Source organism: Salinivibrio sp. MA440, assembly GCF_001996265.1.
GTDB lineage: Bacteria > Pseudomonadota > Gammaproteobacteria > Enterobacterales > Vibrionaceae > Salinivibrio > Salinivibrio costicola.
This window is the reverse complement of record NZ_MUFI01000024.1, coordinates 1-51122: the sequence shown is the minus strand read 5'-3', so window position 1 is coordinate 51122 and position 51122 is coordinate 1. Positions and strand designations below refer to the sequence as shown.

At 48.5% G+C, this 51122-nt stretch carries 40 protein-coding genes and 1 riboswitch; of the genes, 23 read left to right on the top strand and 17 right to left on the bottom strand.

What is annotated here, in order from left to right; translation table 11 throughout:
- The 5 genes from tssI to BZG80_RS09145 form a co-directional block, all read right to left on the bottom strand.
- On the bottom strand, window positions 1-1092 hold a 1092-nt coding region (gene tssI, locus BZG80_RS09165; RefSeq protein ID WP_131827551.1), incomplete at its 3' end, for a type VI secretion system tip protein TssI/VgrG.
- Window positions 1093-1215: 123 nt separating this feature from the next.
- Entirely contained in the window at window positions 1216-1734 is a 519-nt protein-coding gene (locus BZG80_RS09160; protein ID WP_077460798.1) for an Hcp family type VI secretion system effector, read from the bottom strand.
- Window positions 1735-2381: 647 nt separating this feature from the next.
- Window positions 2382-2639, bottom strand: coding sequence for a glutathione S-transferase N-terminal domain-containing protein (locus tag BZG80_RS09155; RefSeq protein ID WP_077485007.1), 258 nt, complete (start codon window positions 2637-2639; stop codon window positions 2382-2384).
- Window positions 2640-2824: 185 nt separating this feature from the next.
- Entirely contained in the window at window positions 2825-3343 is a 519-nt protein-coding gene (locus BZG80_RS09150) for a GNAT family N-acetyltransferase (RefSeq protein WP_077679182.1), read from the bottom strand.
- A 12-nt stretch (window positions 3344-3355) separates the two neighbouring features.
- On the bottom strand, window positions 3356-3757 hold the full coding sequence (locus BZG80_RS09145; RefSeq protein ID WP_077660570.1) for a GFA family protein: 402 nt from the start codon (window positions 3755-3757) through the stop codon (window positions 3356-3358).
- Window positions 3758-4130: 373 nt separating this feature from the next.
- Between BZG80_RS09145 and BZG80_RS09140 the strand changes: the two genes are divergently transcribed.
- The 5 genes from BZG80_RS09140 to BZG80_RS09120 all read left to right on the top strand — a co-directional run bounded on the left by BZG80_RS09140 (window position 4131) and on the right by BZG80_RS09120 (window position 7334).
- Window positions 4131-4808 (top strand): hypothetical protein, encoded by a 678-nt coding sequence (locus BZG80_RS09140; protein ID WP_021024068.1) that lies wholly within the window; start codon window positions 4131-4133, stop codon window positions 4806-4808.
- 101 nt (window positions 4809-4909) lie between these two features.
- On the top strand, window positions 4910-5242 hold the full coding sequence (locus BZG80_RS09135; protein WP_077679181.1) for a hypothetical protein: 333 nt from the start codon (window positions 4910-4912) through the stop codon (window positions 5240-5242).
- Between the two features lie 148 nt (window positions 5243-5390).
- Window positions 5391-5858, top strand: a complete 468-nt coding sequence (locus tag BZG80_RS09130; protein WP_077460804.1) for a CreA family protein — start codon at window positions 5391-5393, stop codon at window positions 5856-5858.
- A gap of 55 nt (window positions 5859-5913) precedes the next feature.
- Window positions 5914-6468 (top strand): DUF1415 domain-containing protein, encoded by a 555-nt coding sequence (locus BZG80_RS09125; protein WP_077460805.1) that lies wholly within the window; start codon window positions 5914-5916, stop codon window positions 6466-6468.
- Between the two features lie 197 nt (window positions 6469-6665).
- On the top strand, window positions 6666-7334 hold the full coding sequence (locus BZG80_RS09120; protein ID WP_077679180.1) for an HAD-IA family hydrolase: 669 nt from the start codon (window positions 6666-6668) through the stop codon (window positions 7332-7334).
- On the opposite strand, the gene BZG80_RS09115 is transcribed toward BZG80_RS09120, so the two are convergent.
- Window positions 7314-8048 carry a GntR family transcriptional regulator gene (locus tag BZG80_RS09115; RefSeq protein WP_108744112.1) on the bottom strand — a complete coding sequence of 245 codons (735 nt, stop codon included), beginning with the start codon at window positions 8046-8048 and terminating at the stop codon, window positions 7314-7316. The genes BZG80_RS09120 and BZG80_RS09115 overlap by 21 nt on opposite strands.
- Window positions 8049-8191: 143 nt before the next feature.
- On the opposite strand from BZG80_RS09115, the gene BZG80_RS09110 reads away from it, so the two are divergent.
- Window positions 8192-11146, top strand: a complete 2955-nt coding sequence (locus BZG80_RS09110; RefSeq protein WP_077679179.1) for a ligand-binding sensor domain-containing protein — start codon at window positions 8192-8194, stop codon at window positions 11144-11146.
- A gap of 84 nt (window positions 11147-11230) precedes the next feature.
- Here the strand turns inward: BZG80_RS09110 and putP are convergent, their stop codons facing one another.
- The 4 genes from putP to BZG80_RS09090 form a co-directional block, all read right to left on the bottom strand.
- Window positions 11231-12727: a sodium/proline symporter PutP gene (gene putP, locus BZG80_RS09105; protein WP_077576158.1), complete on the bottom strand. Its 1497-nt coding sequence runs from the start codon at window positions 12725-12727 to the stop codon at window positions 11231-11233.
- A gap of 47 nt (window positions 12728-12774) precedes the next feature.
- Entirely contained in the window at window positions 12775-13485 is a 711-nt protein-coding gene (locus tag BZG80_RS09100) for an aldehyde dehydrogenase family protein (RefSeq protein ID WP_077679178.1), read from the bottom strand.
- A 22-nt stretch (window positions 13486-13507) separates the two neighbouring features.
- A complete protein-coding gene (gene putA, locus BZG80_RS09095; RefSeq protein ID WP_077669803.1) occupies window positions 13508-16630 on the bottom strand; it encodes a bifunctional proline dehydrogenase/L-glutamate gamma-semialdehyde dehydrogenase PutA in 3123 nt (1040 codons plus the stop codon).
- A gap of 241 nt (window positions 16631-16871) precedes the next feature.
- Window positions 16872-17645 carry an AraC family transcriptional regulator gene (locus tag BZG80_RS09090; protein WP_077679177.1) on the bottom strand — a complete coding sequence of 258 codons (774 nt, stop codon included), beginning with the start codon at window positions 17643-17645 and terminating at the stop codon, window positions 16872-16874.
- A 340-nt stretch (window positions 17646-17985) separates the two neighbouring features.
- Here BZG80_RS09090 and BZG80_RS09085 point away from each other — a divergent pair, with 340 nt between their 5' ends.
- From BZG80_RS09085 to BZG80_RS09075, 3 genes are all read left to right on the top strand, one after another.
- Complete coding sequence (locus BZG80_RS09085) at window positions 17986-18171, top strand: hypothetical protein (protein WP_077669804.1); 186 nt, start codon at window positions 17986-17988, stop codon at window positions 18169-18171.
- A 164-nt stretch (window positions 18172-18335) separates the two neighbouring features.
- The gene (locus BZG80_RS09080; RefSeq protein WP_077460813.1) at window positions 18336-20189 is read left to right on the top strand and encodes an SUMF1/EgtB/PvdO family nonheme iron enzyme; all 1854 of its coding nucleotides are present in this window, start codon (window positions 18336-18338) and stop codon (window positions 20187-20189) included.
- Window positions 20190-20687: 498 nt separating this feature from the next.
- Window positions 20688-21404 carry a helix-turn-helix transcriptional regulator gene (locus tag BZG80_RS09075; RefSeq protein WP_077460814.1) on the top strand — a complete coding sequence of 239 codons (717 nt, stop codon included), beginning with the start codon at window positions 20688-20690 and terminating at the stop codon, window positions 21402-21404.
- A 59-nt stretch (window positions 21405-21463) separates the two neighbouring features.
- On the opposite strand, the gene pdxH is transcribed toward BZG80_RS09075, so the two are convergent.
- Window positions 21464-22102, bottom strand: a complete 639-nt coding sequence (pdxH, locus tag BZG80_RS09070; RefSeq protein ID WP_021024053.1) for a pyridoxamine 5'-phosphate oxidase — start codon at window positions 22100-22102, stop codon at window positions 21464-21466.
- 388 nt (window positions 22103-22490) lie between these two features.
- Here pdxH and BZG80_RS09065 point away from each other — a divergent pair, with 388 nt between their 5' ends.
- Entirely contained in the window at window positions 22491-23156 is a 666-nt protein-coding gene (locus tag BZG80_RS09065) for a transglutaminase-like cysteine peptidase (protein ID WP_077460816.1), read from the top strand.
- Between the two features lie 6 nt (window positions 23157-23162).
- A complete protein-coding gene (locus BZG80_RS09060; protein ID WP_021024052.1) occupies window positions 23163-25094 on the top strand; it encodes a bifunctional diguanylate cyclase/phosphodiesterase in 1932 nt (643 codons plus the stop codon).
- Window positions 25095-25260: 166 nt separating this feature from the next.
- Here the strand turns inward: BZG80_RS09060 and BZG80_RS09055 are convergent, their stop codons facing one another.
- From BZG80_RS09055 to BZG80_RS09040, 4 genes are all read right to left on the bottom strand, one after another.
- Window positions 25261-26925, bottom strand: coding sequence for a DUF342 domain-containing protein (locus BZG80_RS09055; RefSeq protein WP_158011541.1), 1665 nt, complete (start codon window positions 26923-26925; stop codon window positions 25261-25263).
- Between the two features lie 576 nt (window positions 26926-27501).
- A complete protein-coding gene (locus tag BZG80_RS09050) occupies window positions 27502-29541 on the bottom strand; it encodes a GNAT family N-acetyltransferase (RefSeq protein ID WP_077679175.1) in 2040 nt (679 codons plus the stop codon).
- A 102-nt stretch (window positions 29542-29643) separates the two neighbouring features.
- Window positions 29644-30615, bottom strand: a complete 972-nt coding sequence (locus BZG80_RS09045; protein ID WP_077460820.1) for a ParB/RepB/Spo0J family partition protein — start codon at window positions 30613-30615, stop codon at window positions 29644-29646.
- 9 nt (window positions 30616-30624) lie between these two features.
- Window positions 30625-31833 carry a ParA family protein gene (locus BZG80_RS09040; RefSeq protein ID WP_077460967.1) on the bottom strand — a complete coding sequence of 403 codons (1209 nt, stop codon included), beginning with the start codon at window positions 31831-31833 and terminating at the stop codon, window positions 30625-30627.
- Window positions 31834-33193: 1360 nt separating this feature from the next.
- Here BZG80_RS09040 and BZG80_RS09035 point away from each other — a divergent pair.
- From BZG80_RS09035 to BZG80_RS09025, 3 genes are all read left to right on the top strand, one after another.
- Complete coding sequence (locus tag BZG80_RS09035) at window positions 33194-35173, top strand: replication initiator protein RctB domain-containing protein (protein WP_077679174.1); 1980 nt, start codon at window positions 33194-33196, stop codon at window positions 35171-35173.
- A 326-nt stretch (window positions 35174-35499) separates the two neighbouring features.
- Entirely contained in the window at window positions 35500-36381 is an 882-nt protein-coding gene (locus BZG80_RS09030) for a DMT family transporter (protein ID WP_077679173.1), read from the top strand.
- Between the two features lie 164 nt (window positions 36382-36545).
- On the top strand, window positions 36546-37172 hold the full coding sequence (locus tag BZG80_RS09025) for a GNAT family N-acetyltransferase (protein ID WP_077679172.1): 627 nt from the start codon (window positions 36546-36548) through the stop codon (window positions 37170-37172).
- Here the strand turns inward: BZG80_RS09025 and BZG80_RS09020 are convergent.
- Complete coding sequence (locus tag BZG80_RS09020; RefSeq protein WP_198532937.1) at window positions 37146-39452, bottom strand: bifunctional diguanylate cyclase/phosphodiesterase; 2307 nt, start codon at window positions 39450-39452, stop codon at window positions 37146-37148. The two genes, BZG80_RS09025 and BZG80_RS09020, sit on opposite strands and share 27 nt — an antisense overlap.
- 417 nt (window positions 39453-39869) lie before the next feature.
- Between BZG80_RS09020 and BZG80_RS09015 the strand changes: the two genes are divergently transcribed.
- The 5 genes from BZG80_RS09015 to thiD all read left to right on the top strand — a co-directional run bounded on the left by BZG80_RS09015 (window position 39870) and on the right by thiD (window position 45759).
- A complete protein-coding gene (locus tag BZG80_RS09015) occupies window positions 39870-40652 on the top strand; it encodes an HAD-IA family hydrolase (protein ID WP_158011540.1) in 783 nt (260 codons plus the stop codon).
- A gap of 18 nt (window positions 40653-40670) precedes the next feature.
- Window positions 40671-40934: a DUF3081 domain-containing protein gene (locus BZG80_RS09010; RefSeq protein ID WP_025674936.1), complete on the top strand. Its 264-nt coding sequence runs from the start codon at window positions 40671-40673 to the stop codon at window positions 40932-40934.
- Window positions 40935-41010: 76 nt separating this feature from the next.
- Window positions 41011-42882 (top strand): sensor histidine kinase, encoded by a 1872-nt coding sequence (locus BZG80_RS09005; protein ID WP_198532936.1) that lies wholly within the window; start codon window positions 41011-41013, stop codon window positions 42880-42882.
- Complete coding sequence (locus tag BZG80_RS09000) at window positions 42879-44672, top strand: putative bifunctional diguanylate cyclase/phosphodiesterase (protein WP_077679168.1); 1794 nt, start codon at window positions 42879-42881, stop codon at window positions 44670-44672. The genes BZG80_RS09005 and BZG80_RS09000 overlap by 4 nt, the downstream gene beginning before the upstream one ends.
- Before the next feature lie 54 nt (window positions 44673-44726).
- Window positions 44727-44827: riboswitch (TPP riboswitch) on the top strand.
- A gap of 62 nt (window positions 44828-44889) precedes the next feature.
- Window positions 44890-45759: a bifunctional hydroxymethylpyrimidine kinase/phosphomethylpyrimidine kinase gene (gene thiD, locus BZG80_RS08995; RefSeq protein ID WP_077679167.1), complete on the top strand. Its 870-nt coding sequence runs from the start codon at window positions 44890-44892 to the stop codon at window positions 45757-45759.
- Between the two features lie 22 nt (window positions 45760-45781).
- On the opposite strand, the gene BZG80_RS08990 is transcribed toward thiD, so the two are convergent.
- Complete coding sequence (locus BZG80_RS08990; protein ID WP_077679166.1) at window positions 45782-46807, bottom strand: ion channel; 1026 nt, start codon at window positions 46805-46807, stop codon at window positions 45782-45784.
- A 167-nt stretch (window positions 46808-46974) separates the two neighbouring features.
- Between BZG80_RS08990 and BZG80_RS16230 the strand changes: the two genes are divergently transcribed.
- The 4 genes from BZG80_RS16230 to BZG80_RS08970 all read left to right on the top strand — a co-directional run bounded on the left by BZG80_RS16230 (window position 46975) and on the right by BZG80_RS08970 (window position 50912).
- Complete coding sequence (locus BZG80_RS16230) at window positions 46975-48075, top strand: methyl-accepting chemotaxis protein (protein ID WP_274533710.1); 1101 nt, start codon at window positions 46975-46977, stop codon at window positions 48073-48075.
- 80 nt (window positions 48076-48155) lie between these two features.
- Window positions 48156-49058 carry a homocysteine S-methyltransferase family protein gene (locus tag BZG80_RS08980; RefSeq protein WP_077679164.1) on the top strand — a complete coding sequence of 301 codons (903 nt, stop codon included), beginning with the start codon at window positions 48156-48158 and terminating at the stop codon, window positions 49056-49058.
- A gap of 275 nt (window positions 49059-49333) precedes the next feature.
- The gene (locus tag BZG80_RS08975; RefSeq protein ID WP_077679163.1) at window positions 49334-50416 is read left to right on the top strand and encodes a helix-turn-helix domain-containing protein; all 1083 of its coding nucleotides are present in this window, start codon (window positions 49334-49336) and stop codon (window positions 50414-50416) included.
- Window position 50417: 1 nt separating this feature from the next.
- On the top strand, window positions 50418-50912 hold the full coding sequence (locus BZG80_RS08970) for a PIN domain-containing protein (RefSeq protein WP_077677441.1): 495 nt from the start codon (window positions 50418-50420) through the stop codon (window positions 50910-50912).
- Window positions 50913-51122: the final 210 nt, after the last annotated feature.

Genomic DNA, 51122 nt, shown 5'->3' with positions numbered 1-51122 from the left:
CCACGGGGTGGTGGCAGGAATAAGCATAAACTGGTTGTTGTAAGTGGTGGCCCCTTGGCCGCCCTCTTCTTCCAGTGCTTGCGGTTGGCTGCCTTGGTGGTGCACACGCACCACTTGCCACGCTTGGTTCACGCTCTCATCCAGATGGTCGCTGATGGTAACGCGATAGCCGGCCCGTAATGCCGGCTCATTGCTTTGCCCGTTAGCATGCTCGGCCTCGCGGCGTAAGTACTCGAGGCGGGTTTGGTTAAATGCCTGACCAGTGGCGTCGTCTTTAAAGCGGCCCGGGAAGTCAAAGTGCTCGTAGCTGTCGGTACGCTGGTAATCAATGCCATCGGCTTGCGCCGCTTGTTGGAAGCTGTAGCGCGGTTTTTTAAAGCTGTAGTCTTTTAACGCCGTGTGGCTAGGCTGCGCCGCAGTGTGGCGTGTCAGACCATAGATATACGGCGTATCCGTGCGTCCGCCGCTTAAGGCGTTATAGGGCACAGGGCGCTCAAGCTGGGGCAAGCTGTTTGGCGCATCGGTCACCACCAGGGTATGGGTGGTGGCGTCGTGCTCGTGGTGATACACCAAGCCCTCTTCTGCCGCTAAGCGGTGGAAGAACGCCAAGTCACTTTCACGGTGCTGCACACAGTATTCGCGCTCGGCATAGTCGCGAGTGAGCGAGAAGGTGACGTCCGTGACGCCCATGTCCGTGAGCAGGGTGTCTAAGATGGTCGGCACGGTTTGGTGCTGGAAGGTGCGGCTGTTTTGGCGAAGCGACAGCCGATACAGGGCGGGCACCAAGGTTAGGCGGTAGCGGGTAAAGTGATGACCAATGTCACCTTGGCTAAAGGCACTGGCAATGCCCTGCACCCGTTTGACCAGCTCGCCGTTGCGCCACAGCGTCAGCTGCACGGGCTTGTCGACCACTTGCTCTGGCGTGAGGTCGGTATGGCGGCTCGCCAATGCCACCTCATACTGGAACCCATACACCGGGTTGCCATTCAGGCCAGCTTGGTGAGAGAGGCACTCGTCCCCTTGGTAGTCCACCACCACGAACGGTTGCGGGTCGAGCCCCGCCACGGTTAACGCTATTTGCAATGTCGCCATCTGTGTATCCTTCGCCCTGCTTGTTTACCCTGATACGTTCAGCCAGACCCTGCCGTCTGGCTGAACGCACCACAGCCCGCCCGTAAAGGCAGGCTGTTTGTGTCTTCATGTCGCCATGAAGAATTAGGCTTCGATAGGCTTGCGCCAGTCGTCTGAGCCTGAGGTGCCTGCGTTGACGTGGTCCCACGTGATTTTGCGGTAAGACATCGACACGGTCAGGTTCTGGGTAAAGTCTGACTTCGCCGGGTCTTGGCAATGGGGCATCTCGCAGTGAATGTCCACAATCGAAGCGCTTTCCAGCTTGGTGGTAAAGAAGTTTTCTTGTTTCCCTTCAATCGAGGTGCGGTACCACTTCAGCTCGACCGTTGACATCTTCTCACCCGACGCCAGTGCGTTATAAAGCAATGGCACCGCTTTGTTGAGTGCGACGGTGAATTGGAAAGGCTTGTGCACACGTTGGCCGGAGGGCTGACCAGATTGTGGGTCCGTCGGCACGGTCACATTGTGGTTAAACTCTTGTACCAGCATTTCGTCTTCGTGGCCTTCGACAAAAGAATCACCGATAGAATCCGCGGTGCAGGCACCGGCAGTAATCAAACCCTGAGTTTCGCCTTCAATCGAGATATAACATGGCGTTGGCATAATCGCTCCTTTGTATGTCATGGAAGACACATCGCCACCGTGGCGGTGTGCCTGTTCGCTCTCTTATCCTGCGAAATGCATGCCAAGTTTTTTACCATTAAAAATCAGTGCTTTATAGTATGACTGACCAATTTTTTGCACGTGCCAAGCAACTTCTTGCCAAGCCAAGCAAAAAGTTGCTTAGCCAGCAGGTTAACGAGCTGGTATTTGTGTTGTCATTTTCATCGCTATTTTTTTGAACCCACTCGGCATTGTTAGTGGGTCATCGCACACTTATTACTTGGTTACGATCTCTGTTTGCGGGCCCAGTGGATGTAGTCTTGGATCACAGGCTCAGCGAGTAAAAGGTCGAGGCTGTGTAATGCGCGACCCAGGTGTTTTTCACTGAATTGGCGATGAATAAAAGCATGGCAAGGCCGGCATACCCAAATACCGTTTTCGCGCATGTAGGGTCGGGAAAAGCGCTTGGTGAACCATTTGTTGTTATGACAAGTTTTGGGGATCAAGTGATGGAAGGTCAGCGGCCTTGAGTGCTGACACAGTGCACAGGGCGTTGAAGAAGGCGGAGAGGCTGGCATACAGATAATAATACTTAAAAAGAGGGTCGCATCGATAACTGCGACCCTCGTTACCAGTATCTGGTTCAATTACGCAAAGTTGTCACGCAAGTATTCAATAATGTCGTCCGATTCGTACATCCACTGGGTTTCGCCGCCTTGGTCAATACGCAGACAAGGCACCATGCCTTTGCCGCCTTCGGCCTGTAGGCGTTGCCACTCTTCGGCGTTAGCGTTCATATCCACCAGCGGAATATCTAACTTAAGCTCTGTCATGACTGCACGCACTTTATGGCAAAATGGGCAGTGCTCTTTGTGATACAAGCTTAGTCCGTTCAAATCAGCCATTATGTTTCCTTTTAGGTCATCAGGGCGGCTCTTCAAATACCACCAACTGTGTGAATTCACTCTACGTAATGATGGCATTAAACTTGGTCCTAACGCTAGTCGTTAGCCTGTTTTATTGGCACTACATGAGCAACTAAGAGCTAAATGACAATTAATCTATCACCTCAAGGTATATTGCTCATCACTCAAACGCTGGATAATTTGTTGCAATAACAAAGACAGTCAATCAATTCGCCAGCCACGTGTGCCACGTTGAATTTTTTATCGCATAGGTTAAACCCGTTCCGCTCCAACACTGTTTGCGATGCCATGTTGGTCGTGGACGCCATGGCGTTGAGTCTCACAAGTCCGTATTCGCGCGCAACCTCTAGAGCGTACTTTACCGCTCGAGAGGCAACCCCCTTCCCGGTGTGTTGTTCTGCAATGCGATATCCCAATGAACCTGATGCAGATACCGCATCAATTTGGCTGATATTGACCCGTCCCAAAAGCAGGCCCTCGGCATCCGTGATCAACATCGGTACGTGTTGCCCCTTCTGATGTAAGGCAAGTAATTCGCAGATGTGACCGTATACACCTGCTCGGTAATAAAACGCCTCACCGCGCGATTCAATATAGGTTTCAAAATAAGCACGGTTTTGTTGTTCAAAATCGAACAACAAGTCCGTATCAGCGAGGGTAAGGAGACGGATCAATAACTGCATAACACGATCAATTTAATCCGGCCCATGTTCAAACTGTTTTAATGCCTCATTAGGCGTATGCCATGGTGCCTTCGACGCCGTGTGAATGTGAAAATTTGGCGCGGATTGTGGGGCGGTATCCAAAATTCCTAGACGAATATTGAACATCCCCTTATTGATTTTATGAGAGAAAAGGCTCGACCCACATTGCCCACAAAAAGCAAGCACCGTTTCTGCGCTTTTCTCATAATAACGAATATGCGTTTGACCAGCCGTGATCGAGACTTTTTCTGCCTCTATGCCGCCGACTGATGAATAGTCTGAACCAGTAAACTTTCGACATTCAGAGCAATGGCAGTTTCCCATATAAAGGAAAGTGTCAGGTAATGTAAGACGGACACCACCGCATAGGCAGCTAGCAGAGAGAGTGGACATGAGCATACCTCTATCTAAAGTATCAGACTCTATTGTCTGCTCTTGCCTAACAAAAAACAATTAAAATGTTTAATTTCATAGTCATAGCTATCTATTAATCTTTCCCAGAGAAATTGTCTTATCTCGTCGTCGTACTACTATTTACAGTGTAAATTTATTGACAACGCGTCGATCTAACCAGGCACCTAACGAATAAATGCTCACAATCCTGACGCACTCTTGAACATATAGTGACATTGATCACATAAATTATTGCAGTTTAATGAAGCCCACCGTACTATCGATCCAAATGACATTTTTGGGACAAGGGTCACACATAGGGTGGTGACACCTGCTACGGACGGGCAGATCGTTTTATCGAATTGAGGATAATATGACATTACCACGATCTTCATGTGCTGCACGTACGGTGCTTAAAGGCGCCGGACAATTTTTTGCAATCGCCCTTTACTTCGCAGGTATTGCAGGCATTGTTCATTACAGTGTCGCGTCGCACAACGTTGCTTCCGAATCATCATTGATTGAGCTTTCCCAACTGGGGCTACTCGCCGCGACGGTATTTGCGTTTCGTCGTGTCGCTAAGTTCAGTCAATCCCTTCACCACGCAGCTGGGCTAATGAGTGCCTTTTTTTTGGTATTAATGATCCGAGAGCTGGATGCCACACTTGATATGGTGATGCATGGTTTTTGGAAAGTGCCGGCACTCATTGTAACGGGGCTCGCCATTTGGCCCGCATTGAAACACTGGCGTGAAACCCTCACTAGCCTTGCGCACGCAATCCATTCAAGACACAGCACGGTTTTAATGATCGCATTAGCGCTGTTACTCGTGTATTCGCGTTTGTTTGGTATGGGCGAGTTATGGGAACAAGCGATGGGCGCCAACTACGTGCGAGATGTGAAAAATATCGCTGAAGAAAGTACTGAGTTAGTCGCTTATTCACTCATTTGGCTTTCGGCTCTCGGGTATCTTGTTGAGGCAAAGAAGTTGAGTTTCGTACCAAAAACTCGGCCAAGCTCAACGACAATCGAAAGTGATATCTCAGTCTAATCACCCTCTTCCCCAAATACTTATCTTGTTTTGACGTCGCCAGTGGGCGACGTCGCTGCTTAATGCTAAGATTGAAACAAATAGCATAGGAAGCCGAAAGCATGATGAGAACATTTGCGGTTTTTATTCTCCTTATGAGTGTCTTCGCTCACGCCAATACAGAGGATAAACCAAAAGCCGAACAGCTGGTGACAGGAAAGAATGAGGCTATTTGCAAATCGACGTTTGGACAAGAAATGATCAGCCAGCAAATGACATTCAGCAACCAAACGAACACGCAAAATATCCGTCGGATTGCCGAACGCAAGATTGCTGCAGCACGCAAAACATTTGCTGACACCGGTAGCTATTGTGATGCCGCACACGTGTTGTTGACATTCGAGCCAGAGTCTCTGTCCGGTAAAGATGGCGACGCGCAATTTCGTGATAACTGATGTGCCATAAATGTGGCACTCAGCTTCTCGTTTTGATAGCCAATTAGCCCCCCCTTATCTACTACGCCGGCGATAAACGCTGATTGATACCCCATACCTAGTATTGGCTGTGGTACACTTCGACCACAACTTAACAAGGGGTATAACGATGAGAAAAACGCTATTGATTTTGGCTTTAACGGCGACACTAGTCGGTTGTGAAAACGATGAAGTGGGCGATGTCAGCTTAGGCATGTTCACCATGAAAGACATTAAACTCAATCACCTTGTCGATCCTGTGGTCAGTGGCGTCACATGCCATGTTGCGTCTGTTGAGGCTGATTTGAGCTTTTCTGATCCAAGCGACAGCGCGATTTCATGCCGACAAACTGGCGAGATTACGCCCGAGATGCTTGCCAATATCGATAAAAGTACATCCGGCGAAATAGTATTTAGAAAGTCGAAAAGTATATTTTTTAAGTCAATGAAAATTCGTCGTATTTTCGATGCTAAAAATCAAACGCTTATGTATTTGTCGTACTCGACCAAAGAAACGTCAGGCAGCTTTAAACATAGTCTTTCTACGGTTCCACTATGGGGAACCAAAGCCTACCAATCTCAGCCACAAAAACACTAATAACCCAAGACGTAGTCGTTATCTGCTAATACGCCACTCCTATGAGCGATCTTTTATGAATACGGTACAAACACAAATGGATGCATGGCTCGATGATGTCGTGATTGGACTAAATCTCTGTCCATTCGCCGCCAAGCCCCGTCGCAACCAACAAATTCGGCTAGATATCTGTTATGCAACGGATGATGACGCCATCCTCGAAGCGATTTATCACGCATTTGTGCATCTGACGCAGACAGATGCCACCATCACAGATACAACCGTGGTCGTCGTCCCCGATGCACTAGCAGACTTTGATCACTACCTTGCACTGGTTGAAGCCACCGATACGCTGATTGATCATTACGGTTGGCGTGGCCGGTTCCAGGTCGCGAGTTTTCATCCTGAATACTGTTTTGACGGCTGCGCCCCAGAAGATAGCGAAAACCTTACCAATCGCTCTCCTTATCCATGCTTCCATTTAATTCGAGAAGCAAGCATGTCGCGTGCGCTTGAGCATTATGGTCAAGATCCCGCACTTATCCCTGAGCGCAACGTTGCCTGCGTTGAAGCGCTGACACCCTCTCAACGTCAAACACTGTTCCCTTGGATAAACGATGATCAAAATTAAATGATGACCTGCGTTTAATTGAAGTGTCAGCGGTGATCATCCATCGCCAATATTGGGTATGGCAAAAGTCGATCCCTGACTAACTTTGATAACGAAACAGGCAAGAATGTAAGACACAGTTGGCATTTCCGATGTCATCGACTTGTTGATTGACCGTGCGCATCTAAGGATACAAGGAGAGGAACAAGGGAGTGACTATGTCTTACAACAGATTTGAGGCCCCAGTTGGCTGCGTCATATTCGATTGCGACGGCACGCTGGTTGACTCAGAGAAACTATCGCATAAAGCCTTGGTGGAAACTTTCGCGACATTTGGCGTCGTGATTAGCTTACAAGAATCTCTTGATCACTTCGAAGGTGGAAAGCTCTCAGATGTACTGCAAAGCACGTGTGAGCGAAGCGGCGCACATATCCCTATCGACCAGCTCGAGCCGCGTTTTCGTGATTTATGCCATCAGTACTTTGAAGCGGAGCTACAACCAGTTAAAGGCATAGAAACGCTAATCAAGGCGCTTAATCAGCAAGGTATTGATACCTGTGTCGCCTCCAATGGCCCTGTTAAAAAAATGGAACACGCATTAGCACTCACTAAGCTTCTGCCTTATTTCCAACATCGCTTGTTCAGTGCCTTTGACACTAACAGCTGGAAGCCTGCCCCTGATCTCCTTCACTATGCCGCAATGAATATGGCCTGCCCCACAGAGCAATGCATCTTTATCGACGATACTAACAAAGGGATCCAAGCAGGGATTAACGCACACATGCGTACTGTCCATTTTAACGCTAACCCTAATGTGCGGACGACTGATCATCCTTTAGTGACGCGCGCATTCAGTATTGAAGACCTAATCGACCTGTTGTGCTGATCCGCTCTTCTGGTTAGTGGATCGTCCACACAGCGCAACTGCATGTTGCCGCCACCATTCTTGATCAATACGCACGGTTTGCCACGTGTCTGCTTGCGGTATCCGCCAATAGCGTGTCAACATCAATGCCGGTGTGCCTGGCGCGACCTCTAAGCCAACACTTTGCGACGAGGCGAGCGCCTCCCAAGCACTTGACCAACTGACCTCAGCCATTGCAAGCGCCCGGTTAGTGCGTATCGTATGATCTAGCCTCGCCTTGTCACCAGTCTCCCACACAGCGGGGAAGAAATCAGGGTGCAGAAACGTCCGTATCCACCCCACCGGTAATTGCTCGATACATACACGCCCCTCGCCTTCATACACTTGACCGAAAGGAGGAAGTGACATGTGATCGCTGATCGCAGCATCAGCCATCTTCTTGGTTTGAGCATGCCAAACAAACTGGCCACCATACGGTCCAAAATACTCCTGCCAATCGCTTAGCTGAGTCGGATCATAAGAACACGGCGTGGGTGCGACAAACCAACCTCGACGATCTCGCCGATACAAGCGCCCCTCTGCTTCTAATACAGCAAGCGCTTCGCGCAAGGTCACGCGCGTAGTCGAAAACGTCTCCGCGAGTTGTCGCTCCCCCGGTAACTTTTTCCCCGGAGCCAGTAGCCCGCAATCGATTTGTGTTAATAATTGCTGGCGAATCGCCATAAACTGCATCATCAAAGGTCACATCTGCTTGATGTTCATATTTTTGGTGTGATCTCTCTCAACTTGCTGTTAAAACCTGACCACAATGTCCAAGAATCAATCAGTGATTAAGATAGAATCGCCAGTCTACTTGCAATCGGAGCAAAGAACAAAAGATGCATCCAAGGAACGTACAAAAACTTTTCCCCACACGACTAGCCCAACGTCTTGTATGCACTGTACTTTTTTACTGGCTTGGTTTTACACCGTTAGGCTATGCGGATGATAACCCGCTTTCTGACTATTTTATTGAAACATGGACAACGGCCAACGGATTGCCGCATAACAGCATCAATGCCATTGAGCAAACCTCTGATGGCTACTTGTGGTTTGCAACGTGGGAAGGCGTCGCACGCTACAACGGACTCGAATTTGTCCTGTTTGATCGCGGCCCGAACACGCACATGCAAGACTCCGGTACCCGTGCACTCGCCACTGGACCTGATAACCAATTATACGCAGGGGGCGCTCGCGGCAGCCTAGTGATGCGCAGCGGCTTTTCTTGGCAGAACTTACCGGTGGTGGCACCAAGCTTAATTAACGATGCGCTGCATGACCAGTCTGGAGGATTGTGGCTTGCCATAGAGGGGATGGGCGTGCTCTATTACACGTCCAAACAGCTGAGGCAGCCAAGCCCCGACCCTCAGCATTTTATTAAGACGACCAGTAGTTACCACTTAGCACAAACCGATCAAGGCCATGTTTATGCCGCCACTGAGGACGGTGTTTACCAGCTTTCCAAACACGCCGGCGCCGCTCATCTTTCGTTTCATAACCTTTTTACCAAAGCATTTTATGTTTCCAGCAGTCAAGATGGCGCATTGTTAGTGGGATCTGAAAGCGGTGCATGGCGCTATAAAAACGAACGTTGGACGCCACTGGCAAGCGCATTGCTCAACCAAGCGATCACCATGGTCGAACAAGACAGCCGCGGGACCTATTGGTTTGGCACACTCAACCGTGGGATCGCACACCTGCGTGACAATCATCTCGACTTCCTGGATGGTCATCGAGGACTCCCGAATAATCGTATTCTTTCATGGTTTGAGGATAATGAGGGCAGTATCTGGATAGGCACTAACGGCGGAGCAATGCGGCTTCGTTACGCCCCTTTTGTCACCTTAACCAAAGATAATGGACTCGCAGGTAACTACGTGCGCACCGTACTGGGAGGTGACGGCGATACTGTTTGGGCGGGTTCCAGCGAAGGATTGAGTCAGATTAATACGATAGCGGGCAACGCACGCGTACTCGCCGATAATATTTCAGTCCTTAGTCTTGCGCATCGACAGCAAGGCGGACTATGGGTAGGGACTTATCAAAAAGGGCTCTACTACTGGCACCAAGGCTCACTCACGGCGGCCAACACCATCAATGACCAATTGCCAGATAGCGAAATACGAGCAGTTGTCGAACGTAATGGCGTCTTATGGGTGGGAACACCACGTGGCTTAGTCGAGTTTGATCAACACCAAAGCAAATCACCAACCGCAGCATCAGTGCCTTATCAAAAACAGGCTCTCTATCATAGCCAAAACAGTGCGTTACCTGGCAGCTACATTATGTCGCTGGCATTTGATGACACCGATAAGCTATGGATTGGCACCGGACGCGGTGCCAGCTATCTGTTAGAAAAGACAATCACTACGCTCGATTTTTCTGCACAAGAGCAGGCTCAATATGTTTTTGGCTTTTTCCACGAGCCGGGGTACGTTTGGATGGCCACCGATCGCGGTATTGTGCGCTATCGACAAGCTGACGGCCACCAAGCTTTAGTCGGCAGACCGCAGGGCCTACCAATTGATAAGTTCTTTCAAATTGTGAAAGGTGATGATCAAAGCTTTTGGCTATCCAGTAACCGAGGTATCTGGCGTATCAATTATGATCACGCCCATCAAGTTGCAGATAAAACACGCACGCGTATCGACTTTGAACATTACGATCAAAGTGACGGCATGCTGAACAGCCAAGCTAACGGTGGCTCAAACCCTGCGGCAACCAAAACATCACGTGGAGACATTATTTTTGCCACTGCCAAAGGCGTTACTAGCGTTAATCCGACTCGGTTATCCCAACTACTGAGTCACCCTTTACCCATTGTCATGCAAAGCGTGCGGTTCGATAGCAAAGAGATTAACCCTGAAACGACGGGAAAGGTACCAGCGAGGACCAACCGTATCTTGTTTTCCTATGCCGCCCTCGGGTATACCATGCCGGAGCAAATCCAATATCGAACGCAGTTAGAAGGGTTCGAATCTGATTGGGCATACCGCCATGAAAACCATATTGCCGAATATACGAACCTACCACCAGGTGATTACACCTTTAAAGTAAGTGCTCGCTATCCTTATAGCGACTGGAGTGATGATGTGCTCAGTTATCACTTCAGCGTTATGCCATCACTTTGGCAACGCGCTGATGTGCGAGCGCTAGGCTTTTTGCTGACTGTGCTTGCGGCCTACGCCGCGTTTATGTGGCGTATTCGACACATGAAGAAAAAAGCTATCCAACTCGAAGCGTTAGTCGAAGAGAAAACCCAGGCCTTACAAGCCCAAGCCGATGACTTCGAACGAATGTCTAAAGAAGACGCCCTCACTGGACTGGCCAATCGACGAGCCTTTGATGAATATTGGCATCAGGTATTCGAAGAATCGCGCCAATCCGGGACAGATTTGCAAGTCGCGATCTTAGACATTGATCATTTTAAACGCATTAATGATCACTATTCTCACCTGGTGGGGGATCAAATTATTCAGCGAGYCGGTAGCTTACTTCTTCGCGAGCAGACACATTTGCGTCATATCGCTCGTTGGGGCGGTGAAGAATTTACGCTTTTATTAGCGGGAACGCCTGCAGACGGTTATCGCTATTTTGACGGCTTAAGACGCCGAATTGCGGCGTTAGATCTAAACGATATTGCTCCCTCGCTTAGTATTACCGTCAGTATTGGCGTGGCAAGTAACCACCAGGCATCAGACTATGTCGATGGGTTAAAGAAAGCCGATCAAGCCTTATACCGGGCCAAACGCGATGGACGTAACTGTGTTCGCCAAAGCAATGATACTGCGTGATGATGATGTAAAAGGGGAGCGTTAAACGCTCCCTGATAAGTTTTACATGCAAGATAAACCAATGGGCTTATACGCTCATTGCGTTTAAGGCATAGTCTTTAAGCTCTTTTCATATGATTCATATTGTTTAGTAACAGAATCAGTTGGCCCGCCCGTCAACTTACTGACGATAATGGCACTCAAGCCCGCAAACAAGAAGCCAGGGACGATTTCATACAAATCGAAGATACCGCCTGGTATTTGTTTCCAAACCACCACGGTAATCCCGCCCACAAGAATCGCAGCCAGCGCACCATTGCGGTTCATGTCACGCCAGAACAGGCTGAGCAACAAGGCAGGACCGAATGCGGCACCAAAACCAGCCCAAGCATAAGACACCAGACCCAGAACAGAGCTATCAGGGTCCATGGCTAAGCCAAGCGCAATCGCAGACAGCAAGATAACCGCACCACGACCGACCATGACCACTTCTTGGGTCGATGCGTCCGGACGGAAAACTTGCTTGTAAAAATCCTCCGCGAGCGCAGACGACGATACCAATAGTTGAGAATCTGCTGTACTCATAATCGCCGCTAAAATTGCCGCCAACAGGATACCTGCAATCACTGGATGGAATGCCGCATTGACCAACAACATGAAGATTTTTTCACCATCAGCCAGGGTGCCTGACATATCATTCTGCACGTACAAAATACCCACTAAACCGATCAAGACCGCACCGACCATGGATAATGCAGACCAACCCACTGCGATACGGCGCGCCGTGGTAATGTCTTTATTGGAGCGAGTCGCTTGGAAACGCGCCAAGATATGTGGCTGGCCAAAGTAACCTAAGCCCCAGGCCGCTAAAGAGACGATACTGATCCAAGTGAGTGGCTCACCATCTACATCACGCCATAACGTCATCAGCTCAGGGTTGATTGCGGCAACATCACGGCCCAATTTGAAAATGCTGCCGTCCATGATAACAAACGGCACGATCAACAAGGCCGCGGCCATCAACAGTCCTTGCACCAAGTCAGTCCAAGATACCGCCAAGAAGCCACCAAACAAGGTATACGACACAACACAAATTGTGCCAATCACCACCGCGGTTGTGTAATCAAACCCGAATACCGTGGTGAACAGTTTACCCCCTGCAACCAAGCCTGAGCTGGTGTAGAAAAGGAAAAAAAGCAAAATGAAGAAAGCAGAGATGGTTTGCAGCAATTTTGATTTATCCTCAAAACGGCGAGCAAAAAATTCCGGTAACGTCAGCGCGTTATCTGCTTCAATACTGTAAGTCCGCAGGCGTTTGGCACAAATTAACCAGTTAAGATAAGTGCCCAACAACAAACCGCCCGCAAGCCAAAGTGATTCCATTCCCGCAGCGTAGGCATAGCCAGGAAGCCCAAGCAGCAACCACCCACTCATGTCTGATGCCCCTGCTGACAACGCAGCGGGCCATGGGCCTAACGACCGGCCACCGAGGAAATAATCTTCGGAGTTAGAAGTCCGTTTGTAGGCATACACACCAATGGCAAGCATCATGATGAGATATGCCAGAAAGGTTGCACTGATGGCATAGCTATTGTCTATCATATGTGTCCCTCAATTGCATGGCCCCAATTGGGGCCATTTCTGGAAAGTTAATGTTCACCACTACCGAGTTCCAGAAGCGTGGCATTACCACCTACAGCAGTGATATTTATGGTTCGGGTGCATTCGGTCACGAAACGCAACACATAGTCAGGGCTACCAATCACTGAATACTGCTCAGTGTCGGTTTCCGCAACCAGTGTCGCAATCACACCCTGTCGTTGTGCGAGCTGACGATTGACGTCTCGCACATGTTCTTTGGTTCCAGTCGTCGCTACGCCAACGACCTGCGGATGCTTGAATAGATCACTGCACACCTCAAGATCGACACGTACAGCAACTCTATCTGGACATCCAGCTTTAACAAGATCCGCCATGACCGCGTCGGCATTGTCCGCATGCGAACCTTCCACGCTCACGACGACACAGTTACCCGCCACCAACGCAGCCGCTAACTGACCACACAAAGCAATAGACGTCAGCGACGCATCACCTGTCATGGCGATAGTCCCTCTTCCTGCCGTATACAGCTCGTTCGTTTCACCGGTCGGGCCGGGCAATTCGTATACCTTATCGAGCAAGCGCTGGGCGTTTTCACACTGAAAACGAATCATCTTCGCTGCGTGGGCAAAGTCATCGCCGCGAGCGGCGACCGTGTCAGACCACCGTTGCAATAACGCAATGCGACCGGCGACAGTTTGATCATTCCAGTCTTCCCAAACCGCTTCACACTGCTCTAAAACGCTATTTAATTGATGCATGACGCTTCTCCTGATCCTGATATCAACCGACTTGTTGCACGTTTACTGATGCTTGCGTAAAGCGATACAGATAGTGTGGTCCACCCGCTTTAGGCCCAGTTCCCGATAAGCCGCGACCGCCAAAGGGTTGAACGCCAACGACAGCGCCGACCTGATCACGGTTGACATAACAGTTACCTACCCGAGCACGATGCTCAATATGGGCGCAGGTCGTTTCATTGCGGCTATGCACCCCCATGGTTAAGCCAAAACCTGTTTGGTTGATATCATCAATCACCTTATCGAGCGCATCCGCGCGATAGCGAACAATATGTAGAATGGGACCAAAATGCTCCTCACTCAGTTGATCAATACTGCGGATTTCAAACGCCGTTGGTGGCACAAACGTTCCTTTATCACAATCTTCAGAGAGTGGAACTTGCGTGACCAACTTACCGCTGCGCTTCATCTGTTCTATGTGAGCAAGAAGCTTGTCTTTCGCCGTTTGATCAATCACTGGCCCCACATCGGTTGATAGCCGCTCTGGGCGTCCCACAGACAGCTCCGCCATCGCCCCTTTTATTAAGCCAATCACGCGGTCAGCAATGTCTTCTTGAATATAAAGCACACGCAATGCTGAACAGCGCTGACCCGCAGAGGCGAAAGCAGAACGCAATACATCGCGCACCACCTGCTCGGGCAATGCCGTACTGTCCACTAGCATTGCATTCTGCCCCCCGGTTTCCGCGATAACTGGCACAGGATCGGCATCGCGCTCTGCCAAGGTGCGGGTAATACGCTGTGCTGTTGGTGTGGATCCGGTAAATGCGACCCCTGCAATACGCGTATCCTCAGTGAGAGGCGCTCCCACCACAGGGCCACTGCCAGGTAATAGCTGAATCACCCCAGCAGGGATCCCAGTGTCTAACAGCAACTCAATCGCGCGATAAGCAATAATAGATGTCTGTTCGGCCGGCTTGGCCACGACAGTATTACCGGCCACAAGCGCCGCGCCAACTTGGCCGAGGAAAATCGCTAATGGGAAGTTCCAAGGGCTGATACATGTAAAGACACCGCGTCCTTGATAGGTCACCGATTGTGCTTGTCCATCAAAGCCTTGATAGGCCAGTGGCTCCGTTTGCAACGCTTTAGCCTGCTCGGGGTAATAACGTAAAAAATCGACGGCCTCTCGGACTTCATCAATGCTATCGTGGATAGTTTTACCCGCCTCACGATGACAGATCGCCACCAGCTCACCCAGATTTGCTTCTAGTTTATCAGCAAGGTCAAGTAAGTACTTACCACGCTGGCTAACCTCGGTATCTCGCCATGTCGGATAAGCCTGTGCCGCAATATCGAGGGCGTTATTCACCTGTTCAGCCGTTGCCCAATCAACGTGACCTACGGACTCATTACGATCATAGGGCGCGGTTATCTCGTGCGTATCGCCTTTCAGACGCTGACCGTTAACAATGGGGCCAGCCTGCCATTGGTACTCGCCCATGAAGGGAACAACACTGTCCTGGAAGGGTTGCCATTCTGATTCGATATCCGTCGCGACACCTTGCGAGTTTTTACGGGCGGGCCCAAAAATATCTTGCGGCATAGGAATGCGATCGTTGTGCAAGGTGTGATTTGCACACAAAGTATCAACCGGATCGGCAATCAAATCGTCAATCGGGCAACGTGCATCAACCAAACGATGTACAAACGAGCTATTGGCACCGTTCTCTAACAAACGGCGAACCAGATAAGGCAACAAATCTTTATGGCTGCCGACTGGCGCATAAATACGCACTTCGGTGTTGAACAAGGCTTTGGCGTGATTGTAAAGCGCATCGCCCATGCCATGTAGGCGCTGGAACTCAAAGTCATTATGTGTCGCCATAGACGCAATCGCCGCAATCGTATGGGCATTATGGCTGGCAAATTGCGGATAAATCAGACCGCGTATATGCTCGCTAAGTAGGAAGCGTGCACAGGCTAGGTAAGAAACGTCTGTCCCTTCTTTGCGGGTAAATACCGGATAACCATGATGCCCAGTTTGCTGACACAGTTTAATTTCACTGTCCCAATAAGCGCCTTTTACTAACCGCATTGGGATCACATCACCTTGTTCTTTTGCTAAAGCCGCTAACCAAGTGATCACAGGTAGCGCGCGTTTAGAGTACGCTTGCACCACTAAACCAAACTTACCCCAACCTTTCACCACAGGGTCGCGATATAGCTTTTCAAACAGCGCAAGCGAAAGCTCCAACCTATCCGCTTCTTCCGCATCAATGGTGATCGCAACATCTTTTTCACGCGCACGTTTCAGCAAAACCAGAACCGTCTCAAACATCTCTGTCATCATGCGATCTTGATTCGCCGCTTCATAACGTGGATGCAAGGCAGACAACTTGATTGAGACGGATGGTGACGGTCCTTGATAACTGGCTTTCGCCTCGCCGACGGACTCAATCGCCTGTAAGTAATCGTTGAGATAGGCTTTGGCATCATCTTGGGTTAATGCCGCTTCACCGAGCATGTCGAACGAGTACGTAAAGCCATTCGTGCGCGGGCCTTCGCCGTTTTTCTGCGCCTCATCAATGTCACGCCCAAGCACAAACTGATGACCCATGATTTTCATCGCTTGATGCATCGCTTGGCGAATCACAGGCTCTGACATTTTATTCACAAGGCGATTGATCACTGACGCCGGTTTGCCTTCGGTGCTCTCATCTAAGGTCACCACTTTACCTGTTAGCATTAACCCCCAGGTGGAAGCGTTGACAAATAAGGAATCAGAGTGACGCAAATGTGCTTTCCAGTCAGCAACACTGAGTTTGTCACGAATAAGCGCATCAGCAGTATGCGCGTCGGGGACCCGCATCAGAGCTTCGGCAAGACACATCAACAGAATGCCTTCCCGTGTGTCTAAACTGTATTCCAACAACAGCGCATCAATCATTTGTACGGCTTTTTTATCAGCACGTACCCGCTCAATTAACTGAGTCGCTTGACGACGTGTTTGCTCTCGCTCATTTTCTGAGGCTTGCGCAAGCGGAATGAGTTCTTTCAGCCACTCACTTTCGTCAACACAATAAAGCGGAGAGATTTCAGACCAAATCTTCGCTAATGGGCGCTCGATAAACGAGGGCTGCATAGCATCGATGGCTTTAAACATAGCGGTATCCTCACTCACGTCCTCCCAAACTCGGGCAGGAAAATGTTACGTCATTGTTACTCTGCGATCGATTCTATGCGTGGTCTATCAGTAAGGTCTTACAAAAAACACCGGCATTATTGCAAAATCCTCCGATGATTAACAAATAAAGCCGCCGATCGCTATAGAGGCGTAACAAATGATCGGCAGCTGAGTCGATGTGATGCAACGTAATGCTGGGTAAATTGCGATAATCTTTGGCTTAAGGTGTGCATTTAAACTTGGCGGGCGACAAACCAAAATAGCGTGAAAACGCATTAGTAAATCCACTTTGACTAGAAAAACCACAACTGTCTGCAATTTGAGCCATGGTCAGATCACTGTCTTTGATAAGCTGCTTTGCCAATGCAAAGCGTTTATCCAGTACATATTGATGCGGAGTGGTCCCGACTTGTTGTTTAAATAATTGATGAAACTGGCTTTCTGCCAAGAAAACACTGCCCGCTAATTGCGCAACTGTGATCTTACGGCTGATATGCTGATGAATATAGCGATCGATAATATCCATATTTAATCGATGGCCATCGCGACGAGGAGAGACATGATCCCGGAAGTGACGGTGCAACACACACATTAACGTATCGGCACAGGCACGACTGAGCAAAGGATCGGAGGGATTGGCAATCATCTCTGCCGATAATGCTTTGATCAGTATTTGTGCGTGAGTATCTAATTGAAAATAAGGCTCACGAGCAAATAAGCGCGCAATATTTTCATGCATTAACGCTTGCTCTGACCATTCTTGCGAAGGAAGGTTAATCACTAAAATTTCGTTTCGTCCCACGCCAGTAAAAGCATGTTCTTGAGATTCCGCGACTAAACAGCCCTGTCCTGGACCAATAAGACTTCCTCGTCCACCAACATCAAACTCCGTTTGCCCCTGCAGCCCAATGACCACTTGTTTGTAGTCATGACTGTGGTGCCGTGGCTGTCTGGGTAAGGCAATGACTTCTGAAACCTTCGGTGATGCAGCCATTATGCTCCTCCCTTATTCACGATCTTTGGCTCATCGTCTGTTAACCCTTCTTTATTCTGGCACGCTTTCTTCCCATTCGCGAATGCTTCTCTGTTCTTAGCTAACCATTATTCTCAGCTAACCATTATTCTCAGCTAACCATTGTTCTCGGCTAACCATTGTTCTCGGATAACTAATAGCTAAAACGACCAATCACACAGGATGTGGTTTCCATCATGGCAATTTTTCGGAACTATGATCAAGTACCGCATTTTTTACGGCGAATGTCATTTTGACCTTGAAAATGCGAAGGATCCCTCATGTTTTTACGATTGATCATCGAAAAGGCAAGACTAACAAGATGAAAAAAGACGATATAAATCTAACTAAACAATTTAATATCAAGGCGTTAGTCAAGGTTCGATGGGGACAAGCCTCTCTTGATCATCGTTTCGGTGCGATCGCGGGCGATCAACCCCTTGATCATTCTTCCGATTTAATCCGTCATCATGCAATCTTATTTGAAGCATGGGACCGCTTAAGGTAATCTTCCATAAACCTAAAACCATGAGCACAGTTGCACCGATCACGTCGCAGAATGCTGACTGCCGTCAAATAATTAACACGGTTTGCGTGGCAACACGGGTTTCCGTGATAGTCTACTTTTTGGACATAGGTATTATTATTGCGACATGCGTAAGCAAGGGAACTATGACAACGAAATATTTAAAAGCGTTATGCTTAGCGCTCCCTCCCCTACTGCTAACCGAGTTGGCGTTCGCTGAAAACGCGTCTTCCGCTGATAATCTCGATCCGGTCAGTGAGTTGGTAGAGAAACTCCGTGATAAAGAAGATTCACTGGAGTCTCGAAACGATGAACTGGCTCTGCAGCAGGCGAAGTTGGATGACCTTCTGGTTAAGCGCGCGACGTTAGAAGATGAGCTGAGCAACCTGAAGCGCAAACGCAGCAATGCAAAAGCAGAGCTCGATGCAAAATTTCAGGATTTAATTGCCGATCCGAGCACAGATATTAGCCCGTATCAGCAGGCCTACCAACAAACATGGCAGAAGGTGAATGATCAGCAGCGCGAACAGGCTGCCAACGAAACCGCGATTATTGAGCAGAAAAAACATCTGGCAAAACTCGAGCGTGAGCAAGCATTGCTGGCAACGACGTTAGAAAACTTGCATGAAGCGATGCGCGAAGCCCGTGCAGAGCGTCTGCGCAAAGAGCTAACGCAGAAAGACACCATTGAGGTTGTCCATAGCCTGACTTGTTCGCCAAACATGACACTGTCTTCCTGTGCAAATCAAGGCAAGACCTTGACCATGCAGAAAGCCATTCGAGAGTTCCGTGGTCAGGTAACCAACTTTGTTACCGAATCAGACGCTGTGAAACAAAATATTGATAACGTGGCGTTCAATATTCACGTGACCAACAGCGAGATCATGGACGCGGGCTTTACCGGTGGCACGGATTACACTACTCGGATAAAAGCAGAGCTGGTGAGCCGTCCGGATAAGACAGCCTCATGCCGTTTGCTTGATTTGGAAGACAGATACTGTGTTGAGACGACACAAGCACAGAAACAAGCACAGCGTAAGCAGCAGGCAAAACGTTGGGTAAACGTGACTGTCCGCTCTAACCGTTATGATGACAACGTAACCATCAACGATGTGACTTATGGCAGTACACCCGTCGAGCTGATGTTACCGGTTGGTAATCACGATCTGACGGTGACCAAACCCGGCTTTATTCCCTATGATCGAGAAATTTATCTAGGTAAAGATCAAGTGGTATGGGCCAAGCTTAGAGAGCAGCCAAACCAGCCGCCCAGTCCAGGCAAAAAGTTTACTGATCCCGTTGCAAAAAATCTGGAAGCACCGCAAATGGTGGTCATTGGCGCCGGTGAGTACAAAGTGGGCCCTGATGCGCGCGAAAACGTGGCAATTCAGCAATCATTCGCGATAGGCGCCACACCTGTCACCGTCGAGCAGTTTGATGCCTTTGTCACTGCGTCTGGGTATGTCACTGCCGCGGAACAAGGCAATGGCTGTAATACGCTGGTAAACGGTGAAATCAGTCAAAGTTTAGAATCAGATTGGCGTCAGCCAGGCTTTGATCAAGCGGCTGATTCGCCCGTTGTGTGTGTTAACCAAGACGACGCCAACGCCTATATTGATTGGCTCAGCCAGCAAACTGGGCAACATTATGCACTTCCTAACGACGTTGAATGGGAAGTCGCGGCACGCGGCGGCACAGAAAGTGACTATTGGTGGGGCAATGACATTGGCGTGGGAAATGCGAATACCGGTTGGAGCGGCACAGTCTGGTCTAACGATCGTACCTCCCCCGTGAAAAGCTTTCCGCCTAATCCATTCGGTGTTTATGACACCGCGGGTAACGTCTGGGAGTGGGTTGGCAGTGACACGCCACTTGCACGTGGTGGCGCTTGGAACTTCTCTCCTCAGCGTTCACGTGCCTCTGAGCGTCTAGAGTTGGGTGAGAACACCAGTGCTAATTACCTTGGTTTTCGAGTTATCAGACACATTAAAACTCGCTAAATTAAGCATTCACCCACATATAAAACAAACGCCGCTAAAAAAGCGGCGTTTTTTATATCGGACGTTTCTTACTTACGCTTACTACGTTTACCCACCCAAAGTTAACTCGCCTATTACCGGCTCTGCCATCTTGCAGCATAACAATCTTGATATTAAGTTGCTTTATCCTGTGTCAATAGGTCAAAGCCCCCCTACCCAACGTCTAATCTTCTAGATATAGTAAAGTCTGTAAACGCAATTTGTCCCGATAGACGCGTTTGCAGTTCCTAACACTGTTAGGTGCAGTCAGATAAGGAGCTTATATCAACTACCCTCATGGTATGAGTGAATTATCTAGACAACCTCTTCTACACGTCGTACAGGATAACTCCCTTCGGGGAAATCTTGTCTTTGCCGGCTTTATGCCGGCTTTTTTTTATGCTCCAATAGCTTGTCGACTTTTCACTATCGACCCAGAATCGTTACTCTCAAAACAATAATAACGCGTCGGTAAGCTATATGAATCACCCGCTCTCTCCCTCCCCTGTGCCTCCAGCTTTGTCTATGCTTGAGCAGCTCCCCGGTTGTTGGGGCTGTAAAGACACGCATTCAGTGTTTGTTTATGCCAACACTGAATATTGCCGGCTCATCGGCCTCGAACAGCCACAAGACTGTATCGGTAAAACTGACTACGATATGCCTAGCCCTACCACACGGTTTGCGCGTCAATTTCAGGCACAGGATCATTACGTGATGGAAACGGGTAAGCGTCTTCGTGTACTCGACATTCATCCTTACGCGAACGGCCGCTGGTACGCGCACTTATTTACAAAAACGCCTTGGTATAATGACAAGGGTGAAGTGTGCGGTGTGATGTTTTGTGGCCAAGAGCTGAGTGATACCGCTATTTTAGAAGTGGGTCACTGGATATGTCATGCGGTGACACATCCGGAAGAAGCGCAAACGGATCATCACCACCACCAATCACATATCCATCTCACTGCGCGTGAGCAGGAAGTTCTATTCCTTCATTTACACGGCAAAAAGCCGCAGAGCATTGCAAACACCTTATCCGTTTCCGTCAAAACCATCGAAAACCACTTTGCGCACTTACGCGAGAAGTTCGAGGCTGACTCCAAAGCGGCGCTACTTGAACGCGCACTCGCGCAAGGGTTTGGATCTGCAATACCAGAAAGCCTGTTAACCCAACAGCTCTCTATCGTGCTTCGAGATTAATGACACAAAACGACAAACAAAGAGGCCAATATATCGCTATATTGGCCTCTTCCGCAGGTTTACGGTGCTAAGCGCTCAATGTCCCAGCTTTCATCTTTTTGCCGTTGATACAAGAATCGATCATGCAAACGATGCGCACCGCCTTGCCAAAACTCAATGCTCTTAGGTATCACACGATAACCGCCCCAAAAAGTGGGGACCGGCACTTCACCTTTCTCAAACTGCTTTTTCAGCTCTAAAAATTTTCCCTCTAGCGCCGATCGCGCAGACAATCGTTCACTCTGCTTACTCGCCCACGCCGCAATTTGGCTCTCCTTTGGACGAGACGTAAAATATTTAAAAACGTCTTTTTTACTCAAAGGCACGGCTTCACCCATAATGTGGACTTGCCGCTCGATAAAGTGCCAGGGAAAATGCAAACTAATTTGGCTATTTTCCTTGAGGTGTAGCGCTTTGCGACTGCCTAGATTGGTATAAAATACAAAGCCATCTTGGTTAAAATCTTTCAATAACACGATGCGTTGAAAAGGCTGCCCATGCTCATCAACAGTCGCAATCGTCATCGCGGTCGGATCGGGCACCTGAGTATCAATCGCTTGCTGCAGCCAGTGCTCAAACAGATCCATTGGCGTACTCGGCAAATCGTCGCGACGCAATCCCCCTTTTGTATATTCTCGTCGAATATCGGACAAATCCATTGCTCTCTCCCATTCATTTACTTTCCACTATTTTGCGCAGGAAAACGCTGATTAACAAGTTGATTTTCATCTATACATGGTGCCTACCAGGCGACTTTTTATGGTTTAACCAAAGTCACCCTGTTCCTAGCAATACGGTGAAAAGTGACTCGCTCATCTAAACTTGAAGGTACCCACACTGATACGAGGAAAAGTCCATCGAGGCGCAGTATTTTCGACATTATTTTGATATCAGTAAGTTGCGTTTTTAGAAAGCCATCTTGCACTGCTATGACTCATGTTTAAGGTATGGCAAACTGAGTAGACCTTGGTCAAATTAAACTATGTTTGGACATAACGACGCATCAAGCGATGTCACTAAGTCCTTAGAAGAGAGAGACAATCAGTAATGAAGCGATGGCACATCATTGTCCTGATCCTGTTTATCTCATTTGGGACGGTTGGACTGACGACAAAGGAAGCACGCTGGGTCGATAAAGTCGCTAACTTTTACGGTGATCGTGCAGGTAAACGCGTTACCGCATGGCGGAATATGGTCGAAAATAGTCAAGATGTATCAGAGCTCGATAAGCTCGACCGCGTCAATGATTTTTTCAACCAACTGTATTTTGTTGATGATATCGACTTGTGGGGCCAAAAAGACTACTGGGCAACGCCGCTTGAATTTCTTGGTGCTGCTGCTGGCGATTGTGAAGATTTTAGTATCGCTAAGTATTTTTCGCTACGAGAATTAGGAATCGATGATAAAAAGTTGCGGCTTGTTTACGTCAAAGCCATCCGCCTTGACCAATTCCATATGGTCGTCGCTTATTACCCAACCCCTTCTTCCGAGCCGGTGCTATTAGACAACTTAGACCCAGAGATTAAACGCGCGTCATTACGCCGCGATCTGTTACCTATCTATAGTTTTAATGGTAGCCGATTATGGTTAATGAAAGAGCGTGGACAAGGTGAACTAGCGGGCAACGCCTCAAGGCTTGGCCTTTGGAATGATTTGCGCACTCGTGTCGAGTCGCTAGAAATGCAAAAACCGATTAGACAATACGATAGGTAAACACCGATGACGTTATTCAATCAAATATTTACGTGGATGCTGGTGATTTTCTTCTGCATAGTGCTGGGCGTCTTCGGTATAGAACTCAACACCACGCGGAATTTTTTACTCAGTCAACAAACCTCTGATGTCAACAATACCGTGAACTCAATGGGGCTAGCGCTCGCACCCTACCTTGAATCGGATGATAAGGTGGCAGCCGAATCAGTGATAAACGCTTTTTTTGATGGAGGATTCTATCGTGAAGTTAATCTTACCTTGTTGTCTGATAACAGTGAGATTACGCGAGAATATCCTGTCCAAATCCAAGGTGTGCCGCAGTGGTTTATCAATCTAGATATTTTTCCCGTCATCACTGAAAAGCAAACCATCACCAGCGGCTGGATGCAACTTGCTGAAGTAGAAGTCGTTGCCCATCCTGGCTACGCCTATAAACAACTATGGAAGTCCTTTGTTCAACTCGGCACAATCATGGCAATCATCTTTGTTATTGCTTCATTAATAATCGGCTGGCAACTGCAACGATCCCTAAAACCGCTTGCTCGTATTACCGCAAAAGCAGGCGAGATTGCGAAAAACAAATTTGGCGATCCCATTCCTCTGCCACCAACGACCGATCTCAAAACGGTCGTTAATGCGATCAATGTCATGACAGACCAACTTAAGCGTTATTTTGAACAACAAGCAAAAGAGGCAGACCGCCTGCGAAAAGCCGCTTATCGTGACCCAGTATCAGGCCTTGGAAACCGTAGCTTTTATGTCGCTCAACTTAATTCTTGGTTAACAGAGTCTGGCATTGGTGGAATGGCGCTCATCAAAGTAGACCTTATCAGCGACGCATATGAAAACCAGGGGTTTGAAGCCGGCGATCTTGTCGTAGAGCAGTTCGCCAACCACTTAACAACCACCATTATCAGCGACGATAACATGACAGCGGCAAGGTTGAGCAAAGACGAGTTTGTCGTATTGGCACCCAACACCGATTCTGAGGATTTGCTTGTATTAGGCGAACGCGTCATTGCCATAGTCGTCGACATGCAAGCGGATCCATCAGAGCTGATACAACCCAAGGTTGCTGTCGGGTTAGCGGTCAATGGCGGCGGCAACCAAAAGGCCAGTGTATTGCTGTCACAAGCTGACAACGCACTCTCACAGGCACGAAATACGCCTGAGCACCCTTTGACCTTAATCGACCATTCTATTGGTGATGCGGCGATGGGCAAACAGCAATGGAAAGCACTGCTTCATGAGGCCGTCGCGAAAGAACTCTTTGTGTTCAAATATCAGTCAGCCACTGACAGTCAGTCCAACCGCCTCCATCAGGAAGTGTTCTCAGCAATTGAAAAAGATGGCAACTATTATGGCGCCGGTCATTTCTTAGGGGCGGTAGAACAACTTCAAATGGGCGAGATTCTAGATAAACACGTCGTTTCACATGTGCTTAAAACTCTAGACCAAGATCCAAGTGTTGGCCCTCTCGCCGTGAACTTGACCTTGAGTAGTATAACCAACGCATCCTTTATTCGCTGGTTGGGGACAATCTTGAGTCAACACCGTAGACTTGCCGGCCAACTACTTTTTGAAATTCCAGAGGGGGCATTTGTTCGCTATGCCGATCATACGGGTCTGCTCACGGATCAAATTCGCCAAGCCGGCTTCCAATTCGGGGTCGATAATTATGGCCGTAATTTTCAATCGCTTGATTATCTGCAACGCTTTAAGCCCGATTACGTTAAAATTGATTTCGCGTATACAAGCCATATTGAGGACGATGCGCAAGACAATGTCCTGGCCTCCATTTGTCGTACAGCGCACAATCTAAATATCACGACCATTGCCACACGGGTTGAGACAGAAGCGCAGCTCGCTCATCTTTCTGAACTGTTCGTTAATGGCTTCCAAGGGTATATCTTCAGTAATACGGACAAAGAGAACTAAAGGGTTAGACGCTTGCGAAGCGTTCAAATCAAAAATCGCGTTACCTCAGTAACGCGATTTTTTTGTGCAACGATACGTCGCCGAAGATAAAACATTTACACTGTAAATTGGGGTTACACCGTCGTTGGGTTTACACTGTAAATTGCGTTTACACTGTAAATCAACGCTAGCTATTTGGCTGGTAGGGTTTCAGCTCTATCGCTGCATTATCATAAAACAAAACCGAAGGGCCATGCTCAGAGTTTATACTGTGTTTTTCTTCTCCAATGGTGCAGTGTACACGATTTAGCAGTGATTTAGTGGCGGTGATACTGGCTGCACGATAGGACGCTTCTATCGTGGTATCTGTTTCCTCTATCGCCTTCTCAATTTCATCAAGCGCTTCAAATAAGTTATCTCTTGTTGAGGTAATGCGCTCGACCATCGCCGCATCACGTTTGGCGGGTGGTAACGCTTCTAGCTTCGCTTCCGCCGCTTTTACTTTATCGAGTTGCGCCGTTTTATCTTCCCAATCTTTATTCAGTTCAACCATTTGCCGCTTGAGAAGAGGTAACCTCGGAAAACAATGGATATAGGTATGTGCCCCCGCACTGGCCCCCACAATGACCGCCTGAAGCTTTTCACCGACTTCATGTTTCCCACCTGCCAGTGTACCTTTACGCTTCGTGGTGTCACTTATCGTAAGCGACTGCCCCACTTGCGTATTACAATGCATCGCATGCAAGGTCAGCTCGACGTTTTTGTTTGCGCACAAGGTCGCGTATTGAGCAAATTTCGCCACTATGTTGCCATCAGCCACTAAGATGCAGTTGATGTCTGAGTCCGCAGCAACTTGTCGACCAATAATACCGTTCTGAACAATAATATCAGCTCCCGCGGTAATCGTGGCAGACTCAACCACACCGCCGACTGTCACCGTCCCCGACGCTGTCACTTTCATGCCGACTTCAACATCGCCTTTAATGACGACGCTGCCTTCAAAATTGACATGACCGGTGCCTACATCGACAACATCTAAACTCAGCGCATCATCAACTGCAACGCCGTCATTTTGCAAACGCGGGATACCTGCCATGGTCGCAATAAGAATATTAGGATCTTTATTACTGAATGCGCTGCCCTCGTGGGCCGCTAATGTCATCGGTTTACCTGATGACGTTGAGAGCACTGAACCGGTTACGGTAAAGCCTTCATAGCCTGCCGTTTCGGGCACGAGTTTTGCGAGAGGTTGACCTTGCTTCACCATGACCATTTCACCGAGGTCGCGCATGTCTACCGTCCCATCTTCTCGCTCTCTTGGACGACGAACGCGATCGGCGGGGTCTTCTATTAAGTAGACAATGTGCGCATCTTCTCCTGCCACTGGCTGTCGACCAAAGGCTACGGGCACATCCAGATATTCACCGGGTTTTAATCGTCCAGAAGCAGACAACAGTTTTTGTAAGGTTGGTTTTTTGATACCACGAACAATATTTGCTTCACGCAGTGTCGACAGAATATCATCACCTTTAAGACCTCGCCCACCACACGCCCCATTAACGATAAGATAGGCCGTCATCTTATCATCTGCGATACGGGCTTCTATTGTGGCATCCCGTCGCTCGGCGATAATAAAGTCTTCTGACTCACTATCATCGTTGGACGTATTCAGCTTGGTTAAAGCCGACTCTATCGTATCGTCGAAACAAAAGAAGGCGTCGGCCTGGTGATGCACCAACCAATCCTTAATTTGTTTTTTCTCTATCGGTTGATCACTCGTGTGCTGAGTATTACCGGCCGATAAATACACACGTTGCCCATCCTGAGAAACTCGGAGGATATCGTCTAGCATGTCGCTCCCTGCCAAAAACGCCTTACGGCTTAATCGATATGATGATCCAACCGTATGACATTGTTTTCGTCTCGTCATAAAACGAAACGCCACGCCTCACCACAACCTTAACAACGATTAGGTTAGCCTACGTCGTAGATCGCTGAGGGCAAATGTCTCATTTGTAATAAATTATACAGGTTTAGTCATTTTGGAAGCAGGATCTCTAGTAAAAACGTGAGCACGATAGGATTTATTTGATCACTACTTAGTAAGTTTCTCAGTTTCTATGATGGACGATTTACACTGTAAATCTCATCCGAGCCTCGTTTCATTGGCGGCTATGTTTGCATTGATCGCTGCATTTACATGGAGCACTGTATTTACATGGAGCACTGCATTTACATGGAGCACTGCATTTACATGGAATGTGGTATTTACGTGGAGCGTGGTATTTGTAGTGAAAGCTATGTTGGCATTAACAGGTATGTTTCTATTAACAGCCTTATGTGAATTTACAGTGTAAATTGATACGTTTGGCGCTTCCTTATCTTTACACTGTAAATTGAACCAATAGCTCTATCAAAACGGCCTGACTCACTCACTGACGTCATGGCGCATAACATAGTCACGGATCATCGCTTCAGCTTGTTTTTTACCCGTCAGTCCGTACCGCGCACATACCGTAGACCACGAATGGCCAAGAATAATCCGACTGATCAATACATAGAGCGCATTATCGTCTGGATGCGAAGGTAAGGCTTTAACGTGCTGACGTAACCATATTTGTAGGCTTGCCAATGACGCATCAACGCCAACGCCCCCGGCAATAAATCCTTTAATCTGTTGGTCTATACAGCCTGCCAGTGGCTTATCAGATAAGAAGCACATCATAGCGCCAACAATATCAACCTCCATGGCCTGATGAGTTGTCATCCATTGGATTGGTAAGCTATGACGAAACAAGGCGACACCGTCTTGCAACCACGCTAGCCGTTTGATTGGCTTTACCATTTGTAAAGAATAACAACCACTGGCTTGATCGCGCTTCAAGCCAAGTTTTATTGGTTCAAACCCCTGCTTCAACCAGAATCGACTAAGACGAGCCGTCGCACCAAAACTCACCCCGAGACACGACATCTCAAGCTTGCTTGCCTCCTGAGCCACAGCAGTAATAAGCTGCTGACCTAACCCTTGATATCGGTAAGATTCGGCTACCGCGATTCGTTCAACTCGCCAAAGGCTCTGGTGCAAAATCGCTGGTTCGCCGAGATGGGCAGCGAGCGACTGGCTGAGAAGATGGCCTTTAAGGCGACGTTGCCCCGCAACCACCGCCCGGCTCAAGTCGGCACTAAGACGGCATTCCTCATTGATCACACACGCAGAGACCAACTCGCCCGCGACGCTTCCCACCCAAACAATGATTGAATCGTCATCAAGTAACCGTGCTAAATCATTCGGCGACGTTTGATAATGCGCAGCCAGCAACAAAGCAAATAATGAACGCAGTAAGGCTTCATCACTCAATAGCTGTGCGGGAGATAAACGCTGAACGACGATATTATCCAACTTAACGGGTTGGCTTTGGTCGTCACTGATCAGTAACTCAGGCGGATCGACATCGAGCAAGAATAATGCATTTAGCGCACGTTCAACCGGATCGTTATCCGCCCATCGCATTGGCGCAGTTAGTCTCAATGGTCGCCATTGTGGTTGCTCTGCATCCAGTAATTGTTTCAGCCTTATCGTAAAAGCACGTCCGGTTCCTTCATAACCATGCTCTGTGGTTGCAATGGCCACGCGACTATATTGATGTAAGCATTGGCTCAACATCGGCAATGGGATTGCCGCCGCTTCATCAATCAAAAGAAGGTCCGCCAACGGCGTTTCTTGTAACAAGGTATCGGGGGCAATATAGCGGATATCGCTGCCTTGATAATCAATTACCTGACCTTGGGTATTCATACCCAAACTTGACTTAAGATGACTAAATAAGGTTGCGGCATGCGCGGGCGTCGGTGCGCTGACCAAAATTTTTCGTGGTTTGTTCATGACTAACTGTGCCACTGCGATTCCCAACGCTGCCGATTTTCCACGACCACGATCGGCCGTTAACAACAAGGGACGACGCCGGTGACCCGTGGCCACTTTCTTGACCGCCTCAATCGCATTCTCTTGTCTCACCTCATGTTGGCCAGGCAAAGGCAACACCTCCGCGGGCCTGCGCACCTGATGACGTAGAAAGAAGGCGACCGATTCATTAAGCTCTAGCTGTTTGACTAAACGCCGCACAGAAGGCGGCAATGCCTCCTTTGGCGCCGCTAGTCGTAAAAGAATTAATGATCCCGCCCGACAGCAGCCTGCAATAGCGCAAAACGCTTCGGCATTAAAATCGGCGCCCACCTCAACCACGATATGCCCGCACTCTTGCCCCAGCTTTTGACGCGCTTGACGCCAACTTAATCCTTCATCAGCATGACCGATAACCAGCGGGGTAGCGGCCTCGTCAAAGGCTGCCACGATAAAATCGAGAGGATAATCGATACACACCAATTGTCGATGAGCACGCAATGTGGCGGAATGAATTAAATCTGCAAAAAACTGTTGCAGAGTTGATGAGGTCGTTGATGTCCCCATAGGACGCGTTCCGTTTTGTCGATTTAGCAGATAAAGAAGATGATACCATGCAAAAAAAAACGACACGCAAAGGCGTGCCGTTTTTTATTCGATTTGAACGCGTTAACCGTTAAAGTGTTCCTTTATCAGCGCCAAGATCTGCTCAGCATCTTGATCACTCACTTTTTTCAAATTGATACTCAAGTTATTGCCTTTACGACGATAAGACGCGCGTCCTTCTAACAAGGTTTGAGCTTGTTCTTTTTCACTCGGCTGCGGGGCCACAAGCTCATCTTTATATTGCTCAATTCGCTGGGTCACTTCGCGCGTAATGCGTGTCACGCCTTGGGCATCAACTTGTTGCCATAACGGTGTCTCACCTAGCATCGCCACCAACTGCGCTTGCGATTGGCTATCAAGGCTAAAATACAAACGGTGGAGTTTGACGATAGTCGGGCGCCCCAATTCAGAGACACTGGGGTAAGCTTGCAAAAGTGGCAAGGGCAGGGCAGCTGCCTTTAATGCACCACTGACTAATGCTTCACTACACTGACATGCGCTCGCCAGTGCCTTTTGATCACTAACGTCACCGCTGTCTAACATGGCTTGCATTTCTTTACCGCGTTCATACAAGGATAAAGGTTTGTGCGCATTCGCGACATCCGACAAAAACTTAGCATGACGCGTGCTGATCCCTTTTGCGACGTATACTAGAAAATCCTGCTCTGCAATAATGCAAGACATACGGCGCCGGCTGCCATCGAGGACCTCGATACGACCGTCATCAAGCCACCGCCCAACAGCCGGGTATTGTTGTCCGTGCTCTTTTAAGGTGGTCAGAATATCTGATAATGCCAATTCGTTAAGAAACGACTGCTCACGCGCATTTTTATCAAATACTGTTGTTTTATCTCGGATCGTTAACGCTGGGACTTTAACAAGTTCAAACTCGACGGTACGCTCACCCGCCACAGCTAACTCGATCACTGCCGCTCTCTCGCTCGCCGCGCTCTGCGCTTCTTGTGATGTTGTTGCTCGGCGTTTATCCGCCTTTGCAAACAAGCGCGCATTTAAATCAGAGGTTTTAATTGCCATTTTTCTTTTTTACTCCTGATTGAGCTGAGACCAGTAGCTATGCAGCACACGTTCGAGTTCGAGTCCGACTCGATGCACCGCATCTTGCGCCGTTGATAACGTTTTTTTACCGCCCTCAAAATCTTGTGACGTCAAATCAAATACCGTGCTGTACGTATCGGCACAGGTCTCAAAAGCGCGACTTCGAGGAATCGTCGCCATCATGACCTGCTCACCTAAAAGATAATTCATTTCAGTTAAGACAGAAATCTGTTTTTTATTATCATCTTCAAACATGGTTGGCATTAAACGCACAAATTCTAATCCGTGCCAGTCTTCCGGAAACATCTCATACACTTGGGGAAGATGTTGGAAAAAGTTCACCGTCGATGCCCAATCCAGTCGCTTCGCGGCGCAGGGGATCACTAAAGAGTTAGACGCATACATCGCATTCCAAACCAGTGGATCGATATGAGGTCCCGTATCAATCATAATGATGTCGAACTCATCACTGATTGGATCAATCACCTTCTCTTGCAATAACTCCACCACATTCAGCGACTGGCTGGTTGCTAACGCTTGCCATGCCTCTGCATTAAACATGGCGTCTTCAGGAAAGGCAGCCATGGTTTTCAAATTAGGATATTGTGTCGGCAGCAAGACATTACGCATCATGAAATCTTTGTCAGCAGCCTGGGGCGTATTGTCCAACATCACATCAACGGCAGAATAAATCCCTTCTTGTTCCGTCAAACTGATTTGTGGGTTAAGGAATAAACGCAACGAGCCTTGCGGATCTAAGTCAATCAAGCAAATGCGATAACGTTTCTCAAGATTCAGCGCCATACAAGCCGCTAAGTGCACCGCACTCATAGACTTGCCGGTGCCCCCTTTTTGGTTTTGAATGTTCACAACCCAAGGTTTGTGCGTCTTGCCTTTACGTTCATGAAACGTCGGAACATTCGCGGCGTCCATAATTTGATGCGCTTCATCCAGGGTAATGGAGTAATGATTGGCATTATTTTTGGTAAATTGATGCCCGTCTTGCTCCATGCGAGAGATCGCTTCATCAAGCTTGCGCCGCGTAAGCCCTGAACGTGTTTCCATTAACGCTTTTGACATGGGCGGAAAGAGCTGATCGTGTCGCTCTTCCATGACAATCTCCACACGATCAGACTGCACTTGTTTTGTCTGCGCCGCGATATTGCGGAGGTTCTCAATCGTCTTTTCCCTATCCATATTCTTTTTCGCCATCACGAGAAATAATTGTCGATTGTACAGCATAATCCATACAAGACAATAAAAAGGTGAACAGATGCCAATCAAATACAGATCCTGCTCACAATTGTAATTATAGGGTGGGGCTGAATATCATCACCATTGATGTCAAATTCAACCAATATTATCAGAGCCAATCATAGTAAGATTTAAAATGTCACAGTGTCACTTATTTACAATGTAAATGGCGAATAAATACGGAAGCTTGTATTTGGTTGGCTAATTTACGGTTGTCGATATTTCAACATTAAACTGACAATTTTTCATTGATATCACCAGTAGGATCGACCCTTTATTACACATTTTGGCGATGTGCGATGAACATTGATGCCATTTGATCCTATTTCCCGAAAGCATGATCAAGGAAAATAAAGCGATGGATTCAATAGCCTTGATCATGCTTTCGTTGATAACATGGGTAGATAGGAAGCATGATCAAGTACGTATTGCGATGAAATCACCAGCAAATTCAACCGCAATGTCTCAATAAGCCTGGGAACGATGATCAAGTTATATTTCTGATTGAATAGTGCCAGTATCTTAACCGGAACGATATATCCAAACCGCTAATTTACGGACAATGTCAGGCGTACCAAGGGATCCAGGACGATCCGTCGCGATTTTCTTCTCCGATCGTACGACTGATGAGAAATAGGCTGACTCTCGAACAACAAGATCATCATACATGATCATTGTTCCGCATCCGGACACATGCTGACTGATGGCGATTATACTGTTAATGTCATTTCAACTTGAGCGGGCGAGACACGACTTTCTCGCCACATTGCTCACAACATAGGCAGCATTCCGTCTGATTGAGCAAAATTCGCATCACTTGATCATTGTTCCATGATGAAAACACGGCCGTTTGGCTCTGATAACATCATCCAAACAAATAAAAGCGTTCCGAGGCTGTGGATAACGTGTGGAATACGCTTGATCATTGATGCAGTAACTGTTTGATCATTGATGCGATATGCTGATGATCATTGGTTCAGGCCTTACTTGATCATCGTTGGTGAAGTATGTTGATCATGCCTCCAATGCTTTGTTGATCATGCTTTCGAGAAGGGTTATTTTATAATCCATATAAATCAGTTACCTATAGGTTTTTCATCGCCCGGATCATAAGATCAGATCATCAAATTAGATCAGAATAATCATAAAGATCAGTTAAAAGATGCAATAAAAAAGATCTTTCTTTTTGGGTCTATTTTTATTAGGATTTCCCTGGAAGTGTGATCGATTTACGGCTTTCGTCACCTCAACATTAAAGAATAATGCGCTTTGAGTACGCCTGCTATGAAGGATCTTAACTGACATGAGTGCCAGTAAACCGGAAAAAATATTAATAAAAGCACCTCGTTCCCACAAAGACGGGCATCTCTTCGAAGTGCATGGACAACTGGTCGACTGGCTTGCGCAATATGAGCAWTTTAAAGGGGTGACCAAAAGCATCTTAGAACTGCTCAATTTGATTTCAGTGCGCGGGTTTTCATCTCAAGATGGCTATGTCTCTACCACAGAACTTGTTGACGCCACCGACGGTCAATTAACACGTGCTGCCATTCAGCAACGATTACGTGCGGCGGTGCAATTAGGCCTTTTTCTTCAGCAGCCGGTTCGTTTTGAAGAAGGGCTGGCAGGTAAAACGATGCTCCATCGCTTTGTCAATCCAAGCCGTCTCATTTCATCACTTGGCAGTGCGGGATTGATGACAGAAAAAAGCCGAGATGAAGTCAAACAAAAACGCTCTAAAGCGCTGGCACAAACGCAAGTAAACCGCCAACTTCTGAGCGAGCACGGACTGGGAACGCCCCCAATGATGCCTGGCGAAAAAGATCAGATTTTGGTTTCTCCAACAAGCTGGGCGGGGATCATTGATCAAGCTTTGGCGCCGCCACGGACAAAAAAAGCCTATCAAAAATCAATGGTTGCGATCAGCGGGACCAAAGCCATTATTGAGACACGATCAGCCAAGTCGATCATGACGGTGGATGATCTGATGACGTTATTCGCATTATTTACGTTAACCGTGCAATACCATGATCACCACTTACCGAATTACGAGCTACAAACCCAATCGATTGGCAATAAAACCCCCATTTACATCACTGATATTTTGCAACTACGGGGTAAAAAAGACAGTGGACCGGCACGTGATGCAATCCGAGAAAGCATCGATAGAATCGAGTTTACGGATTTTCAACTCCACGAATTGACCGGCCGTTGGCTGAGTGAAAACATGCCTGAAGGGTTTAAAAGTGATCGCTTCCGCTTTTTAGCTCGGACCATTACCGCATCAGAGGAAGCACCAAAAGAAGGTGAAGATGGGGAAGTTAAAATTAAACCCAATCTGTATATCCTGGTGTGGGAGCCGTCGTTTTTTGAAGAATTGATGACGCGTGATTACTTCTTCTTGTTCCCGCCTGAAATTTTGCGTCAGCATACACTGGTATTCCAGCTCTATTCGCTCTTCAGAAGCCGTATGTCACGTCGTTTGGAAGATTCGATGCTACTGAGCGAGTTAAACCAAAAAATGGCGCGTAACATTGAATGGCGACGTTTTTCGAGTGATTTGATTAGAGAGCTTCGAAAACTGGCAGAAGGCAAAGTCACTGAATCGATTTTTGCGGTAAACCTCTGGGGATATCACCTAACGCTGACACGCGAAGACGATGAAAAAAAATATCCGGATTACCGGATGGATATTAAATGTAATGTCGATGAAGTGATCCGTTACTCCCGCGCTAAAATGTATAACGAAGGTAAACGCTCGCTAGCGCCAACCATGCCAAACCCATTGCGCAACGAGATCTTACCCAGCCAAGACCTTGATCAACTGTCCGGGATCATCGATGGCGAGTTTGAGCCTATCCAACGCAAAGAGAAAACCAGCGGCCGTTTGGGGCGCCGTGTTAAGCAACGCAAGCATCTGGTTGAGATCAATGCTGACGAGCTGACCATCGTTCTCTCTAAATATACCTCAGAAGAGGCGTTACAACGCAGTATCACCGCGCTCTCAGCAATGACAGGGCATCCGTCTTCAGTGATCACTGAAGAGTGTCAAGGTTATCTAGAAAAGCTTGATTGGTTACGCGTTGGTGATCAAGTGGTGCCTTATGAAACACTTAGCCGTACAATTGAATTTTTTAATCAGCAACAGCAGGAACGTCACCTATCTATTGAGAAATTAATCTCAGGGTTAGCGGTGCGCCGTAAAGTGTGTCAACGCGTGTTTGACGGCCACCTGGATGGGCAAGTGCTTAGAGCGTTAGATGACATTGCAATGAGTGGCTAACAACCCCGTTATTTTGCACAGGCTTGACGCATAACTGACATGCATTCACGGATTGGCGTTAATATAGATCCCGATAGATACCTTTGTCCTATTTGATGTCTTTATGACATCGTTTGGCTAAATGCTTGCCGAGCGGGCCCTTGCCCGCTTTTTTTCCGATTGTTTTTTCGCGTAGTTGTACCTTGTGTTGCTTGCACAACCCGTTCGATATGGTCGCCTATCATAGTCCCCCCCTAACTGTTTCTATCGACTTGGTTTCATTCTTCTATTTACACTGTAAACTGCCTGTTTTAATTACACGCGATTCGCGTTTCAATGAGGCAGTTATGCCGGTTCTGTTGCCATTTGCCGCGGTTTTTATTTGGTCGGTGAATACCATCGTAAACAAAATGTCAGTGGCGGTCATTGCACCTGGTGCGATGGCCTTTTACCGTTGGTTCTTTGCCATCTTGGTGCTTACTCCCTTTTGCCTACCTACCCTTTGGCGTCAGCGGCGTGCGGTGATAACCTACGCGCCGCGGCTTGCCTTACTCGCCTTACTTGGCATGGTCACAAACCAGTCTGTCGCCTATTTTGCTGCGCAAACCACCACAGCGACGAATATGGCATTGATCATGTCTTTGGTCCCAATGCTCAGTCTCTTTATGAGCATTCAACTACTGTCTCAGCCACTTACAGTGCGAGCCATTGTCGGTGCAGGGTTATCTATCTCTGGGCTGATTTATATGCTGACAATGGGAAAACCGCTAACGTTGTTGACCAGTGGGGCAACCATTGGCGATGGGCTCATGTTAATTTGTGCCTCGTCGTATGCACTGTATTGTGTGTTATTGAAACGATGGTCAATGGCGATTTCTAATTGGGTTTCCGTTTATGTGCAGGCCTTATTCGCGGTAATCATGCTGATCCCCGTGCTTTTGGCGGCACCCAGCCAAAACATAGCGACTGAAGCCTACCCATTAGTGGGATTTGCCGCCTTAGGCGCATCGGTGCTGGCACCGGCAATCTGGCTACAGGCGATCGCGCTCAATGGGGCCAGTCGTACCGCAATGTATATGAATCTATTACCGGTGATGACGGCAATAATCGCCGTCATCTGGCTAGGAGAAGTCTTAACGCCATATCATATTATCGGGGGAGGATTTGTTTTATTGGGCGTTGGGCTGTCTCAGCAATCGACGCGCCAAACTATCCGTCAACGCCGATAAGCGTCTACACTTTTAAAAAGAAAGTGAGACGGAGGTAGCCAATGTGGTGGTTAATTGAGTTAAACTGGATGCCTTTATGGGTAACCCCCACCATGCGTCGCTCTGACGTGTCAGAGCCGTCGCCGATCGTATGGTAACAAGGAGCAGGAGAGCAATAAGCCTACATGGACGTCGACTTATCCCATCACGCTGCGGTGAGTATTCGCGCAGCGCAGCGTCAAGAAGCGCGCTATTTTTGGCATAATATCTACCATTCCCGTGCGTGGAAGCAATACGACGCGCCTTACAGTCCTATTGAGCCGGTATCCTATTGGTCGTTTCGGTTTGGCCTTTTCCGGCGTTTTCTCGCAGGAGATACCGCTCAAGTTATCTGCGTTGATAACAAGCCCGTCGGTTACGTCACTTATTATTGGGAAGACAAGCGCACGCGATGGCTTGAAGTGGGGATCACCATCTTTGATCCCGCATGTTGGGGAAAAGGAACAGGGCGGCAAGCGCTGACACTATGGATAGACCAACTGTTTGCCCGCCAAGCGGTGAATCGCATAGGCTTAACGACTTGGTCCGGGAATATTGGCATGATGCGGTGCGCCAGAGCGTTAGGCATGCGCGAAGAAGGGCGTTTACGCGCTGTCCGCTACTATCAAGGTGAATATTACGATTCACTGCGCTATGGCGTTTTACGTGAAGAATGGCTGCAAAGCCAGATCCCCGTTGCGCAACAAAAAACGGCAGCCCAAACAGCTTCTCTCCAATCGGCCGCATCAGTTGCGTACCAGCCGAATACATGAATTTAGATTGGGCGAAATCCAAGTTTCAATTGCCTGGCGTTCAATAGGGCGGGATAACACATAGCCTTGGAGGTAGTCGCATTGATGCTCGCGTAGCCAACAGAGTTGCTGTTTGGTTTCTACTCCTTCTGCGACAACAGTCAGTCCCACCGCGTGAGCCATCGCAATCATTCCTCGACATAAAGGCGCCGCTTTTCCATGGGGTTGGTCAATGCCCATAATAAAACTGCGATCCATTTTGATGACATTAAACGGATATTGTCTTAGCAAAGAAAGTGATGAATAGCCGGTGCCGAAGTCATCGAGATATAACGAAATCCCAAGTGCATGAATACGTTTCAAATTACGCTGCACGTTGTCAGAATGTTCAAGCAATGCAGTCTCGGTCATCTCGAGCCCAAGGCAATGTGGATCAAAGCGATGGGCGGCAATTAACGCGGCAATATCGTCTGCAAAAGTCGGAGATTGACACTGTTTGGCCGAGACATTCACAGTAATCGATGGGCTTTGCCCGGGGGATAAGCGCAAGTGCCAATTCTCTAACACCTCAGCGACTTGCTCCAATACCCATTGACCTAATTCATTGATATAACCCGTTTCTTCGGCTATTGGAATAAACTCCGCCGGTGATATTGTGCCCAGCGTGGGATGCTCCCATCGCAGTAGTGCTTCTGCATGACTCAATTGTTCGCTATGGCTATCAAAAATGGGTTGGTATACAAGATGAAATTGATGATGTTCGAGCCCTTTCTTTAAGTCTTGCTCCAAAATAAAGCGTTGTTGGACCTTTGCGAGCATCGCCGGTTGAAAAATAGCCACGCGTTCACGGGTTTGTTTTGCGTGATACATGGCAATATCGGCTTGTTGGATAATATCAGTCACCGATTTATTTGATTGGCCCACTGAAGCGATACCGATACTGGCAGATATATTTATCACATGATTTTCGATGTAATAGGGGGTACTTAGCGTTTGAACCAGTTGCTTAGCTTTGGTTTGCGCCAAGGCCAAGGAGCTATCAGCGTGGAGCAGTACAACAAACTCATCACCACCAAACCGATAAACACGATCGTCTGTTACTGCTTTCTGAAGCCGTTTACCCAACTTTTTGAGTAAGGTGTCGCCAGTTACATGACCGAGTGAGTCGTTGACGACTTTAAAATTGTCCAGATCAATAAATAATAATGTGATGCTATCTGAAGGTTCCGCACTGATTGAATGTATGGCTCTCTTTAGTGCTTTATCCAGTGCAGTGCGATTAGCAAGTCCAGTCAAGCTATCATGATGGGCTTGATGGGTTAACTGTTGCGTTTGTTGACTCACTATCTGTTTTGCCAGTAAAAGGCGATTGGCATAGGACCAAAAACTAGCAAGAATCGATAGCCCGAGAGATAAAACAAGTACACCAACCACACCGGCATAAATCAGATCCGTGTGTAACTCCCTAATATCGGTAAAGGTGACGAGTAATCCCTCCTCACTACCGGCAATAGGAATCGATATTGCCGACGAATGGCTGTTGTACCATTGATTGAGCGTGCTTGATGAATGCGTACTAAAGACAGATTGATGACCAAATGCCTCCTGAGCGACCATTCCGACACTAGGCCCAGGCGTCTTGCTTTGCCACAACGCGGGTAAAAATCTATCAAAATATAGGGTGGTAGAAAGAAAACCGAGTAGCTTTCCATCCCGTTCAGTAATTGGTGCAAACCACCGTATGCCGTGGCCTTGTTCGTCATTAAAAAGCCGCGCCTCAGGGTGACGATTAAAATATGCCCGCTCCATGGTTTGGGTATTGTCACACTGAGAATCTGCTCGCCAGCCTAAATAGCCCTCCTCAGCGGCTTGTGGCGACACATACAAAGCGGGAAACGTATCGCTACGCATGACCCACCGACAGACCTGATCGTTTAAAGGAGGGAAGGGGTGATACTGATCTTGTTGGGCCGCAAATTGTGCTAACTCAGCGCGATTAACTCGAGGGAGCCACATGACGCTGTTGAGTCCAGATTGCTTTTGGGTGTGATTATCGATGAAAGCGTGGAATTTTTCGCGTGTTGGCCCATTTTCTTGCTGCAAATACAATTGTGCTGACAACTGAAGTTCATAGAGCTGTGAAAAAGATTGACCTAATGAATAACGGTATTTTTCAACCTCGGCTGAGAAACGACTCTGCTGGCGTTGATTTTCTAGTGTGTAAACTGACCAGCTAGCGACGCTTGCCACGGCTAACACAAGGAGATAGCGCCACAAAGGCTGCTTAGGCAGATATCGCATAAAAATACATCGACTGTCACTACTGAGTGCCACACGATACGGCGCGATTATGACAATCACGACGCAAACGTATGTCACTTTTGTGAAAGCCATTAGGTAATAATACACCACACCCTTAAATAAAAAGTCAAAAATATGACGGTTTTTTATACAGGTTTAACGTCGGTATCATCGCCAATCAAGATCTAAAAGTGTGACTTTGATCACCATGATGTTAGTGGCTTGATTCAACACTGAAGTTTGTACTTTACCGGTCATTTATCCATTTTCTTTTCCATGATCCCAAATATTATCCGTCGTATTTTGATAGGACGACGCTAGCTTCTCTGCTAACGTTGAAACGTCGTTGGATTCGATTTCTGATCCAGTTCTATCTTTTTTAATTTTATTAAGATTATGAATAAAAAAGGGGTTTTTATGGTTAAGTTAGAGAGCGTCTCTGCGGTATGCTTTGACTTAGACGGCACACTCGCAGACCCTTTTGACGATCTGTATGAGGCGGTCAGCGGTATGTTACGTGGCTTAAGCTTGCCTGATGAAGATCCCCATGCAATAAAAGATTGGATTGGTGATGGGGCGGATTTATTGATCCACCGCGTGTTAACTCGACACATCGACGGGCGCGTATCGACCCGCGTGCTAAACCAAGCGCGCGCACTCTTTTTGTCCTCATACCTAGGCAGTAAACCGCCAAAAACTCGACTGTACCCGGGCGTGCTTGCGTGCCTTGAAACCTTATCGCAGCGTCACATCCCGATGGTGTGCACCACAGATATGCAAACGGCGCATGCTAACAGCTTACTGCGAGCACTTGGCGTTGGGCATTTTTTCACCCGGATATTGGGTGCCGATGCAATGTCTGTTGGCAAGCCGGATCCGGACGGTATTTACGAAGCGGCCGCCATACTTGACGTTTCACCCTTGGAACTGCTGGTGGTGGGGGATTCGGTCAGCGATGTGCATGCGGCTCGCGCCGCTGGCTCGCCAGTGATTTGTGTTAACTATGGCTATAATTACGGTACAGGGATCCAAAAGGCCTGTCCGGACACTACCCTTGATACATTGGCCAGTTTGCCCAATATCATTGCAAGGCCCAATCGTTTGGGTGTACCGGGACAGGGTGTCACCGCCCCACCGGTATTAGCGGGCTCACTGCGTGGTCGTGCGATGCGACCTAAAGGGGGCGCACAATTTCGATAATATAGCCAGGAGGGAAGCGTGAAAAACGAACTCGATCCGACCCATCTGCTTCGCGCGTTTGAGATAGTCACGGAGTTTGGTGAGAAAATAGAAGATGGACACCGCTTGGATGGCATTGACGCTTTCTCAGATTATGACGGCTATACCATTTATTTAGCAGGAAATGGGGTACAGTTACGTGTGGGGTTTCACAATACGTATCATCTCGACTACGAGCATGAGAACCTTAAAGAGCAGTTCCTGAAAAAGGTCGATGCGCTAGTCAAAAACTATAAAAGATAGCGACGGATAGGCAATGCATGCCGGACCGTCACACGCCCCACAATGGGGCGTTTTTTATAGGTCAAAGGCAGGGAGCATGGACAGCGAACCAATCACCACAAACCGAACACGCGGGACCCAAGCCCATTATCAAGCGTTAGTCGACAGCGCGGCAGCCGCGATCTTGGTGATTGATGAACGCGGCATTATTTTAGATGCGAACCCGTTCACCCACCGATTATTGGGTTATCACCCGCAACAGCTAATCGGAAAGAATGTTGATTGTTTAATGCCGCCGGAGCACCAAGGAAAGCATGACCATTATTTACGGCAATATATAACAACAGGCCAGGCAAACATTATCGGTACCGGCCGGCGGGTTGAGGCACGGCATCAAGCGGGGCATGTGGTACCCATTCATCTTGCGGTCAGTGAAGTGTGGATTGAAGACCGGCGAGAGTTTATTGGCATTATGTCTGATATGCGCGCGCTGACTCAGGCTCAGACGCGTATTAAACACGAACGCAATCAACTCAAAACCATTATTAATGCGATCGCCAATCCTGTTTTTGTCCGAGAGCTGGGCGGACAATATTCGCTTGCAAATTACGCCTGCCTGCAAGCATTAAATGTCGAGCATGTTGAACAGCTTGCTGAGGCAATTCATGGTGCCTTGCCTGAGGGAATGCGCGAAACCCTCAATGCGCTTGATCACCAACTGACGCTCGATGGTGAACCCGTTCATGTCGATGTGACATTAAGAGATGGTCGGACTTTTAAGCTCGCTAAAACGCTTATTCGCCACGTAGAGGGAGAGCCTTACGCCATTGTGACTGTTGGGTATGATGCCACACCATTACTGCAAGCGAAGCACGAGGCAGAACGCGCCAATCAAGCCAAAAGTGATTTTCTCTCTGCCATGAGTCATGAGCTGCGCACGCCTTTAAACAGTGTGCTCGGTTATGCGCAACTACTACAACGATCCTCTTCTCCTCGCTTGACGGAGACGCAACGGCAATATGTCGATCAAATTCACCAAAGTGGTCGCCACTTACTCACCTTAATTAATGATGTGCTGGATCTTGCCAAACTTGAGGCAGGAAAAACGGTGGTCAATGTCACCTGGTATCCGGTTCGTGCCCTTGTCAGTGATGCCGTTCGAACACTACTCCCGCTCGCACAGCAACAGCACGTTGAGTTAGATGAGTGCCTACCCGCGGATCTGAGTGGCGACCTATATGTGGATCCAACCCGTTTCAAACAAGTGTTGATCAATTTACTCAGCAACGCGATTAAATATAACCATCCTCAGGGGCGAGTATGGGTTGAAGCCAGTCAACCATCGTCAACCTTGACGATCTCTGTATCAGATACCGGGATCGGCATTGCTGAAAATCGGTTAAACCATCTTTTTGAGCCATTTAACCGCTTGGCCGCCGAACAATCACAGATTGAAGGGGCAGGTGTGGGGTTAGCGGTGAGCCATCAATTGGTTGTGCAAATGCAAGGCGAGATGTCAGTAAAAAGCCAGCCAGGAAAGGGCAGTTGTTTTGCAGTGACTTTCCCTTACCGGACGTCGACGCGATCTGGCGATCAAGGTTGTGCGTGTCTCCGCGTGAGCCAGCCGCATCGCGTGCTCTATATTGATAATAACAGTGCCCGTCAGCGCCTGATGACCGATTGCTTTGAAGATTGGCCAATGTTGACACTCTATCATGCGCATGAGCTGTCACTGGCTGAGGCTGTTGCGCTCGCTTCTCCGCCATCGTTAGTCATTATAGCGGCTGATAGCGTTGCGGCAACGCCCGAACAAATACAAGCACAATTTGGCGACAAACCACTCATTGTTCTGACTGACAACCCATGCGACGAACCGCATAACAAACCGACATTACGACGTTTATCGCTGCCGCTCTCGTCAGCGGACTTGGCTGAGGCCATACAATTATTATTAGAGGAGAGGCTATGACAAAGGATCCGTCACAAGCACATATATTGATCATTGATGATCGACCGGAAAACATTCACTTACTGTCTACCATGCTCAAGCAAGCCGGTTATCAACAGCTGAATGGGCTCACCGATCCTCGCCTTGTTACCGATGCTCTCTCCCCCGTTCCTGACCTGATTTTACTCGATATGCGGATGCCGCAGCGCTCTGGCTTACTGGTGCTGGATGATCTTAATGACGCTTTAGATGAGCATTGCCCGCCCGTGATGGTACTCACCGCAGATAATGACCTGAATTTGCGTAACCAAGCGTTATGCCGTGGCGCGATTGATTACATCAGCAAACCCTTTGATCACGATGAGGTGTTGCAACGGATTCAAAACCTTTTGTATCTGCAATTGAAAACCCGTAAAGAGCGCGATCAAGCGGCACGGCTGCAAATGCTGGTTAACAAACAAACGGCGGCTTTACGCGCGCTTTCTTTGACCCATCCGTTAACCGGGCTACCAAATCGTCGTGCATTATTAGATGCCGCTGAGCGCCAGCTGAGCAAAGGGCCGGTGACTGTGATGATGATTGCCTTAGATGGCATGGAAGCGGTGACCAAACACCAAGGTCATTTAATGACAGAGGCACTATACAAACAAGTGGCCAATCTGCTAGCCAATAGTACAGTGGCGCGCCCACATCGCATTGGCGTTTGGGATAGCACACGACTGGTGATGCTGATTGAAGAACACGATAACCATGCCATAGAAAAAGCCGCGCGCATCAATCGGTTGATCAGCGGACATCACACGCTCGATGGGCGTTTAATGTTTTTACGTTGCCACATTGGTATCAGCCGCACGGAGCTTGAGACACAAGATGTGGCGCAACTGTTTCGTCAAGCCATTTTAGCGATTCCGACGGATGACCAACTTATCGGCGAATATCAGCCTGAGCTTGATAGCCAAGCTCAGCGCGCGCATTTGATTCGCACCGAATTAGGGCCAGCACTACAAAGCGGACAATTATCACTGGTGTATCAACCCAAATGGCGATTAGACGGCGGTTTGATGATAGGCGCGGAAGCGCTGTTGCGTTGGCAGCATCCGACCCTTGGGGCCATCAGTCCGGCGGAATTTATCCCCATCGCCGAACGCAGCGCAGACATGATCCAACTGGGCGACCACGTACTGGTGATGGCCTTAGCCGCGGTTGAATGTTGGCGAAAAAATAAACTGATCAACGATAGCTTTCACCTGTCAGTCAATGTTTCTGCCCAGCAGTTTCGCCCCGGCTTTGCTGACAGCGTCTTAGCTCGGTGCCAGGCAGTTGATGTCCCTTTGCATCTGATTCAATTAGAGGTGACAGAATCAGCACTGATCCAGCACATGTCGGTGGCACTGAAAGAGCTACAACAATTGCGAGATGCAGGCATGCATATCGCCCTCGATGACTTTGGCACCGGCTACAGCTCGCTCAGTTACCTTAAACAGTTACCGGTCGATTGGGTCAAACTTGATCGCAGCTTTATCCAAGACTTGGCTACCAACGCCAGTGATAAGCACTTGGTGGGTAGCGTGATTGATTTGGCCCATGGCTTTGGTCATGGTGTGGTCGCCGAGGGCGTCGAAAAAGAGGACCAGCAGTATGTGCTACAAACCATTGGCTGCGACCAAGTGCAGGGCTTTTTATACGCACGGCCGCTAATCCAAGAGGGATTTGAACAACTGCTTAAAACCGCCAACCAAGGCAACGCGACCATTAATAGCAACGCAACGAACAATAGCAATGCAACCAGCAACAGTAATGAGATGGCCTAAACGCGCAATTAGCACCCTCAACCTTGCGCTTTATCACTAAGGTTTATATTCTGACCGTGTTAGTCGGGGAGCAAGCAATTGCTGAGACTGCGAAAGCAGGACCCGTAGAACCTGATCCAGTTAGCACTGGCGGAGGGAACTGACGTGCTCAGCACACAAGGTCGCGCCATCGTGCGTGGTTTTGTCTCCTTCCGCCCCTCATGATTAAGGGGCCAATATGAACCAATCACCACCTGTTATTCTCACCATCGCCGGCTCAGACAGCGGTGGGGGAGCTGGTATTCAAGCCGATATTAAAGCGATTTCAGCCACGGGCGGCTATGCCTGCTCGGCGATCACCGCCTTAACTGCACAAAATACCTGTGGCGTTGAGGCCGTCTCGCCGGTCGACCCAGCGTTTGTTCGCGCGCAACTGAATGCTGTGTTATACGACATGCCGGTACGTGCCGTGAAAATCGGCATGCTCGCCAACCAAGCGATTATTCGCGAAGTAGCCGCTGTGCTCGCGCGCTCCCCGCATTTACCGGTCGTGCTCGATCCGGTCATGATCGCCACCAGCGGCGATCCGTTATTAGATGATGACGCCATGGATGCACTGATCAATACATTGATCCCGCGCGCGACCATTTTAACCCCCAACTTGCCAGAAGCCGCGCGTTTAACCGGGTGTCCTGTTCCGACAACCACCGAGGAGATGTACGCCTTAGTGCCGGCACTGCGCAAGCTAGGATGTCCGTATGTGATGCTAAAAGGCGGGCACTTGCATCATGCGCCAGAGAGTCTGGATGTGTGGATTAGCCGAGATACGTGTCAAACCCTGAGTGCGCGCCGCATTGAAACGCCTAACACCCATGGCACAGGCTGTTCACTGTCCGCGGCGATTGCCTCGTTTTATGCGCAGGGACTGACACCCATTGACGCCGGGCGAGCGGCTAAGCGTTATCTCACTGACGCCTTAGCGCATAGCCAACAGTTAACCGTTGGAAGAGGGGCAGGGCCGGTACATCATTTTTTCGCCTACCCCGCTGATGAGAGTGTTTATTTATCCAAGCATGCGTTGGTTGAATCGCACGCTCTCGTTAAATAATGCATTTGATTAAATAGCGTGCTTACGCAGCGGACCAATGCGGCAAGCGCTGGGCGGCGATATAAAAAAGACGGTCGCCCGGCAATACTTTTGTCCCCACTGGCGGGTTCAAAACAATACCTTGGCCTTGGTCGATCCCAATTAAGGTGGCGTCATATTCTTGCTTGAGCTGACCAAAGAGATCGCCGGTATCGATTTCTGTTGCGTTACTCGGATAACGGGCACAGTATTGCGTCATCCCTTGTGACGTGCTCAAAAGCTCATGATGCAACTGACTTGAACCGGGATCCACCGCCGCTTTTGCTAGCATTTCGACCGATACCGACGGCACACATTCCGCATGCGGGTAGTGCTGTTTGAGGATTTGGCTTATCGCATCATCTTGAAAATACGCTAATAAATGCGCTGACGGATTTTTATGTGCGCAGAACAGAGCCGCTGACAAAGTAATATCATCTTCTGGGTTATCAATAATAATACTCGAGGCATGCTCGACCTTGGCGCGAGCAATGCCTTCAGCATCGGTAAAACTTGCCACGCGCACAAATTCCACCTCACCAGGCAGTGGGTTTTCGATTTCTGCGCGCGCACAAAGCACAATCGGGCGCTCACCATGCACTCCGCTTTGCAATAAACGAATAAGCTGTATCGTACGTTGTCCGTTCCAGCCTAAGATAAGAAGATGATTTTTCACACTAATACTCCGTTTTCCTTGTAACCCGCGTCGCCAATAATCCACCAGTGATCCGGTGACATGCCCAATCACCACCGCAAACAACCCTAAGCCGCCGGGAATAATCCAAAAAGACGTGATCCATTGCCCCCACTCAGTAACGGGGGAATAATCGCCGTAGCCAACGGTCGAGGCCGTCACAATCAAGTAATACACATAGCGGCTCAGCGACTGGGTCATCGCGGTCTCGCCCGCTCCATATAAAAGTAGCCAGCCAATCACGCCATAGGCGAGTACCACCAAGCCGAGCATACGCCCGTTCAAATGGGCGAAGCGGCTGATAATCCAACGTTTAAAAAGCAACCAAAAGGTCATAAATTTTCGCTCATTCACTTCAGTGATCGCAGTATGAAGTGATTTGCGTCAGGTTTACAGTGTAAATCAGGCGCTTGGCGTCAATGCGATCACAGTTTAATCGATTGTATGCATGTATTGTCTTACAAAGCGTACAATGGAGAGAGCGAATCAATGGAGGGCTTTGCGTGTTTATATCTCGGCGTCAACTTGAACAAGAGCAGCAAAAGCAGGTTGCTCTGCAGCAAAAAATTGAGCAAATTAATCATACCATCGACGCGCTGAATGCAGAGAAAGGCGCATTGCAGGCAGAGCTGGATACCGTCGCGAAAAAACGCCAAACCGGCAAAGCGATCGACGCCAACTTATGCCACTTTGGTGATTCGATCAACGCCACCCAATCTTCACTGGCGACCCTGGCGGACACCATTAACGGTGAAAAAGAGCGTGTGACCGAAGTGAGCCATCAAGCGGCATCATGTGCCGAGCAAGTCAATGACCTTGCGCGCCATGTGCAGTCGTTATCTTCGCAATGTCAGCAATCGTCGGAAGCGATTCGTTCACTCGATCAACACGCACAAGAGGTGAGTGGCATTGTCAATTTAATTCGCGATGTCGCCGATCAAACCAACCTGCTGGCGCTAAACGCAGCCATTGAAGCGGCACGCGCCGGCGAGCAGGGCCGAGGTTTTGCGGTGGTTGCCGATGAAGTACGCAACCTTGCCGAGCGCACGTCCACTGCCACCCAAGATATTACCCAGCTGGTGGAAAAAATTCGTGCGGGCAGCAGCCATGCGTGTACGCTCACCGATACCCTTGCCACTGAAGCCATTCAATACAGCGAACAAGGCCAACAGGTTGCCGATGCCATGGCCACCCAAAGTGAGCAAGCACAGCACAGCCGCACCACCATTAAAGCCTCTGCACTGCGCGCCTTTTGTGAACTGGCAAAACTTGATCACATCAGCTTTAAATTTGCGATATACCGCGTGGTATTAGGCGAAGACAGCATGATGGCGGACGATGTCACCGATCACACCCAATGCCGACTCGGCCAGTGGTATAACCATGGTGAAGGGCAGCAATATTTTGGTCAGTTGCAAACGTTTAAAGCCATTGCCGCGCCTCACGAGCAAGTGCACACCCATGCCAAGGCTGCGGTGGCAGCGTTTCATGCTCAACAACCCGATCAAATGGTCACCGCATTAAAAGAGATGGAAAACGCCAGCATGACGGTGATCGATAAGCTTGAACATCTCGCAATAGAAGGGAGTGAAGAGGTGGCGTAACAACGGGGTGTTAAATCGACGAGCTCATGGTAATCTCAAGTCAAACCAAGGAAAGATGGCCGAAGGAGGCTGAAGTAACCATGACGTCGATTGCACTACTCGATGGTGGCCTAGGGCAAGAAATTTATCAACGTGGCCCCGATGTGAGCTCTAAGCTTTGGTCGGTCGCGGTGATGTTAAAACATGCCAATATTGTCAAAGACGTGCACAAAGATTTTATCCGTGCCGGCGCGAAAACACATACCTTAAATACCTATCCTGCGACACCCACACGTCTGGCCAAAGCGGGGTTGAGCGATAAAATCAACACCATTTATCAAAAAGCCTTCGAAGCGCTAGAGCAAGCCGTGGATGAGACAGGCGCCGATGTCGATATTGCCGGTTGTTTGCCACCGCTGGTGGGCAGCTACCTCGGCCAGCCGCAACGCAGTTTTGATGACATGAAAGCCGAGTTTTTGCACATTGCCCGCTTGCAGCCTCATGTGGATGTGTTTTTAATTGAAACCATGACCAACACCCTCGAAGCGCGCGCGGCCTGTGCTGCGGCCCAAGAGCAAGGCAAACCCTATGGCGTCGCGTTTCGGTTAGAGGCTGCAGGCACCTTGCGCTCGGGCGAGTCACTTGAACAAGCCATGCACGCGGTCACTGACTACGCGCCGACAGCAGTGATGCTCAATTGCTGCGACCCAGAAGTGCTTACTACGGCGATGCCAAAAATGGCCACCCAAGCCAACATTGTCGGTGGCTATGCCAACGCCTTTAAATCGGTAGAAGACATGGCCAAAGGCAGCAAAGCCGATGCCCTAGAAGCGCGAGAAGATCTCTCACCCTTAGTCCACACCGAACGCGTACAACAATGGATTGCCGACGGCGCCCTGGTGGTCGGCGGCTGCTGCGAAATCACCCCCGCCCACATCCAACACCTCGCGCAAACCCTTGATCAGTCCCACGAGATCATCAAGTTTTCGCAGTTGAGGGGTTAAGGCTTTAACGCGTTCCCACGCGCCGGCGTGGGAGCGAACAAGCATGAGATCACAGTGGAACTCTAACAACTCACTCAATCAAGCTTATCCATCATTCTGCGGGCACGAAAACGGCTCCTCGCGTATAGCGTCAAGTATCCTGATACTGGGAGAGGAGGGACGAGTAAAGTTGAGGACTCTGAACTGCCAAGCAGATAGAAAATTAGGGTGATAAGGTTTATGATTATGACAAAGTGGTTTTTTTTATAAACCAGTTCATTGCTTGAGAGGATGCCATGTTTGCAGAACGCCTAGAACGAGCTCGTAAGGCGGCCGGGCTATCAATGAGTGCATTAGCCAATGAAGTTGGCCTGTCCGCTAACGCTATTAAAAAGTACGAGCATGGCACGACAATGCCTTCATCTTCGAACCTACTGAAGTTGGCAAAAGCTCTCGCTGTGCGCTCAGAGTATTTCTTTCGCCCAACGAAGGTGAAACTAGAAGGTGTTGAGTACCGCAAGCGTGCGAGTACACCAAAGAAAATGCTGGACCGAATCAATGGTGACGTTCTAGACCAAGCTGAACGTTGGCAAGAGCTATTAGCGTGTTATCCCGATTCGGTAAAACCCATTCCTGAGTTTGCGTTACCAGAAGCGCTTCCAGAGCAAGTTACTTGTTTAGAGCAAGTCGAAGCGTTAGCCATCCAAATGCGTCATGCCTGGGAACTTGGCTTAAATCCAATTCACGATATGATCGATACCCTCGAAGCCAAAGGGGTGATGATCATTACCACTGATGTCGAAACGAACAAAAAGTTTGATGGTTTAGCGGGGAAAATTGGCAACACCCCCGTCGTTGTTATCTCTACTGCTCAAAGTGGTGACCGTCAGCGTTTCACCTTAGCACATGAGCTAGGGCACTTAGTGGTACACGGGCGTTTAGCAGAAGGGATTGATGAAGAGAAAGCATGTAATACCTTTGCGGGGGCATTCCTTTTACCAGCACAAACGCTTATTGCGCACTTGGGTAAAAAACGCCGCCATATTGAACCGCGCGAATTGCTCATGCTAAAGCACGAATATGGTATCAGTATGCTGGCGGCACTGTTTCGAGCGCGTCAATGCGGCATTATTACGCCAGCGACGCAGAAGAATTTGTTTATGCTGTTCAGTAAAAATGGCTGGCGAACGCTAGAGCCAGGTAACGCCTATCCACAAGAAACCACTTACCTACATAAACAGTTGGTCTATCGCGCTTTGGGTGAAGAGTACATTGGAGAAGCTAAAGCCGCTGAACTTCTAGGAATGTCACTGTCCGGCTTTCATAAAGAGCGTAAGTTGGAGATGCCTATTAACGAGCAAGTCGCTCAGGAAGGGTAATGTGCAGCAACTTCTAATTAGCGATGCCAATATTCTAATTGACATGGAAGAAGGCGGTTTATTGGAAGCAATGTTTCAGCTGCCCTACGGCTTTGCAACGCCAGATATCCTGTTTTATGAAGAGCTCGAAGAAGAGCATGCTCACTTACCTGGCTTAGGATTAGCGCTAAAAGAGGTTTCTTCCGAATCAATGATGTATGCCATGAAGCTAACAGGGACCTATACCAAAGCTAGCAGAAACGATTGTTTCGCGCTTGCGTTGGCCAAACAAGAGCAATGTCCGTTACTGACCGGCGATATGGCGCTCAGAGTCGCCGCAGAAAAAGAGGCTGCCATTGTCAAAGGCACTATCTGGTTGGTGGGCCAGCTGGTGGTTCATCAGCAAATCAATATAGAAAAAGCGCGAGATGCTTATAGGCAGATGCAAGCCAACGGCAGGCGCTTACCATGGGCACTGGCGGAGCAAGCCCTAGCGGAACTAAAGCAAGAACAGTAAAAGTGTGTTTACTCGTTCTCACGCTCCCGCGTGGGAATGCATGCGGTGTTTGAACCATAATCGCGTGGAGTTTTTTTAGTTATACTTCTWTGGTTAGCGTAATAAAGCCGTCGAGAAGTCAAGAATATATTTAAATGTGGCCCTGATCACATCGTGACGCCTAACCTAAGACAGAATACTTCATATTTTGGGTTGTAATTAGTATATATT

Bases quoted from the DNA above. Each gene is read 5' to 3' on its own strand.
- BZG80_RS09055 (WP_158011541.1), bottom strand. From the start codon at position 26,925: ATGCTAGACGATATCCTCCGAGTTTCTCAGGATGGGCAACGTGTGTAT.
- BZG80_RS09120 (WP_077679180.1), top strand. From the start codon at position 6,666: ATGTCTTACAACAGATTTGAGGCCCCAGTTGGCTGCGTCATATTCGAT.
- BZG80_RS08990 (WP_077679166.1), bottom strand. From the start codon at position 46,807: ATGACCTTTTGGTTGCTTTTTAAACGTTGGATTATCAGCCGCTTCGCC.
- BZG80_RS09020 (WP_198532937.1), bottom strand. From the start codon at position 39,452: ATGCGATATCTGCCTAAGCAGCCTTTGTGGCGCTATCTCCTTGTGTTA.
- BZG80_RS09080 (WP_077460813.1), top strand. From the start codon at position 18,336: ATGACAACGAAATATTTAAAAGCGTTATGCTTAGCGCTCCCTCCCCTA.
- pdxH (WP_021024053.1), bottom strand. From the start codon at position 22,102: ATGGATTTGTCCGATATTCGACGAGAATATACAAAAGGGGGATTGCGT.
- BZG80_RS09130 (WP_077460804.1), top strand. From the start codon at position 5,391: ATGAGAAAAACGCTATTGATTTTGGCTTTAACGGCGACACTAGTCGGT.
- BZG80_RS09160 (WP_077460798.1), bottom strand. From the start codon at position 1,734: ATGCCAACGCCATGTTATATCTCGATTGAAGGCGAAACTCAGGGTTTG.
- BZG80_RS09155 (WP_077485007.1), bottom strand. From the start codon at position 2,639: ATGGCTGATTTGAACGGACTAAGCTTGTATCACAAAGAGCACTGCCCA.
- BZG80_RS09075 (WP_077460814.1), top strand. From the start codon at position 20,688: ATGAATCACCCGCTCTCTCCCTCCCCTGTGCCTCCAGCTTTGTCTATG.
- BZG80_RS09145 (WP_077660570.1), bottom strand. From the start codon at position 3,757: ATGTCCACTCTCTCTGCTAGCTGCCTATGCGGTGGTGTCCGTCTTACA.
- BZG80_RS09045 (WP_077460820.1), bottom strand. From the start codon at position 30,615: ATGGCAATTAAAACCTCTGATTTAAATGCGCGCTTGTTTGCAAAGGCG.
- putP (WP_077576158.1), bottom strand. From the start codon at position 12,727: ATGATAGACAATAGCTATGCCATCAGTGCAACCTTTCTGGCATATCTC.
- BZG80_RS09150 (WP_077679182.1), bottom strand. From the start codon at position 3,343: ATGCAGTTATTGATCCGTCTCCTTACCCTCGCTGATACGGACTTGTTG.
- BZG80_RS09140 (WP_021024068.1), top strand. From the start codon at position 4,131: ATGACATTACCACGATCTTCATGTGCTGCACGTACGGTGCTTAAAGGC.
- putA (WP_077669803.1), bottom strand. From the start codon at position 16,630: ATGTTTAAAGCCATCGATGCTATGCAGCCCTCGTTTATCGAGCGCCCA.
- BZG80_RS08980 (WP_077679164.1), top strand. From the start codon at position 48,156: ATGACGTCGATTGCACTACTCGATGGTGGCCTAGGGCAAGAAATTTAT.
- BZG80_RS09050 (WP_077679175.1), bottom strand. From the start codon at position 29,541: ATGGGGACATCAACGACCTCATCAACTCTGCAACAGTTTTTTGCAGAT.
- BZG80_RS09090 (WP_077679177.1), bottom strand. From the start codon at position 17,645: ATGGCTGCATCACCGAAGGTTTCAGAAGTCATTGCCTTACCCAGACAG.
- thiD (WP_077679167.1), top strand. From the start codon at position 44,890: ATGAACCAATCACCACCTGTTATTCTCACCATCGCCGGCTCAGACAGC.
- BZG80_RS09040 (WP_077460967.1), bottom strand. From the start codon at position 31,833: ATGGATAGGGAAAAGACGATTGAGAACCTCCGCAATATCGCGGCGCAG.
- BZG80_RS09025 (WP_077679172.1), top strand. From the start codon at position 36,546: ATGGACGTCGACTTATCCCATCACGCTGCGGTGAGTATTCGCGCAGCG.
- BZG80_RS09115 (WP_108744112.1), bottom strand. From the start codon at position 8,048: ATGATGCAGTTTATGGCGATTCGCCAGCAATTATTAACACAAATCGAT.
- BZG80_RS09125 (WP_077460805.1), top strand. From the start codon at position 5,914: ATGAATACGGTACAAACACAAATGGATGCATGGCTCGATGATGTCGTG.
- BZG80_RS09005 (WP_198532936.1), top strand. From the start codon at position 41,011: ATGGACAGCGAACCAATCACCACAAACCGAACACGCGGGACCCAAGCC.
- BZG80_RS08975 (WP_077679163.1), top strand. From the start codon at position 49,334: ATGTTTGCAGAACGCCTAGAACGAGCTCGTAAGGCGGCCGGGCTATCA.
- BZG80_RS09000 (WP_077679168.1), top strand. From the start codon at position 42,879: ATGACAAAGGATCCGTCACAAGCACATATATTGATCATTGATGATCGA.
- BZG80_RS09100 (WP_077679178.1), bottom strand. From the start codon at position 13,485: ATGCATCAATTAAATAGCGTTTTAGAGCAGTGTGAAGCGGTTTGGGAA.
- BZG80_RS09030 (WP_077679173.1), top strand. From the start codon at position 35,500: ATGCCGGTTCTGTTGCCATTTGCCGCGGTTTTTATTTGGTCGGTGAAT.
- BZG80_RS09015 (WP_158011540.1), top strand. From the start codon at position 39,870: ATGGTTAAGTTAGAGAGCGTCTCTGCGGTATGCTTTGACTTAGACGGC.
- BZG80_RS09085 (WP_077669804.1), top strand. From the start codon at position 17,986: ATGAAAAAAGACGATATAAATCTAACTAAACAATTTAATATCAAGGCG.
- BZG80_RS09135 (WP_077679181.1), top strand. From the start codon at position 4,910: ATGATGAGAACATTTGCGGTTTTTATTCTCCTTATGAGTGTCTTCGCT.
- BZG80_RS09065 (WP_077460816.1), top strand. From the start codon at position 22,491: ATGAAGCGATGGCACATCATTGTCCTGATCCTGTTTATCTCATTTGGG.
- BZG80_RS09060 (WP_021024052.1), top strand. From the start codon at position 23,163: ATGACGTTATTCAATCAAATATTTACGTGGATGCTGGTGATTTTCTTC.